Here is a 54,636-nt window from a genome sequence, read left to right as displayed (position 1 = left end):
CGCCGCCCGCGGCGTCGCCGCGACCCTCGACGCCGGCACCTCCTACGGCCGCGTCAGCAACGCCCTCCGGAACGCCGAGGGCAAGGGCGCCGGCCTCGCCATCCGCGCCACCACCTCCTACGGCGACATCTCCGCCCACTCCAACTGAGACCGCCACCCCCATGGCGCCCCCGCACGACCTGCACGACCCGTACGACCTGCACGACCCGCACCACCCGTACGACCCCCGCGGCCCGGGCCGGGACTCACGTCCCGCCCGGGCCGAAGCGGTTCCGGTACGCCGACGGCGACAGCCCCGTCTCACGGCGCACCAGGGTCCGCAGATGGGCCGCCGTGCCGAGCCCGCTCGCCCGCGCCACCACGTCGAGCCGGGCCTCCCCGCGCTCCAGGAGCCGGCGGGCCAGCGTCACCCGCTCCCCCGTCAGCCAGGCCAGCGGCGTCGTACCCAGCTCCGCCCGGAAGCGCCGGTGCAGGGTCGCGGGGCTGACGGCCGCCCGCGCGGCGAGGTCGGCCACCGCCAACGGCCGGTCGAGCCGCTCCTGCGCCCAGGCGAGCACCGGTGCGAGCGACTCCTCCGGGACCTCCGGCACGGGCCGCTCGATGAACTGCCGCTGTCCGCCGTCCCGGTGGGCGGCGAAGACGAGCCGCCGGCTCACCGCGCTCGCGACCTCCGCCCCGTGGTCGCGCCGCACCACGTGCAGCCCCAGATCGAGGGCGGCGGCGCTGCCCGCCGCCGTCAGGATGTCGCCGTCGTCGACGAACAGCACGTCCTCCTCCAGGCGCACGGCCGGGAACCGCGCCCGGAAGTCGTCCGCCCACTGCCAGTGCGCCGTCGCCCGCCGCCCGTCCAGGACGCCCGCCTCCGCCAGCGTGAACGCCCCGCTGCAGAAGCCGACCAGCCGCGCCCCGCGCGCGTGCGCGCGCCGGATCGCGTCGAGGACGTCGGGGCGGCGCGGCACGGAGACGTCGGGACGGTTGGGCACGACGACGGTGTCGGCCGTGTCGGCGGCGTCGAGCCCCCTGACCCCGGACAGCGTGAAGAACCCGTCCCGCATGACCGTCTCCGGCTCCGGAGAGCAGAGCCCGAAGTCGTACAGCAGCTCGCGCCCCTCCCCCAGCTCGGGCCGCCGCAGCCCGAAGACCTCGCTGGCGCAGCCGAGCTCGAAGGGATTGGAGTGAGCGTCGACGATCACGACGACCCGGTGGAGGCCTTGGCGGCGCCCCCGGGCGGGGACGGGCCCGGCCTGCTGCGAGGATCCTTGCGACATGTGCGATTCCTAGCACTCCCGCTCCGCCTCCCGCCACGGCGAGGATCACCCCATGACCCGCAACGAACCCCTCGCCCTCGCCGCCGCCCTCGCCTCCTTCGACGCCCTGTGGAGCCCCCGGATCGTCACCCGCGTCAACGACTACGACGTCCGCGTGGCCAAGGTCGAGGGCGAGCACCTGTGGCACGCGCACGACGACACCGACGAGTTCTTCCTCGTCCTCGACGGCGAACTGCGCATCGCGCTGCGCGAACCGGCCGGCGAACGCACGGTCCGCCTCCCGAAGGGCTCGGTCTTCACCGTGCCCCGGGGCGTCGAGCACAAGCCGTACGCCCCCGGCGGCGCGTCGATCCTGCTCCTCGAACCGACCGGCACCTCCACGGTCGGCGACCGCCACGACGAGGTCCCCTCGCACGTGGACGCGACGACGGGCCACGCGCTGGACCTGTGACGCGGCTCAGAGCCGGTGGGTCCAGGCGATGACCGGCACGGTGCAGGCCAGGGCCGTGACCAGGAGGGCGAGTACGGGCCCGAGGCCGACCTTCCGGTCCCACAGCCCGCCGGCCGGCCGGTGGTGCAGCCGGTGCAGAAGGCCCGGCGCGCCCGGCCCGGCCGCCGCGAGCGGAAGGCCGATGAAGAAGTGCGCGGCCCAGGCGCCGGCCAGGGTGGGGCCGCCCCAGGAGTGGTCGTACGGACCGGATTCGACCAGCGGATGGAGCACGCCCCGCAGCGCGAACAGCACCTCGACGCCCACGGGCACCAGGGCGACCGGCCCGAGCGGCACGCACACCAGCGCGTGGACCAGCAGCCGCCCGGCACCGGGCCGCCGGGCCTCGGCCGCCGGGTCCTCCCCGCCGACACGGGCCCACCACTCCCGCGCCCGGTCCGCCCGGCCCGCCACCACGAGCCCCGCGGTGCCGAGCGCGACCGGCAGCAGCGCCGCCGCGTACCCGGCCCGGCGGCCGAACCCGGCCGCCGCCGCGCGGTCCGTCCGGCGTGAGATGTGAACCGACATGCCCGTCCCCCGATGCTCGCCCCTGCGCCGACAGCGCGCCGACGCCCGGGAGCGTAGGGGGACGGTGGCGTCGACCGCCTCGTACCACGGTGCCGAGCGGCACCCCCTGCTCCGGTACGACGACGGTCCCGGCGTCGCGGTCGAGCCGCGATCATGGTGCACATGACCCGCACCCTGTCGACGCCGCCCGTCATCGAGGCCGGCGCGCTGTCCGCCCGCCCCCAGCCCCTCCTCCCCGCCGCCGGCGGGCTGCTGCTGCGCCCCTGGGAGGAGGCCGACGCCCCGGTCTTCCTGTCCGCGTACACGGACGGGGAGCTGCGCCGCTGGCACACCCGCCGCCCCACCTCCGAGGCGCAGATCGCCGGCTGGTTCGACGGCTACCGCGAGGACTGGGAGCGGGAGCGGGGCGCCCACTGGGCGGTCACCGGCGACGGCGGGCGGGTCCTGGGCCGCATAGCCCTGCGCGGCTTCGACTTCGACGACGGCGTCGCCTGGGTCGGGTACTGGGTGCTGCCCGCCGCCCGGGGCGCCGGCGTGGCGACCCGGGCCCTGACGGCGGTCGCCGCCTGGGCGCTGGACGTGGCGGGCTTCCACCGCGTGGAGCTGGAGCACTCGGTACGCAACGCCGGTTCCTGCGGCGTCGCCGGGAAGGCCGGCTTCGCCCTGGAGGGCACCAAGCGCAGGGCCGCCGTCCACGACGACGGCCCCCACGACATGCACCTGCACGCGCGCGTGCGGGGCGACTGACCCCCGGTCCTCCCTCGGTCCTCGGCGTTGTCGGTGGGCGCTGCCACGATGGCCACGAGAGCACGGAAGACGATCGTGAAGGGGCGTGCGCGCCATGGGGACTTGGGACATCGGACCGTTCGACAACGACACGGCGGCGGACTTCTCGTACACGGTGGACGAGGCCGGGGCGGGGAAGAAGGCCGGCGTGCTGCTCGCGGCCTTCCGCGAGGTGACCGGGACCGGGGACGACTACCTGGACGCCGACCTGTCCGTCGAGGCCGTCGCGGCGGCCGCGCTGGTGGCGGCGCAGTGCCCCGGCGGGGAGCCGGTGACGACCTCGTACGGCCCGAAGGAGCCGCTGGGGGTGCTGCCCGTGGAGCTGCGCGCGGAGGCCGTGGCCGCGCTCGACCGCGTCCTCGCCGAGCCGTCCGAACTCCTGGAGCTGTGGGAGGAGTCGGACGGAGAGGAGTGGAAGGCCGGGATACGCAGACTGCGGACCGTGCTCGCGGAGGCCCGCCCCTGACGGCGCCCGCCACCACGTGGGGCCGGTCGTCGAGACGACCGTCGGCCCGGGCCGGCCGACCCGACCGGGCGGGTCCCGGCGGGCGTTACCCTCCCGCCATGACGGACATCGGGGCGTGGCGCGCGGAAGTCGTGGACCATCGGCGGGCGGAGGGCCCGCCCCCGTTCGAGCGGGCCCGGCCGGCCGGCGAACCTCTCGCCCGTCGGCACGGGGTCGCCGTCCACGGCGGCGTCGGCGCGATCACCGCCGTCGACGCCGGGAACCGGCCGCTGTGGACCCACGCCTGCGCCGGCCGCCCCAACGCCGCGCACATCTCCGGCGGCCGGGTCCTCGTCACCACCGACTCCCTGGAGTACACCCCCTGGGGGTTCCTCGGCCCCGCGCTCCTCCTCGACCTCGCCACCGGCCGGCTCGTCGCCGAACTGCGCGGCGAGCGCGGTGCCGCGCGCGGCGGCGGACGGTTCTTCCTCGGGCTGGAGGGCTACGGCATCTTCGAGACCCGCGAGTACGACGGCGAGGGCTCGGAGACGGCCCGCTGGCCCTCGTACGGGCATTACGTCGTCGGCAGCGGCGTCCGCGTCGTGGAGGCCGACCGGCGCGTCCCGACGCAGGGCCGGGTCGTGCGGCTCCTCCCCGACGGCGTCGTCACGCCGGGCCCCGCCCTGTCCGACCCCCAGCCCCCGAAGCCGGTCGTCCTCCCCGACGGCACCCTCCTGGTCCTCGACCGGCATCTGCTCCGCGCGGTGGACCGGGACCTCGCCACGACCGTCCTGGCCGAACTGACGCCCGTCACCGACTCGCGGACGATCCGGGCCCTGCGCCAGGACGGCACGCACCTGATCGCGACCTTCGCGGAACCGAGCCCCGCGCACCCGGTCCGCTACACGGTCGACACCTGGACCCTCCGCCTCACCCCCTCCGGCGACTGATCCGCGGCCCGACCGCGGCCGCGCCGGCGGGTGTGGTCCGCGTGCGACGGGTAGGGCACGATGGGCGCCCGTACCGACCCACTACTCGCCAGTAGGAGACCGCCATGTCCGAGCCCACTCCCGAGATCCTCGCCGCCTTCGAGGCCGCGAAGGGATTCATGCCCGCCGGGGAGGGCCTGGCCCTGTACGCGGCGGCGGCCGAGGCCGGGAAGCTCGGGCTGCCGCTCCTGGAGGTGGGCACGTACTGCGGGCGGTCGACGATCCTGCTGGCGGACGCGGCGCGCGCGGCGGGGACGGTCGCGGTGACCGTGGACCACCACCGGGGCAGCGAGGAGCAGCAGCCGGGGTGGGAGTACCACGACCCGACCGTGGTGGACCCGGAGGTCGGCGTGATGGACACGCTGCCGACCTTCCGGCGGACGCTGCGGAAGGCGGGCCTGGAGGAGCACGTGATCGCGGTGGTCGGGCGCAGCCCGCAGGTCGCGAAGGTGTGGGGCGGGGAGCTCGGGCTCGTGTTCATCGACGGCGGGCACACGGACGAGCACGCCACGAACGACTACGAGGGCTGGGCCCCCAGGGTCGCGGCCGGGGGCCTGCTCGTCATCCACGACGTGTTCCCCGACCCGGCGGACGGCGGCCAGGCTCCGTACCGGATCTATCTGCGGGCGCTGGAGTCCGGCGACTTCGAGGAGGTCTCGGTCACGGACTCGCTGCGGGTGCTGCGCCGGACCTCCTGAGGCCGGCCGGGCGTCACTTGCGCCAGAAGAGGTGGTGGGTGACGCCGCTCGGGCTGGGCACGACGTCCAGGTGGAAGCGGTCGGTGAGCTCCTCGGGCGTGTCCCACAGCCTGAGGCCGGTGCCGAGCTCCACCGGCGAGACGGCGATGTGGAGGGTGTCGACGAGGTCCGCGTCGAGGAACTCGCGGACCGTCGTCACGCCCCCGCCGAGGCGGACGTCCTTCCCGTCCGCCGCCTCCTTCGCCCGCTCCAGGGCGGTCGCCGGGTCGGCGTCGAGGAAGTGGAAGGTGGTGTCGGAGAGGGTGAAGCTCGGGCGCGGGTGGTGGGTGAGGACGAAGACGGGGGTGTGGAAGGGCGGCTCGTCGCCCCACCAGCCCTTCCACTCCTCGTCCTGCCAGGGGCCGCGCAGGGGGGCGAACTTGTTGCGGCCCATGATCTCCGCGCCGATGTGGTGAGAGAAGTCGCGGACGAGGTGGTCGTCGAGGCCCCGGGTGCCGCCGGGGTCGGTGCGGTTGGGCCAGCTCGCGGTCGCTCCCGCCCAGGCGAAGAGCCTGCCCGGGTCGACGTGGCCGAAGGGCCGCTCCAGGGTCTGGTCCTCGCCGGCGGCGATCCCGTCGGCGGAGACGCAGAAGTTCTGGACCTTCAGCAGCTGGGGCCCGGAGGGCTCGGGGGACGTGGGAGACATGGGGGCTCCTCCTCGCTCGGTCGTTCCGGAGTGATGACTGCCCGGACGGCGCGAACTCATCGCGGGGGTGCGCGTACCCTACGAGAAGGGGTTCAGTTGTAGTACTACGATCGGAGTGGTGTCCATGGCGAGGCGGAACGAGGAGCGGCGCGCCGCGCTCGTGGACGCGGCGATCGAGGTGCTGGCCCGCGAGGGCGCCCGGGGGCTGACCTTCCGGGCGGTGGACACCGAGGCCGGGGTGCCCACCGGGACCGCGTCCAACTACTTCGCCAACCGCGACGCCCTCCTCACCCAGGCCGGGGCCCGGGTCTACGAACGGCTCCGGCCCGACGAGGCGACGATGGAGGCGACGCGGACGGCGCCCCGGGACAAGGAGACGTACACGCGGATCATGCGGGAGCTGGTCGGGCGGGTCTCGTCCTTCCGGACCGGCTACCTCGCCCTGCTCGAACTGCGCCTGGAGGCCACCCGCCGGCCCGCCCTCCGCTCGATCCTGACCGAGCGGGTGCGGGCCGACGTCGAGGCCAACGTCGCCTTCCACGAGTCCTCCGGGCTGCCCGGCGACGCCACCTCCGTCAAGCTGCTCCTGCTCGCCCTCAACTGGCTGATCGTGGAGCAGCTCACGCTGCCCGACGTCTTCCCGGAGGAGGAGCGGGACGCGCTGGTGGCGGCGGCGGTGGACCGGATCGTGGACGGGTACTGAGCTCCGCGCCGGGGGCTCAGTACAGCAGCGAGGTGACGTAGAGGCAGTTGGTGTAGCTGTAGCCGGGCTCGATCTTCGCCTTGCTGGACTTGGTGTCGCCGGCCGAGGAGAGGCCGGAGCCGGCCCGCTTCTGGAGCAGGTGGTACGTCCCCGCCGGCAGCGAGATCGTCGCCTTCGGGTACTTCGAGGACGGGCCGGAGCAGGGCTTGAAGCCCCCGAGGGCGGTGTCGAGGCTGGTGTACTTGCGGCAGTCGCCGCAGGCCCGGATCGTGATCTTGCCGGTCACCGGGCCGGTGTAGAGGAGTTCGACCGTGTCCGGGGCGTCGTTGCTGATCACCATGGTCATGCGGGGGCCTCCGGGAGCCGTCGCCGGGGGCAGCTTCTTCCCGGCCTCCGGCTCCTCGTCGGCGATCTGCGCGGCGATGGCGACCGACCGGGCGTGGGCCGCCTGCGGGCTCTTCGGGTAGTCCTTGACGTACCGGTCCATGGTCGTCTCGGCGTCGGAGAAGTCCCCGTCGCGGAACTGCCGGGTGCCACAGGCGAAGACGCCCTTCTGGACGCCCCGGTCCGCGTCCGCGACCGCCCCGGCGAGCGCGTAGCCCTTCAGCGAGGTGGCGAAGGCCCGCTGGGTCTCCACCGTCTTGACGGCGGCGCACGGGTCGGAGGCGGTGCCGGCCGTCAGCGGGGCCGCCGCCTCGGTGAGGTCGCCGCCGACGAGCTTCTCGACCTCGGCCACGTGCGGCGACTTCGGGAACAGCGCGAGGAGTTCGGTGAAGGCCGCGTGGGCGGGCGCCGTCTCCGCGCGGCCGCGCTCCGCGCTCCCGCACTCGTACAGGGAGCGCGCCAGCGGCTCGTCCCACCGGGCCGCCCGGTCGCCGAGGACGGCCTCGTCCACGGTGTCCGGCAGGGAGCGCAGATGCTTGAGCGGATCGACCGCCAGGCAGTACTTCTTCTCCGTGTACGGCGCGGACACCGACGCGACGTACGCGTCGAGGCGGTCCGGTACGAGCTTCGCGGCACGGGAGCCGGGGTGTTCGAGCGCCAGCGCCTCGTAGGTGCCGAGCGCCTCCTCGTAGGAGGACTCGGCGAGGTCGAAGCGGACGCCGTCCTTGGACTTCACCACCGCGTCGGCGCCGGCGAGCCGGGCCAGCAGGGACTGCTGGAACGCCTCCTCGCGCGCCTCCTCCCGGGCCGCCCCGTAGGCGACGGTGCCGCCGGCCGGCGCGGCGAGCAGCACGACCGCGAGCGGCAGCGCGAGGCGCCGGGCGGTGACCCCGAGCGAGAGCCGGGCCCGCAGCCCGCGCCGGGCGCCGTCGGCGACGGCGGCGAGCAGCACGACGCCGTACCCCACGAGCACGCCCACGGGGACGCCGTCCGCGTCCGCCGGGAGCGCGAGCAGCAGCAGCGCGGCCGTGGCCGCCCAGCAGACCGCCGCGCCGATCCACTGCCGCAGCAGGACGTAACCGAGCCCGAGGCACGACAGGTTCAGCAGCCCCACCGCCACGGCCTGGAGCGGCCGCGCCTCCCCCTGCCCACCGGAACCCCCGGCCCACCCGGGCGCCTGCCCGTGCGGGCCGGCCTCGGGCCCCGTACCGAACCCGCCGGAGGGCGGCCCGAACCCGCCGGAGCCACCGGAGGCCGCCCCGGAACCGGAACCACCGGGGCCGGTGGACCCTGCCGAGCCGAAGGCACCGGCGGAACCGGCCGAGCCGGCGGACTCGGTGGACCCGGCGAACTCGGTGGAGCCCGCCGAGGCGGCGGAACCGGCGGATCCATCGGATCCGTCGGAACCGGCCGAGCCGGTGGATCCGGCCGAGCCGCCGTTCTGCGCCGGCGCCTCCCAGGGCGCCGGGCCGCCCGCCGGCGCCGGAGCGGCCAGCCGGAAGGAGCCCGTCGGCGTGGCACCCAGGGGCGCGGCGCCCTCGGCCGCGGCCTGCGCGGGCGTCGCGTCCGGAGGCGTCGCGTCCCTCGGCCCCGACTGCGCGGGCACCGCGTCCCGGGGTGTCGTGTCCCCGGCCGCGGCGTTCCCGGGCGTCACGCCCCCGGCCACCGCGTCCGGGGGCGTCGCGCCCGCCGGAACCCCCTGCGCGGGCACCACGCCCCCGGTCACCGCGTCCGCGGGTGTGACGCCCGGCACCCCCTGCGCGGGCGCCTCGCCCCCCGGTCTCGCGTCCTGGGGCGTGGGACGGGTCGGGCGGATGCGTACCGTCTCCCCGGAGGGGACGGACGACGTGTCGCCGGACTCCCCCGCGTTCGGCTCCCCCTTGCCCAGGTCCAGCCTGGGCGGCGCGCCCTGGGGACGCCTGTCGTTCGGTTCTTCCCCCACCGGTTCCCCCTCGTGGGTCCGGGCGCGGTGACACCCCCGCGCCACTCCGTACACCCAGCCTTCCCGGGTCGCCGACCGCGCGTCCACCGTTTTCCGGCCGCGTGACCGAGCCGGTACATCCGGTCCGCGGTTTCGTCCGGGGGAGGGCCTAGAGTCGCGGGGTGCCGTACGACCACAGGAACCCCGTGACCCGCTCCCTGCCCGCCGCCCTGGCCGTCCTCGTCTGCTCCGCCGCGCTCGCCGGCTGCGGCGCCGCCTCCGAGGCGGCGGAGGGCACCCGGGGGCCGGCCGCGGCGACCACGACGCCCGGCGAGAGCCGCACCCCGGAACCGTCCCGCACCCCCTCCCGCACCCCCGCGGCCGACGCCGCCCGGCCCCTCGCCGGCCGTACGGTCGTCGTCGACCCGGGGCACAACCCCGGGAATTTCCGGCACACGCGGGAGATCGACGAGAAGGTCGACATCGGGACGGCCCGCAAGGAGTGCGACACCACCGGGACCTCGACGAACGCGTCCGGGGGGAAGGCCGCGTACACGGAGGCCGCCTTCACGCTCGACGTGTCGCACCGGCTGAGGAAGCTCCTGGAGGCGCGCGGCGCCGAGGTGGTCCTGACGCACGACGCGGACCGGCCGTACGGGCCCTGCATCGACGAGCGGGCGCGGATCGGGAACGAGGCGGCGGCCGACGCCGTCGTCTCCGTCCACGCGGACGGCTCGGCCGTGGGGAACCGCGGCTTCCATGTGATCGTCCCCGCCGAGGTCCGTGAAGGATCGGCGGATACCGGCCCGATCGTCGCCCCGTCGCGTACGCTCGGCGAGCGCATCGCCGCCGCCTTCGCCCGGACGACCGGAACCTCCCCCGCCAACTACCTCGGCGGCGGGACCGGGTTGGACGTCCGGTCCGATCTCGGCGGGCTCAATCTCTCAACCGTGCCCAAGGTCTTCGTCGAATGCGGCAATATGCGTGATCCGAAGGACGCAGCGCTGCTGACGTCCGGGGCGTGGCGGCAGAAAGCGGCGCAGGGCATCGCCGACGGCATCGTGACCTACCTCCAGGGGTAGAACCCGCGAGCGATAGATTCGCTCCGTACGATGGGGCCGCCCCCGTGCCGAGAACCGGCGCCTGCCCGACGCGACGACGACCCGACGAAGGACTTCTTACGTGAATATCCGCTCCCTCACCCGAGGCGATGGCGTAGTGATCGGTGCTGCGGTGGTGCTGTTCATCGCCTCGTTCCTCGACATCGCCGGCTGCGCCGGGACGCCCGAAGAATGCTCGCGGTACTACACCAGCGTGAACTCGTGGGAGATCTCCTACCTGGGCTGGGGCTCCTTCTTCCTCGGCATCGCCGGCGCGGCGCTCGTCGTCGTCTCGCACGGCCTGCCGCAGCCCCGCAAGGTCGCGGGCCTGGAGCTCGGCCAGGTCGGCGCGGCCTTCACGGTCGCCTCGGCGTGGACCCTGCTCATGTGGATCTTCGAGGCGGAGAACGCCGGCGCCGGCCTGATCCTCGGCCTGATCGCCGCGCTCGTGCTGGCCGGTGCCGCCGTCGCCGCCCCGATGGTCCCCGCCCTCAAGGCCCCGCTCGTCGGCGCCCCGCGCCCGGTGGCCCCGCAGCCGTACGGCGCGCAGCCCGGCCAGCCGGGCGTCCAGGGCGGCGGCTACGGCTACCCGGGTGCCCAGCAGGGTCACCAGCCGTACCCGGCGCCGCAGGACGCCTCGCAGGGCGGTCAGCCGTTCGGCGGGCAGCCGCAGCCGGCCGCCGCGCAGCCGGCGCCGCAGCCCGAGCCGCAGGCCCAGGGCGGCGGGGACTTCACCCCGTTCTGGTTCGCCGTGCCGGTCGCCCGTCCGCTGTACGCGGAGGACGGCTCCGGTTCGCAGATCGCCGAACTGGCCCCCGGCACCTGGTACCTGGCCGTGGAGCAGCGCGGCCAGGCGCTGATCGCGCAGACGCAGGACGGGCGCCGCGGTGTCCTCCAGGACGCCACGGGCATCCAGCGCGGCTGATCCGCCCCGCTCCGCTTCACCCGCTCGTTTCGACGACGGCCCCCCGACCGGAACCCTTCCGGTCGGGGGGCCGTCGTCGTACAGTCCCCGGACCACCTTGATCTGACGCAGCGTCAGAAAGGAGTCCGGTCATGCGCCTGGGACTCGCGCTCGGCTACTGGGGCCGCGGCCCCTCCTCCGCCCACCTGGAGCTCGCCCGCGAGGCGGAGCGGCTCGGCTACGACTCGGTGTGGACGGCGGAGGCATGGGGCTCGGACGCCTTCACCGCGCTCACCTGGATCGCCGCGCACACCCGCAGGATCGGGCTCGGCACGGCGGTCGCGCAGATGGCGGCCCGCACCCCGACCGCGACCGCGATGCAGGCGCTGACCCTGGACCACCTGTCGGGCGGCCGGATGCGGCTCGGACTCGGGCTCTCGGGGCCGCAGGTGGTCGAGGGCTGGTACGGCCGGCCGTTCCCCCGCTCCCCGCTGACGGCGACCCGCGAGTACGTGGACGTGATCCGGCAGGTGCTGCGGCGGGAGGCGCCCGTGACCCTGGCGGGACGGCACTACTCCTTCCCGTACGCGGGCGAGGACGGCACCGGCCTCGGCAAGCCCCTCCGGCCGATCACCCACCCGCTCCGCGCGGACCTGCCGGTCCTGCTCGGCGCGGAGGGCCCCAAGAACATCGCGCAGACCCTGCGGATCGCCGACGGCTGGCTGCCGCTGTACTGGTCGCCCCGCCGCTTCCGCGAGGCGTACGCCCTCCCGGACCGCCTCCCGGACGGCTTCCTGGTCGCGCCGATGGTCCGCGCCCAGGTCTGCGACGACGTGCCGAAGGGCCTCCTGCCGGTGAAGGCCATGCTCGGCTTCTACATCGGCGGCATGGGCCACGCGACCCGCAACTTCCACGCCGACCTCATGGCCCGCATGGGGTACGGGGCCGAGGCCCGCCGCATCCAGGCCCTCTTCGCCGAGGGCCGCCGCGAGGAGGCCGTCCTCGCCGTCCCCGACGCCTTCGCCGACGAGATCTCCCTGGTCGGACCGAGGGAGCGGATCGCGGAACGGCTGGACGAGTGGCGCACCGGCCCGGTGACGGACCTCCTGGTCACGGCCCCGGACCCGGAGACCCTGCGCACGCTGGCGGAGCTGAACGGCTAACGGCCGGCCCGGGCGGCGGCCGTCTCGATGACCTCGTCCAGGATGTCGCGGGAGCGGACCAGGTCGGCGATCATCGCGTCGATGCGGGTCCGCTCGGCGGCCAGTTCGTCGACCAGCCGGGCCGTCGCGATCGCGCTCGGGCCGCCGTCCGCGTCGCGCATGCAGGGCAGCAGGTGGGCGATCTTGCGGCTGTTCAGGCCCGCCGCGTACAGCGCCTGGATGCGGATGACCCGGTCGACCGCCCACTCGCCGTAGCGGCGCTGGCCGCCCGGGGTGCGCTCGGAGCGCAGCAGGTCCTGGGTCTCGTAGTAGCGCAGCGAGCGCTCGCTGACGCCGCTGCGCCGGGCCAGTTCACCGATGCGCATCCGCCGTCTCACCTCCGGGAGAAGGGACTTGAACCTGACACTGGTGTCAACTCCTACGGTACCCGCATGACGAACACCACGGCGGCCTCCCGCCTCTTCGAGTCCACCACCCTCGGCCCCCTCGCCCTCCCCAACCGGCTGGTGATGCCGCCGCTGACCCGCAACCGCGCCTCCGCCGACGGCGTCCCCCGGCCCCTCATGGCCACCCACTACGCCCAGCGGGCCACCGCCGGCCTGATCATCGCCGAGGGGACCACGCCGAGCGCGGTCGGCCGGACGTACCCGAACATCCCGGGCATCCACAGCGACGCCCACGTGGCCGGCTGGCGCGCGGTCACCGACGCCGTACGGGCCGAGGGCGGGCGGATGTTCCTGCAGATCCAGCACGGCGGCCGGGTCGGCCACCCCGACAACAGCGGGCTCCGGCCGCTCGCGCCCTCGCCGGTCGCGCTGCCGGAGACCATCCACACCCCCGGCGGCCGGCAGGAGTCCGTGGTGCCCCGCGAGATGACCGCGGACGACATCCGCGAGACCGTCGCCGACTTCGCCGCCGCCGCGCGCCGGGCCGTCGACGCGGGCTTCGAGGGCGTCGAGGTGCACGCCGCCAACGGGCACCTCCTCCACCAGTTCCTGGCGAAGAACACCAACCGGCGGACGGACGCGTACGGCGGGCCGGTGGAGAACCGCGTCCGGTTCGTGGTCGAGGTCGTCCGGGCCGTCGTCGACGCGATCGGCGCCGACCGGGTCGGCGTGCGCATCTCGCCCGGGGTCACGGTCAACGGCGTCGACGAGGGCGGCGCGCGGGACACGGACGAGCTCTACGCGGCGCTCGTGCCCGCCCTCGCCGCCCTCGGTCCGGTCTATCTGCACGTGATCTTCGCCGATCCCGGGCAGCCGCTGTACCGGCGGATCCGCGCCGCCTGGCCGAACACGCTGATCGCCAACCCGGTCCTCGGCTTCGGCGGCCCCCTCCCGGCCGACGGCGGGAAGGCCGCGGGCGAGCGGCTCCTGGAGGCCGGGGCGGACCTGGTCTCGCTGGGCCGCGCCTTCCTCGCCAACCCCGACCTCGTCGAACGGCTCCGCACCGGCGCGCCGCTCAACCCGCTGCGGGAGACGAACTGGATGTACTCCGGCGACGAGGCCGGGTACAACGACTACCCGACCCTCGCCGAGTCCGGCGCCCTCGTGTGACGGGGGATCAGCCGCCGCTGAGCTGGGAGGCCGAGGGGATCTTGTCGACGACCTCGGCCCCGGCGGACTTCCCGGCGTCCTTGATGCCGTTGACGACCCCCTCCAGGCCGCCGAGGTCCGCCGCGTCGAACTCGCCCTTGCGGAGCTTCGTCCCGAGGTCCTTGAGGGAGTCGATGCCCGCGGTGAGCGGGGCCACCGCCTTGGAGAGCAGCGGGTCGCCCTTCGCGTTGTTCACCGCCGCCTTCAGGCGGTTGTACGTGAACGCGCCCGCGAGCCCCGCCTTCACCAGGGCGACGGTGCGCCCGTCCGCGCCCTTCTTGAACTTCCCCGCCCTGTAGGGCTTCACGATCCACTGGTAGGTGGCGCCGGCCGCGAGCCCGGCGTTCGCCACGAACCGGGTCTTCGCCAGCTTCTGCTGCTCGAAGGTGCCCGACGCCGAGGGGGTGGCGGCCGTGGTCACACTGGCGTCGGTGTCGGCCCCGCACGCGGCCGTGCCGAGCAGCAGGCTGCAGGACAGCAGCAGCGCGGCGGCCCCACGACGAAGACTTCTGGGCACGGCGGACCTCCCTGGGACTGGTTCCCGCCAGCCTCGCCCGGCTCCCGGCGGGCCGCCATCGGGGCGGCCCGTCCGGGTGTCGACGCCGGTGGGCCGACGCCGGTGGTCCGGCGTCGGCGGGTCGCCTCCGGGTCAGTCGCCGCAGCAGTCCGGGGCCAGGCCCGTCGGGAGGGTCTCGCCGCCGAAGACGGCGACGGTCGCCTGTTCGCCGCCGAGGGCGGCGACGGCCAGCAGGAGGGACCCCGCCGTCCAGGTGGTCTGCTCCTCGGGCCAGAGCGCCGGCTCGCGGCCGTCCTCGCCCTCGAACACGTACCCCGTCCAGTACAGGCCGTTCGCGGCCCGCAGGTGGCCGATGGACTGGAGGATGTCGAGGGCCCGGTCGGACTCCCCCGTCGCCCAGAGGGCGAGGGCGAGCTCGCAGCTCTCGCCGCCGGTCACCCACGGGTTGGGGACGACGCAGCGGACGCCGAGGCCGGGGACCACGAACTCGTCCCAGCGCTCGTCGATGCGGGCCTTCGCCTCGGCGCCGGTGACCGCGCCGCCGAGGACCGGGTAGTACCAGTCCATCGAGTAGCGCGACTTGTCGAGGAAGCGCTCCGGGTGGCGGCGGATCGCGTGCGCCAGGGCGCCGGCCGCCAGCTCCCAGTCCGGCTGCGGCTCCTCGCGGGCCTCGGCGATCGCCAGGGCGCAGCGCAGGGCGTGGTGGACGGAGGAGGAGCCGGTGAGGAGGGCGTCGGTGACGGGGGTGCCGTCGGGCTCGCGCTTCCAGCCGATCTGGCCGCCGGGCAGCTGGAGCCGGAGGACGAACTCGACCGCCGCGTAGACGGTCGGCCACATCCGGTCGAGGAAGGCGTCGTCGCCGGTCGACAGGTAGTGGTGCCAGGCGCCGACGGCGACGTACGCGGTGAAGTTGGACTCCTTGCCGCGGTCGGTGACGTCGTCCGGGTCGCCGTCCCGGTAGGCCGCGTACCAGGAGCCGTCGGGGTTCTGGTGCCGGGCGAGCCAGGCGTAGGCGCGGGCCGCGGCCTCGTGCTCGCCGGCCGTGTCCAGGGCCATGGCGGCCTCGGTGTGGTCCCACGGGTCCAGGTGGTGGCCGCGGAACCACGGGATGGCGCCGTCCTCGCGCTGGACGGCGAGGATGCCCGCGACCGTCCCGGCGGCCTGCTCGGCGGTGAGGACCCCGGGCAGGACCAGGTGTTCCGCTATCCGCTCGGGGCTCACGCCTCCGCCTTCGGGAGGTGGGGCTTGGTGGCGTACGCGACGAAGCTCTTGCCGACGACCGGGTTGAGCAGCTGCTCGGCGACCCGGGTCAGGGCGGGCTTCTTCATGATGTCCCAGACCAGGAGCTTGTGGTAGGCGCGCACCGGCAGCGCCTTGTCGTTGTCGACGCCGAAGGCGCACTTCAGCCACCAGTACGGCGCGTGCAGCGCGTGCGCGTGGTGGGTGCCGTACGGCTTCAGGCCCGCCTGGCGGATCTTGGCGAGCAGCTCGTCCGCCTTGTAGATGCGGATGTGGCCGCCCTCGACCTCGTGGTACTCGTCGGAGAGCGCCCAGCAGACCTTCTCGGGGCCGTAGCGGGGGACGGTGATCGCGATCCGGCCGCCGGGCTTGAGGACGCGCACCATCTCGGCGAGGACGCCCTTGTCGTCCGGGATGTGCTCCATGACCTCGGAGATGATGACGACGTCGAAGGACTCGTCGGGGAACGGCAGGTTGAGCGCGTCGCCCTCCATCGCGGTGGCCGTCGCGCCGGCCGGCGCCTCACCGGCCTCCTTCATGGCCGCGAACCACTTGGCGACCTCGCGGATCTCCTCGCCGTTCTGGTCGAGCGCCACGACCTGCGCACCGCGCCGGTAGCACTCGAAGGCATGCCGCCCCCCGCCACAGCCCAGATCGAGCACGCGGTCGCCGGGGGCGAGCGGGAAGCGGGTGAAGTCGACGGTCAGCACGGGGTCTGCCTTTCGGAGTTGACGAGGGTTGTGGGCAGGCGTTCCTCCCCCGGAGGGGGTGCCCCCGGGCGGGAACGGGTGGGCACCACCCACCCACCGGGCCGCACCCGGCACGCGAAGCTGGACGTCACCGGCGCACTCCGGCGCCCCGCACGGCAAGCGCCTCCCGGTACAGCTCCGCCGTGCCCTGCGCGGCCCGCGCCCAGGTGAACCGTTCCAGGACCCGCGCCCGCCCGGCGGAGCCGAGCCGGGCCCGCAGCTCGGCGTCGCCCAGCACCCGCCCGAGCGCCGCGGCCAGCGCCCCCGCGTCGCCGGTCGGCACCGCGAGGCAGGTCTCGCCGTCGGGGCCCGCGACCTCCGGGATCGCCCCGCCGGTCGTGGCGACCAGCGGCGTGCCCGTGGCCATGCCCTCCGCCGCCGGCAGCGAGAAGCCCTCGTACAGGGACGGCACGCAGGCGACCTCGGCGGACCGGTAGAGGTCGACGAGCTCGGAGTCGCTGATGCCCTTCACGAAGCGGACGGCGCCGTCGAGCCCGTACCGCTCGATCGCCTGGGCGACCGGCCCGTCCTCGGCGCGCTTGCCGACGACGACGAGGTGCGCCTCGGGCCGCTCGGTGCGCAGCTTGGCGAGCGCCTCGATCAGGAAGACGAGGCCCTTGAGGGGGACGTCGGCGCTGGAGGTGGTGACGATCCGGCCGGGGACCTCGGCGACCGAGGGGTCCGGGGACCACAGCTCGGTGTCGGCGCCGATGTGCACGACCCGGATGCGGTCCTCGCGGACGCCGAGGTGCTCGACGATCTCGTCGCGGGAGGTGCCGGAGACGGTGAGGACGGACGGCAGCCGGCGGGCGACCCGCTTCTGCATGCGGGTGAAGCCGTACCAGCGGCGGACGGAGGCGCGGCGCTTCCAGTCGGCGGCGGCGTCGAGCTCCAGCTGCCGGTCGACGGTGATGGGGTGGTGGATCGTGGTGACCAGCGGGGCGCCGAGCGCGCGGGGGCCGCCGAGGAGGCCGTACCCGAGGGTCTGGTTGTCGTGGATCACGTCGAAGTCGCCGCGGCGGGCGGCGAGGGTGCGGCGGGCGCGCAGCGAGAAGGTCAGCGGCTCGGGGAAGCCGCCGGTCCACATGGTGGCGACCTCCAGGCCGTCGATCCAGTCCCGGTACTCCTCGCGCTTCGGCGTCCGGAAGGGGTCGGGCTGGCGGTAGAGGTCGAGGCTGGCGATCTCGCTGAGCGTGACGCCCTCGTCGAGCGTCGGGTACGGCTGGGAGCCGAAGACCTCGACGGTGTGGCCCAGCCGGGCCAGTTCGCGGGAGAGGTGGCGGACGTAGACGCCCTGGCCTCCGCAGAAAGGGTTGCCCTTGTACGTGAGGAGAGCGATCCGCAACGGACCGTCACCGGACGGGGCGGCGCCCTGCCGGGGGCTTGCCTGTATGGCCTCAGCGGTCATGCGCGACCCCCTTCGAGCGTGCGTTTCGCGCGAGCGTAACCGCTCGCGCTAAGGTAGAACAAGTTACAGACTTGATCGTTCCCGACCCCTCCCGGCTGCCCGGGAGGCACAGAATCTACCGGCAGGTAGCTTCGGTGTGAGCGTCGGAACAGGTGATTCGCGCCACCCGGCCGCGGAGGTTCGCGCCACGGCCGTCCTCCGCCATACTGGCGCTCCCCACCGCACGGAACGGGACCCCGATGACCGCAGAGAGCAGAGCGGACCACCGCCCCTCCGCCACACCGCCGCTGACGGAGCGTCAGGAGGCGCGGCGGCGCCGCATCCTGGACGCCAGCGCCCGGCTCGCCGCCCGCGGCGGCTTCGACGCGGTGCAGATGCGGGAGGTCGCGGAGGCGGCCGGGGTCGCCCTCGGCACCCTGTACCGCTACTTCCCGTCCAAGATCCACCTGCTCGTGGCGACCATGCAGGACCAGCTCCAGCACATGCACACCACGCTCCGGAAGCGGCCCCCGGCGGGCGCCGCCCCGGCCGAGCGGGTCGCGGAGACCCTGATGCGGGCCTTCCGCGCGCTGCAGCGCGAGCCGCAGCTCGCCGACGCGATGGTCAGGGCGCTGACCTTCGCCGACCGCAGCGTCAGCCCCGAGGTCGACACGGTCTCCCGGCTGACGACCGCGATCATCCTGGACGCGATGGGCGCGGAGCAGCCGACGCCCCAGCAGCTGTCGGCCGTCCGCGTCATCGAGCACACCTGGCACTCGGCGCTCATCACCTGGCTGTCGGGGCGCGCCTCGATCGCCCAGGTGAAGATCGACATCGAGACGGTCTGCCGTCTGATCGACCTGACGGCCCCGGACCGCGCCCGCGCCGCCGCGCGTCAGTGACCGGCCTCCTCGCCGGACAGGAGGTCGATCTCCCGCTCGGTGAACTGCTGCATGCACGCGTCCTCCGTGGCGTTGAAGGAGACCATGTCCGCGCCCAGCGTCCGTGAGGGCATGTGCCGGGCGAAGAGCGTCCATCCGTCCTTCTTGAGGACGACCTGCGTCAGGGGCCCGTCGTCCCCGCCGACCGGCAGCGCCTTCCGTTCCCCGGACCCGGCCCAGCCCTTCCCCGCCAGCGCGGTCAGGGCCTTGTCGTACTTCCCGAGCGAGCCGTCCACGGCGGGGCCGACGTACTGCCAGCCGGCGGCGCACGGGGCGGCCCGCCGCGCGATCCGGTCCCGCTCCGTCGCCGGCGCCGCCGTGCCGGTCGCCTCCCCCGGCCCCGGCAGCTCCGACTCCGGCAGCCCCGCGGCGGCGACGGCCGTACGGATCTCGGCCCGGGCGGCCTCCCGGCCGAAGGCGGGCGCGTCCGCGGCGGCCTGGCATCCGGTGACGAGGTGCGCGAGCACCACCGTCAGGGCCGCCGCGGCGGCCCGTCTCTTCCCCTGCACGTGCGTTTCCTCCCCGGGTCGCGGGGCCGTTCGCCCCGTGATCAGGGGAGGAGTGTGGCACGGCGCGCCGGCGGCCTAGTCCTCCGGCGGGTAGACCGGTTCCCCGCCGTCGGCGAGGGTGATGAGGATGGCCTCCACCGGGCAGCCCTCGGCCGCCGCGAGGATCCGTTCGCCCGCGTCGGCCTCCGGGTGGACCGGGTGGGACTGGCGGGCGGTGTCGAGGCGGAAGCCGTGCGGGGCGTGGTTCACGCACATGCCGGAGCCGATGCAGACGGCCCGGTCGACCTCCACGTGCCAGCGGTCGCCCATCAGTTGTCCCCGTACCCGGCGGGCAGGTGGATCATCTTGTGCTCCAGGTACTCCCCGAAGCCCTCGGGGCCGAACTCGCGGCCCACACCGGAGTTCTTGTAGCCGCCGAAGGGGCCGAGCATGTCGAGGCTGAAGGTGTTGACGTTGAAGGTGCCGGTGCGCACCCGGCGGGCGAAGTCCAGGCCGTGCTCGACGTCGCCGGTCCAGACGCTGCCGCTGAGCCCGAAGTCGGAGTCGTTCGCGATCCGCAGGGCCTCGGCCTCGTCCCCGTACGGCAGGAGACAGATCACCGGGCCGAAGATCTCCTCGCGGGCGATCCGCATCGCGTTGTCGACGTCCCCGAAGAGGGTCGGCTCGACGTACCAGCCCCGGTCGAGGCCCTCCGGGCGGCCGCCGCCGGTGAGGAGCTTGGCGCCCTCCGCCTGCCCGATGCCGATGTAGTCGAGGGAGCGCTGCTGCTGGCGGCGGGCGACGAGCGGGCCGAGCTGGGTGGCGGGGTCGAGCGGGTCGCCGACGACGAGGGCGGAGGCCGCCGCGGAGAACGCCTCGGCGTACTCCGCGTACCGGGAGCGGGGGGCGAGGATCCGGGTCTGGGCCACGCACGCCTGGCCGTTGTTCATCCAGGCGGCCGGGACGATCCCGGCGACGGCGGTCGCCACGTCGGCGTCCGGGAGGATCACCGCCGCCGACTTGCCGCCGAGTTCGAGGGTGACGCGGGTGAGGTTGCGGGAGGCGACCTCCATCACGCGCTTGCCGGCGGCGACCGAGCCGGTGAAGGAGACCTTGTCGACGCCGGGGTGCCCGACCAGGTACTCGCTGACCTCGCGGTCGGCGGGCAGGATCGAGAGGACGCCCTCGGGCAGCCCGGCCTCGGCGGCGATCTCGCCGAGGAGGTACGCGTCGAGCGGCGACTCCGGCGAGGGCTTGAGGACCACGGTGCAGCCGGCGAGCAGCGCCGGGCCCAGCTTGGCGGCGGCGGTGAACTGCGGCACGTTCCACGGCACGACGGCCGCGACCACGCCGACCGGCTCGCGCCGCACGAGCAGCGGGCCGAGGACCCCGGCGCGCCGCTCCTCGAAGACGAAGTCCCGGGCGACGGTGATCGCCGAGTCCCACACCATCATCGCGCCGAGCGCCTGGGCGAGGACGGACCAGGAGTACGGGGAGCCGTTCTGCGCGCTGACCGCGCGGGCGATCTCCTCGTGCCGGACGGCGATGGCGTCCTTGATCCGGGAGACGACCTCGATCCGCTCCGCCAGGCTCGTCCGCGGCCAGGGCCCCTCGTCGAAGGCCCGCCGGGCCACCGCGACCGCCCGGTCGACGTCGGCGCGCGAGGCGTGCGGGACGCGTCCGATGACCTCCTCGGTGTGCGGGGAGATCACCTCGATGGAGGCGTCGCCGAGCGGGTCGGTCAACTCCCCGCCGATGAACAGCTTTCCGTGCTCCACAAGCTCGCTCATGCCGGTCGCCTCCCGGGGGTATCTGACGGTGCCTCAGAACTGATATCAGTTCTAGTTATAGTGGGCAATGGTCGTACCGGTACGCAGAGACGAGGGCGCTCATGACGCAGGTGACCGAGCACGGCGGCGGCGTCTGGTCGCTGCGGGTGCCCATCCCGGACAACCCGCTGGGCCACACCCTCGTCCACGTCCTCGACACCGGCCGCGGGCCGGTCCTCGTCGACACCGGCTGGGACGACCCCGAGTCCTGGAGCGAACTGAACGACGGGCTGGGGGCACTCGGGATCACGGCGGGCGACGTCCACGGGGTCGTCATCACCCACCACCACCCCGACCACCACGGACTCTCCGGCCGGGTCCGGGAGGAGTCCGGGGCCTGGATCGCCATGCACGCCGCCGACACCGCCGTCGTCCGCCGCACCCGCGAGTCCGACCCCGGCACCTGGCTCGACTACCTCGCCCGCAAGCTCGCCGCCGCCGGCGCCCCCGAGGACCACCTCGCGCCGCTGCGCGCCGCCCGCTCCGGGGGCCGGATGCGCACCCTGCCCGGCCTCGGCGCCGCCCTCCCCGACCGGGAGATCGTCCCCGGCGAGCTCCTCGACCTCGCCGGGCGGCGGCTCCGCGCCGTCTGGACCCCCGGCCACACCCCCGGCCACGTCTGCCTCCACCTGGAGGAGGAACACCCCGCGGGGCTCCCCGGCCACGGCCGGCTCTTCTCCGGCGACCACCTCCTCCCCGGGATCTCCCCGCACATCGGCCTGTACGAGGACCCCGACGACTCCCCCAAGCTCTCGGCTGCGCTCGAGCAGGGGGTACCCCCATCGGTGACGGATCCTCTGGGCGACTACCTGGACTCCCTGGAGCGGATCGGGCGGCTCGGCGTCGCCGAGGTCCTCCCCGCCCACCAGCACGCCTTCCCCGACGCCGCCCAGCGGGTCCGCGAACTCCTCGACCACCACGAGGACCGGCTCGCCGGCCTCCTCGCCCTCCTCACCACCCCCCTCACCCCCTGGCAGCTCGCCGAGCGCATGGAGTGGAACCGTCCCTGGGACCGCATCCCGTACGGCTCCCGCAACATCGCCGTCAGCGAGGCCGAGGCCCACATCCGGCGGCTCGTGAAGCTGGGCCGCGCGGAGGCCATGACGGGGACGGAGCCGGTGGCGTACGTGGCGGTGTGACGCGGCTCGCACGCCCGGGGCGGCGGTCCCGGGGGCCGGTACAGTGGCCCGGTCGTCTTCATGCCCGAGCAGGGGAAAGCCGGTGCGAATCCGGCGCTGACCCGCAACCGTGAGCCGCTCGACAGAGCAGCGAGCCGGAACGCCCTGCCCCGGGACGTGAGCGCCGGCACCGTCGAGGAATACGGCGCCGGACGCGGGCCCCGCGCGGGCGCCGGTGTCCGGTGCCCGCACGAGAGGCAACCATGATCAGCGTCCGTCGCGCCGCCGCCGCGCTCACCGCAGCGGCAGCCGTGCTCAGCACCGCCGCGACCGGCACGGCCTCCGCCGCGCCCTCTCCCAGCGCCTCCGCCGCCGCGCTCCCGCCCGGCCTGTACGGCACGAGCGACCCGACGTACGACGGCGTCTGGCGGCAGTCGCTCGCCTTCCTCGCCCAGCGCGCCACCGGCTACCAGCCCGCCGACCAGGCCGTCGACTGGCTGCTCGGCCAGCAGTGCGCGGACGGCTCCTTCGCCTCGTACCGCGCGGACACCACCAAGCCCTGCGACGACAAGACGATGCGGGACTCCAACGCCACCGCCGTCGCCCTCCAGGCGCTCGGCGCGGTCCGCCGCGAGGCCGCCGACCCGACGAAGATCGACACCGCGGTCAAGTCCGGCTACGGCTGGCTGCGCGGCGTGCAGAACAAGGACGGCGGCTGGAGCTACACCCCCGGCGGCCCCAGCGACGCCAACTCCACCTCGATCGTCGTCAGCGCGCTCGCCGCCTCGGGCGTCAAGCCCGGCTCGTACACCTCCGCCGAGGGCCGCACCCCCTACGACGCGCTGCTCGCGCTCGCGCTGCCCTGCTCCGAAGAGGAGGGGCCGGGCGCCTTCGCGTACCAGCCCGACAAGGAGGGCGCGCTCGCCGCCAACGCGGACGCGACCGCCGCCGCCACCCTCGCCGGCCTCGGCAAGGGCATCACCGCCGTCAAGGCCACCCCGCCGCAGGCCCCGACCTGCGTCGACCTCTCCGAGCCGACCGTCGAGCGCGCCGCCCTCAACGGCGCCTCCTACCTCGCCAAGTCGCTCGTGCAGACCGGCCACCTGACCACCCCGCCGCTGCCCGGCGCCACCGAGACCGAGCCGAAGCCGGACTTCGGCAACACCGCCGACGCCGTCGTCGCCCTCGCCGCCGCCGGCACCGCCCGCCTCGCCGAGCCCGCGCTCCAGTGGCTGGAGCAGAACGCCGCCCCCTGGGCGAAGCAGTCCGGCCCCGCCGCCTACGCGCAGCTGATCCTCGCCGCGCGGGCGATGGAGGCCGACCCCCGCGAGTTCGGCAAGGTCGACCTGGTCGAGGCGCTCAACGCGACCGGCCCCGCCCCGAAGACCCCCGACACCTCCGCCGCCTCCACCGAGGACGAGGACGAGGACTCGTTCCTCGGCTTCGACGTCTGGTGGATCATCGGCATCGGCATGGTCGCCGGCGTCGGCATCGGCTTCCTCCTGAGCGGCCGCAAGAAGTGACCCTCCGGAGGAAGACCACCGGCGCGGCGGCGTGCGCCGCCGCCGGGCTGCTGCTCGCCCTCGGCGCGGCGGCCCCGGCGCAGGCGGCCGGCTACCGGTACTGGTCGTTCTGGGAGTCCGACGCCGGGAAGTGGACGTACGCCACCGAGGGCCCGGCCACCGCCCGGCCCGCCGACGGCGCCGCCATCGGCTTCCGCTTCGCGCTCAGCGAGGATTCCGCCGACGCGGCGAAGCCGACCGCCGCGCCCGACTTCGCCGCGGTCTGCGCCGACGTCGAGCAGACGCCCGGCACCAAGCGGGTCGCGGTCGTCGTCGACTTCGGCACCCCGAAGGACGCCCCCGCAGGCGAGACCCCGCCGAAGGCCGCCCCGACGACCGGCTGCGCCCGGATCGACGGGAAGGGCACGGCCGCGGACGCCCTCGCCGCCGTCGCCAAACCGCTCCGCTACGACAGCTCCGCGATGCTGTGCGGCATCGCCGGCTACCCGGAGAAGGGCTGCGGCGAGGCGGTCGCCTCCGCGGCCCCTCCGACCGGATCGGCCACCGCCGCCACCGCCACCGCCGCAGAGAAGAACGACGGCGGGGACGGCCCGTCCCTCGGCCTCCTCGTCGGCGGCGGAGCCGTCCTCGCGCTCGGCGGCGCGGCCGTCTGGAAGTCCCGCCGCCGCGCATGACCCGGGCCACGTCCGTCACCCCCGGCCCGCCGGGGCGCCTCCTGGCGCCCGTGGCGGACCGGGGCAACGTGCTGCACCCCGGCGCCTGGTGGCTGTGGGCCCTCGGCCTCGCCGTCGCCGCCTCCCGGACGACGAACCCGCTGCTGCTCGGGCTGATCGTCGCGGTCGCCGGATACGTGGTGGCGGCGCGCCGGACGGACGCGCCGTGGGCCCGCTCGTACGGCGCCTTCGTGAAGCTCGGCCTGTTCGTCGTCGCCCTGCGGATCGTCTTCTCGCTGGTCCTGGGCTCCCCCATCCCCGGTGAGCACGAACTGTTCACCCTCCCCGAGCTGCCCCTCCCCGACTGGGCGCAGGGCATCCGCGTCGGCGGCCGGGTCACCGCCGAACAACTCGTCTTCGCCCTCTACGACGGCCTCAAACTGGCCGCCCTGCTGATCTGCGTGGGCGCGGCGAACGCGCTCGCCAACCCGGCGCGGCTGCTCAAGTCGCTGCCGGGGGCGCTGTACGAGGCCGGGGTCGCGGTCGTCGTGGCGATGACCTTCGCGCCGAACCTGGTCGCCGACGTGGTCCGGCTGCGCACCGCGCGACGGCTGCGCGGCCGGCCCACGGGCGGGGTGCGGGCGGTCCTCCAGATCGGCCTGCCGGTCCTGGAGGGCGCGCTCGAACGGTCGGTCGCCGTGGCCGCGTCGATGGACGCGCGCGGATACGGGCGCACCGCCCAGGTCCCGCCGGGCGTCCGCCGCACCACGAACGTGCTCACGCTCGGCGGTCTGCTCGGCGTCTGCGCCGGCTCGTACGGCCTGCTGGCCGCGCAGGGCGCCGGATACGGGCTCCCGCTGCTCGCCGTCGGCCTCGCCGCGGCCGTCGCGGGGCTGCGCCTCGGCGGCCGGCGCACCCTGCGCACCCGCTACCGCCCCGACCGCTTCGGCCCCCGCTCCTGGCTGGTCGCCGCGTCCGGCATCGCGGTGGCGGCCCTGATGATCCACGCGAACGCGTACGCGCCGGACGCCCTCCACCCCGGGGTCGTCCCCCTGATCGCCCCCGAGCTGCCGCTCTGGCCCGCCCTGTCGGTCCTGCCCGGCCTGCTGCCCGCCGTCATCGCCCCCGTACCGCCCGCCCGTACCGCCGTCCGCGAGGAGCCGTCCGCGTGATCCGTTTCGAGAACGTCTCGGTGACGTACGAGGACGCCGCCGGGCCCACCCTGCGGGACGTCGACCTCGTGGTGCCGGAGGGGGAGCTGGTGCTGCTCGTCGGGCCCTCGGGGGTCGGCAAGTCGACGCTGCTCGGCGCGGTGTCCGGGCTCGTCCCCCACTTCACCGGCGGGACGCTGCGGGGCCGGGTGACGGTGGACGGCCGGGACACCCGGACCCACCACCCGCGCGAGCTGGCCGACCTCGTCGGGACCGTCGGGCAGGACCCGCTCGCCCACTTCGTCACCGACACCGTGGAGGACGAGCTCGCCTACGGCATGGAGTCCCTGGGCCTCGCCCCCGCCGTGATGCGGCGGCGCGTCGAGGAGACCCTGGACCTGCTGGGCCTCGCGGACCTCCGCGACCGGCCCATCGCCACGCTCTCCGGCGGCCAGCAGCAGCGGGTCGCCATCGGGTCCGTCCTGACCACGCACCCCAAGGTCCTCGTGCTCGACGAGCCGACGTCCGCGCTCGACCCCTCGGCGGCGGAGGACGTCCTCGCGGTCCTCCAGCGGCTCGTCCACGACCTCGGCACGACCGTCCTCATGGCGGAGCACCGCCTGGAGCGGGTCGTCCAGTACGCCGACCGCGTCCTCCTCCTGCCGGAGGCCGTACTCGGCACCCCGGCGGAGATCATGGCCGTCTCCCCCGTCCACCCCCCCGTGGTCGCCCTCGGCCGCCTCGCCGGGTGGAACCCGCTGCCGCTGACGGTGCGGGACGCGCGCCGCAGGTCGGACGAGCTGAAGGCGCGGCTGGGCGAGCGGCGGGAGGAGCGGGCGGAGAAGCGTGCGGCGGGCCGTGACCCTGCGGGGCTTCTCCCCCACCCCGCCCCTTCCCGGAACCGTGGCTCCGCCCCGGACCCCGTACGGCCTTCGGCCGTGTCCTCGAACGCCGGACGGGCTGAAACCGGGACTGAGCCCCCGAATCCAGTCCCGCCGGCGTTCGAGGCGCGGGGGTCCGGGGGCGGAGCCCCTGGTTTCGGGAAGGGGCGGGGTGGGGGGAGGTTTCTGTTCCGGCGGCGGAGCGTGCCCGCCCCCGTGCCCTCCGCCGCGCCGCAGGCACTCGTGGACGTCGACCGCCTCGCGGTCCGCCGCGGCCGCGTCGAGGCCCTGCGAAGGGTCGACCTGCGCGTCGCCCGCGGCGAGACCGTCGCGCTCATGGGCCGCAACGGAGCCGGAAAGTCCACCCTCCTCTCCACGCTCGTCGGCATGATCGCCCCCACCTCCGGCACCGTCCGCGTCTCCGGGCTCGTCCCGCACACGACCGAGCCCCGCACCCTCATCCGGCAGGTGGGCCTGGTCCCGCAGGAGCCGAGGGACCTGCTGTACGCGGAGACCGTCGGCGACGAGTGCGCGGCCGCCGACGCGGACGCGGCCGCGCCGCCCGGGACCTGCCGGGCGCTCGTGGCGGAGCTCGTACCGGGGGTGGCGGACGCGGCCCACCCGCGCGACCTGTCCGAGGGGCAGCGGCTCGCACTCGCGCTCGCCGTGGTGCTGACGGCCGCACCTCCGCTGGTGCTGCTCGACGAACCGACCCGCGGTCTGGACTACGCCGCGAAGGCCCGGCTCGTGACCCGGCTGCGGGCGCTCGCCGCCGACGGGCACGCGATCGTCCTCGCCACGCACGACGTGGAGCTCGCGGCGGAGCTGGCGGACCGGGTGGTGATCGTCGCCGGCGGCGAGGTCGTCGCGGACGGCCCGACGGCCGAGGTCGTCGTCTCGTCCCCCGCCTTCGCCCCGCAGGTCGCGAAGATCCTGGCCCCGGAGCCGTGGCTCACGGTCGAGCAGGTGGAGGAGGCGCTCCGCCCGTGAGGACGCATCCGATCCGCCTCGGGCCGCGCTCCGTCGCCGCCCTCGTCCTCGTCTCCCTCGTCGGTCTGGCGGGCATCGGCTGGCCGCTCTTCGCGGACGCCGGCTCCGCCGTCACCGACCACGCCGCCGACGCGCCGTGGCTCTTCGCGCTGATCCTCCCCCTCCTCATCGCCGTCGTCGTGGCGACGATCGCGGACTGCGGGATGGACGCGAAGGCGGTCGCGATGCTGGGGGTGCTCGCCGCCGTGGGGGCGGCGCTGCGCCCGCTGGGCGCGGGCACGGCCGGCCTGGAGCCGATGTTCTTCCTGATGGTGCTGAGCGGCCGCGTCCTCGGCCCGGGCTTCGGCTTCGTCCTGGGCGCGGTGACGATGTTCGCCTCGGCGCTGCTCACGGGCGGCGTCGGGCCGTGGATGCCGACGCAGATGCTGGCGATGGGCTGGTTCGCGATGGGCGCGGGCCTGCTGCCCGCGGGCGTCCGGGGCCGGCGGGAGCGGCTGATGCTGGCCGCGTACGGCTTCGTGGCGGCGTTCGCGTACGGCACGGTCACCAATCTGTACGGCTGGGTGACCGTCGGCGGCCTCGGTCAGGGGATCTCCTTCGTCCCGGGGGCCCCGGCGGCCGAGAACCTGGTCCGCTTCCTCGCGTACGTGCTGGCCACCTCCCTCGGCTGGGACCTGGGCCGGGCCGCGCTCACCGTGGTCCTGACGCTCACGGTCGGCGGACCGCTGCTGCGGGCGCTGCGCAGGGCCACCCGGCGGGCGAACTTCGAGGCCCAGGTCACATTCGAGGGGCCGGAGAAGGGGCCTGCGGGTGAGGCGCCTCATAGGACCCACGTCACGTACGACCGGGCATAGTAGAACCGGACGAGGCGCACAAAACGCCCGTTAGCGCCTTTGACCTGCGAAAACACCCCACCCCCCGAGCGGGGTCCCGCCCGCCGGAGTCCGAACCTTCCTCGTACTGGGGGGCGTTGCGCCGACCCCCGGGGATTTGTTTCTGTAGTGGACGTCGCCAGGCAGCAGGTACTCGGCTCAGCGCAAGCGAAACGCTCAGCGAGAGCGAGGCACCGCGGCAGGCCGGTTCCCCCCAGTCCCCGGGTCCCCCGGGCTCTGGTTCCGGCATGCCTGAAGCGGCCGGAAACGGCCGTGACGCCCGGCACAGCCACAGTCCCCGACGTTAGGTAGACGTTTTGTTCCGCTCGATCACCACTCGCGCCGCTGCCCGCAAGAAGTCCTTCGCCGCCACCGCAGCCGTGCTGCTCGGCGCCTCGGGTGCGGTGCTCGGCACGACGGGCACGGCCTCGGCCGCCAGCCCGCAGGAGCTCGCCCGCGACATCGTCCCCGCCTCGCAGTACTCCGCCTTCAGCAAGATCGTCTCGCACGAGTCCGGCTGGAACTTCAAGGCCACCAACTCCTCCTCCGGCGCCTACGGCCTGGTCCAGGCCCTGCCCGGCTCGAAGATGGCCTCGGCCGGTTCCGACTGGAAGACCAACCCGGCCACCCAGATCAAGTGGGGCCTGAACTACATGAACGAGCGCTACGGCTCCCCGAACGCCGCCTGGGCGTTCTGGCAGGCCAACGGCTGGTACTAAGAGTCACCACGCCGCCCCGCGCACACCGCAAGGCCCCGCCCTCCTCTCGGAGGGGCGGGGCCTGCGGCGTTTCCGCTACTTCGGCGGCTCGGTGGCCGCCGGGCTCGCGCCGTCCTTCCCCGCAGCCGCCCCGGGCGCGCGCCCGAGGAGCACGACCCAGTCGCCGTCGTGGCGGAACATCGACACGTACGTGGCGAAGGGCCGGCCGTCCCGCCCCTTCCCGGTGACCCGCGCGCTCGCCAGGTCGTCGCCGAACTCGTGCGACACCTCGACGTCCGCGACCGTGATCCCCTTGCCCCCGTCGGCGGCGACGATCTCGCGCGCGTCGGCCTCGACCTCCACGTACCCCGACGGCCCCAGCTCGGCGAGCGCGGCCGCGTCCCTGCCGTTCAGCGCCCGTACGTACGCGTCGACGGTCTGCCGTTCCGTACGCCCCACGGGCTCGGCCTCCTGCGCGCACCCCGCCGCCGGCGCGCAGCCGGCCACGGCCAGCGCCACTGCCACCACCGTCGTCCGGACCCTGCGTGTCCTCATGCGTTCCCCCTGGTGATCGGTCTCCCTGGGGGGACGCGGGGACCCCGGTCCCGAGTTCCGCGTCCGGCGTCGAGCGTTCCGGCTTCCGGCTTCCGGCTTCCGGCTTGCGTCTTCCGTCTTCCGTCTTCCGGCTTCCGGCTTGCGTCTTCCGGGCGCGGGCGCGGGGCCCCGTCCCTCCCACTCCGGAGGGACGGGGCCCCGCGGTTTCCCGGGCACCCCTGCCAGGTCTCGTGAGGCCGCGCGGCCCCGCTACAGCCGCTGGATGATCGTTCCCGTGGCCTGCGCGCCGCCCGCACACATGGTGATCAGCGCGAACTCCTTGTCGGACCGCTCCAGCTCGTGCAGCGCGGTGGTGACGAGGCGGGCGCCGGTCGCGCCGACCGGGTGGCCGAGGGCGATCGCGCCGCCGTTGACGTTGACCTTCTCCAGGCCGTCGAGGTCCTTCTCGAACTCCTGGGCCCAGCTGAGCACCACCGAGGCGAAGGCCTCGTTGATCTCGACCAGGTCGATGTCCCGGAGGGACATGCCGGCCTTGCCTAGGACCGCGCGGGTCGCGTCGATGGGTCCGTCGAGGTGGTAGTGGGGGTCGGCACCGACGAGCGCCTGGGCGACGATCCGGGCGCGGGGCCGCAGCTTGAGCGCGCGGGCCATCCGCTTGGAGGCCCACATCACGGCGGAGGAGCCGTCGGAGATCTGGGAGGAGTTCCCGGCGGTGTGGATCGCGGTGGGCATGACCGGCTTGAGCCGGGCCAGGCCCTCCATGCTGGTGTCGCGCAGCCCCTCGTCGTGGTCGACCAGTCGCCACATGCCCTGGCCCGCGTGCTGTTCGGCTTCGGTGGTCGGGACCTGGACGGCGAAGGTCTCGCGCTTGAAGCGTTCCTCGGACCAGGCGACGGCGGCCCGCTCCTGGGAGATGACGCCGAGGGAGTCGACGCGCTCGCGGGTGAGGCCGCGGCGCCGGGCGATGCGCTCGGCGGCCTCGAACTGGTTGGGCAGGTCGACGTTCCACTCGTCGGGGAAGGGCTTGCCGGGCCCGTGCTTGGAGCCGGAGCCGAGCGGCACGCGGGACATGGCCTCGACCCCGCAGGAGATGCCGACGTCGATGACCCCGGCCGCGATCATGTTCGCGACCATGTGGCCGGCCTGCTGCGAGGAGCCGCACTGCGCGTCGACGGTCGTGGCGCCGGTCTCGTACGGCAGTCCCATGGTGAGCCAGGCGGTGCGGGCGGGGTTCATGGACTGCTCGCCGGCGTGGGTGACGGTGCCGCCGACGATCTGCTCGACGCAGTCGGCGGGGATGCCGGTGCGGCCGAGGAGTTCGCGGTAGGTCTCGCCCAGGAGATAGGCGGGGTGGAGGTTGGCGAGCGCGCCTCCGCGCTTGCCGATGGGGGTGCGTACGGCTTCGACGATCACGGGTTCCGCGGCCATGGGCTCGTCCTCTCCTCGACCGGGCGGGGTGTCCCGGCACCCCGTCCTGTCGGCGTCACGGGAGAACTAGTACGCGTTCTAGTTCTGAGTGAAGTCTTATGACTGCTACCGCCGGTACGCAAGGGTCCGGAAGGGAGGAGTTCGGCGACGGGGACGGCTTCAGGACTTCCGGAGGGGCGGGCGCGGTCCGCGTCCGCGGGTGCGCCGGGTCGCACCCGGAGGCGTATTCCGTCCGCGCCTCTTGCCACTTGTAGAACTCGTTACTAACTTTCCGGGCAACTTCTGATGGTCCATCAGATATGGAGCGTGCTGCCGATGCCGACCTGCCCCCACCTCCCCGAAGGATTCGACGCCACCGACCCCGACCTGCTGCGCAGCCGCGTCCCGCTCCCCGAGTTCGCGGAGCTGCGGCGCACCGCACCGGTCTGGTGGTGCCCCCAGCCGCGCGGCATCACCGGCTTCGACGACGAGGGGTACTGGGCCGTCACCCGCCACGCGGACGTCAAGTACGTCTCCACGCACCCCGAGTTGTTCTCCTCCCAGGAGAACACCGCGGTGATCCGCTTCAACGAGCACATCGGACGCGAACAGATCGACGTCCAGAAGCTGATCATGCTCAACATGGACCCGCCCGAGCACACCCGGGTCCGCCAGATCGTCCAGCGCGGCTTCACCCCCCGCGCCATCCGCGGCCTGGAGACCGCCCTGCGCACCCGCGCCCGCGCGATCGCCGAGGAGGCGCGGGCCGCGGCCGCCGAAGACCCCGACGGCACCTTCGACTTCGTCACCAAGGTCGCCGTCGAGCTGCCGCTCCAGGCCATCGCCGAACTCATCGGCGTCCCCCAGGGAGACCGCTCCCGCATCTTCGACTGGTCCAACAAGATGGTGGCGTACGACGATCCCGAGTACGCCATCACCGAGGAGGTCGGTGTCGAGGCCGCCATGGAACTCATCGGGTACGCGATGAACATGGCCGTCGCGCGCAAGGAGTGCCCCGCCGCCGACATCGTCTCGCAGCTGGTCGCCGCCGAGGACCAAGGGAACCTCTCCTCCGACGAGTTCGGGTTCTTCGTACTGCTGCTCGCCGTCGCCGGGAACGAAACCACCCGCAACGCGATCAGCCACGGCATGCACGCCTTCCTCACCCACCCCGACCAGTGGGAGCTCTACAAGCGGGAGCGCCCCGCGACGACCGCCGAGGAGATCGTCCGCTGGGCCACCCCGGTCGTCTCCTTCCAGCGCACCGCCACCCAGGACACCGAACTCGGCGGCCAGAAGATCAAGAAGGGCGACCGGATCGGCCTCTTCTACTCCTCCGCCAACCACGACCCCGAGGTGTTCGAGGACCCGGGCGCCTTCGACATCACCCGCGACCCCAACCCCCACCTGGGCTTCGGCGGCGGCGGGCCCCACTTCTGCCTCGGCAAGTCCCTCGCCGTGAAGGAGATCGAGCTGATCTTCGACGCGATCGCCGACGTCCTGCCCGACCTCACCCTCGCGGCGGAACCCCGCCGGCTGCGCGCCGCCTGGCTCAACGGCGTGAAGGAACTGCGCGTCCGCACCGCCCACTGAGCACCGGAGCGGGAACCGGGATCCTCCCCCGCACGTCCGAGCGGACATGCGGGGGACACACACCACCACCACGACCAGAATCCTGACGACGCTGCTCGCGCTGCTCGCGCTCCAGCTCGGCTCGCTCGTCGCGCCCGCCTGGGCGTGCGGCTGCGGCGCGATGATCACGCGCCCCGCGGAGCGCATCGGCGTCGACCAGGAGCAGTCCGCCGTCCACTGGGACGGCCGGACCGAGACCATCGTCATGCGCTTCCGCGTCCGCGGCAACGCCAAGCAGGCCGCCTGGATCATGCCGGTGCCGAGCCGGGCGGACGTCACCCTCGGCGACCCCGGGCTCTTCGACGCGATCGAGGAGCTCGCCGCGCCCGAGGAGCGGGAACGTTCCTACTTCTGGCCCCGCGAGGACGACTGGCCCTTCGACTCCGGCCACGGCGACGGCGCCTCGGCCGGCGCGGCCCCCGGCGGCGGCGTCGGCGTCGTCGGCCGCGAGCGGCTCGGCCCCTTCGACGTGGCCCGGCTCACCGCCACCGACCCGGACGCCCTCGGCGACTGGCTCCACGCCAACGGCTTCGAACTCCCCGAGCGGCTCACCCCCGAACTCCGGCCCTACGTCGACCGGAAGTGGGAGTACGTCGCCATCCGCCTCGTCCCGGAGCACAAGGACGTGCCCCTGTACGGCGAGCTGACCCCGCTCCGCATCACCTTCGCCTCCCCCGAACTCGTCTACCCCATGCGGCTCTCGCGCCTCGCCGAGACCCGCCAGACGCTCGGCCTGTCGATCTTCGCCGCCCACCGCATGGAGCCCCGCTCGCCGATCGGCGGCGAGGCCCCCGAGGTCACCTTCTCCGGGCGGATCGACCGGCCCGACGGCCCCGTCGCCGCCCTCGCCGGCGGCGACCCCGTCCACCTCACCGTCCTCCGGCAGCGCTTCCCCGAGCCCTCCCGCATCGACGACGACCACGTCCTGCGGACGGTCGCCGACACGCCGTACCGCCAGGTGGTCTACCGGGAGCGGCTGCTGACGTTCGCCGGTGTCCCGGCCTGGATGCTGACGGCGGGCGCGGGCGCGGCGGTGATCGCCGGCCTGACCGTCCTCCTGACGGCGCGGGCGAACCGCCGCCGCCGGGTACCGTCGGCGGCATGACGAACCCTCAGTGGCACGACGTCGACGCGTACGTCACCGACCTGCTGGTCCCCGCCGACGAGGCCCTGACCGCCGCGCTGGCCGACAGCGCGGCGGCCGGTCTCCCCGAGATCGCCGTCGCCCCCAACCAGGGCAAGTTCCTGAACCTCCTCGCCCGGGTCCAGGGTGCCCGCCGCATCCTGGAGATCGGCACGCTCGGCGGCTACAGCACCATCTGGCTGGCCCGCGCGCTGCCCGCCGACGGGCGCCTGATCAGCCTGGAGTACGACCCCCGGCACGCCGAGGTGGCCCGCGCCAACCTCGCCCGCGCCGGGCTCGCCGACCGCGTCGAGGTCCGCACGGGCGCGGCCCTGGACACCCTCCCCCTCCTGGAGAAGGAGGCCGCGGGCCCCTTCGACCTGGTCTTCGTCGACGCGGACAAGGCCAACAACCCGCACTACGTGACCTGGGCCCTGAAGCTCTCCCGCCCCGGCACCCTGATCGTCGTCGACAACGTCGTCCGCGCCGGGCGCGTCGCCGTCCCGGACCCGTCGGACCCGGCGATCACCGGCACCCGCGCCATGTTCGAGCTCGTGGCGAACGAGCCGCGCCTCGACGCGACCGCCCTCCAGACGGTCGGCACGAAGGGCCACGACGGGCTCCTCATCGCCCGCGTCACGGCCTGACCGCCCGCGTCACGGCCTGACCGGGGATCCCCCGGCCCGCCATCCCACGAACAACGGCAGCCGCCCGTCGGCGTCGAGGACGACCACCCCGAAGGGCCGGTCGAAGGCGATCCGCTCGACGGGCAGCGGCCGGGCCGCGCTCCGCGTCATCTCCACCTGGGTGACGGCCGCCGCCTCCACCCCCGTCTCGCCGACCTCCAGCACGGCCTCCTGGAGCGCCTTGGAGACGTACAGCGGCGCGGGCGAGAGCCCGGAGAAGTCGGCACCGGGCCGCGCCGGGGCCGTCACCCCCACCGACTCCAGCCAGGCCAGCGCGTCGATCCGGCCCCGCAGCTCGAACCGGGGCAGCGCCAGCTCGACGCCCCCGGCCCCCACCGGCTCCCGCCGCCCGCCCCGTACCGGCCCCCACCGCCCCTCCCGTACCGGCTCCGGCCCGCCGTCCGCCCAGGCGAGCGGCACCACCGTGTCCGGCCCGGCGCCCACGGGGCCGAGCACGAACCGCACCCGCGGCGCCCGCTCCCCCGCGCACGGCAGCTCCACGACGACCCCGTCCCCGTTCCCGTTCCCATGCCCGTGCCCGACCCGCCACGCCGACCGGGCGGGAACGCGCCGGTGCATGGTCGGCACCTCCGTCACGCTCCCGTCCGCCCCGGTGAACGGCGCGGGCCGGGTCCGGCTCGCGTCGAACGCCTCCCGCCACACCGCCCCCAGGGCCATCACGCCGACCAGGACCAGGTCGGCGCCCCCGTCCAGCGCGTCGGGCAACCCGTCCATCCGTCCCCCGCTGACCTCGGCCACCCAGCCGTCCAGCTCCGCCCGCGCGTCCCCGCCCAGCTCCCCGAACCCGACGTCCGGCAGCCCGTTGCGGTACGCCGCGCGCACCGGCACCCGGCTCCGCACCGCGACCCCGGCGAAGACGCCCGAGGTCCGCGCGAACGCCGCCGTCACCCCGGTGACGGCGGGGCCCGCCTCCTCCCCGGCCACCCCGAGCACCGCCCGCAGCTCCTCGGCGGCCCGCCCCCGCGCCCCCGCCGCCACGGCGCCGAGCGCCACCCACAACCCGGCCGGCGACCCGACGAAATCCCGCGCCGCGTCCCCCGGCAGCAGCCACCCGGCCAACTCCCGTACCGCCCCCGCCCGCACGGCCGCGCCGTTCCCGGTCATATCCTGCCTTTCATGAGCATCGTGAAGATCAACGTCCTGACCGTGCCCGCCGAGCAGCGCGACGTCCTGGAGCAGCGGTTCGCCTCGCGGGCCGGCGCCGTGGAGGGCTCCGACGGGTTCGAGTGGTTCGAGCTGCTGCGGCCGCTGGAGGGCACCGACCAGTACTTGGTGTACACCCGCTGGCGCAGCGAGGAGGACTTCCAGAACTGGATGAACGGTTCCATGAAGGCGGCCCACCAGGGCACCGCCGGCGGCGAGGGCGGCGCCGAGCGCCCGAAGCCGGCCGCCTCCGGGTCGACGCTGTGGTCCTTCGAGGTCGTGCAGCAGGCGTCGCCGAAGTAGGGACCGGGGCGGAAGGCGGGAGCGGGGCCGCAAGGCGGGAGCGGGGGCGGGGGGCGAAAACCGGCGGCGGCCGTGGTCGTGCGGGTCGCAGAATGGCCCGCATGACCTGGACCTTCTCCTCCGAGCGCGTCGACACCCCGGACGCCACCGCCCTGCGTCGCGACTACTACGGCGATGTCGCCGGGCGGTACTTCGGGCGGGTGCTGACCGAGGACGAGTACGACGACGACATGATCGACGACGGGCTCGACCTCCTCGCCCCGCCCGCCGGGCAGTTCCTGGTCGGGCGGTACGACGGGAAGGCCGCCGCGTGCGGCGGCCTGGTCCTCCTCGACGCCGGCCGGGCCGAGCTGACCCGGGTGTACGTCCGCCCCGCCTTCCGCGGCCTGGGCGGCGCCGACCTGCTCATGGGCGGCCTGGAGGAGGCCGCCCGCGCGCTCGGCGCCCGCCGGGTGGTCCTCAACACCCGCCTCGACCTGGTCGAGGCGCGGGCGCTGTACGTGCGGCACGGGTACGGGGAGATCCCGGCGTACTGCTCGGGGCCGTACATGGAGATCTGGTACGGCAAGGAACTCTGAGGCGGGTCAGGCCGGTTCGCCCGCCCAGACGACGACGTCGAAGGTGGCGTTCGTGTCGCTGGCCTGGCCGCCCATCTCCTTGACGGTCATCCGGACGAGCCGGCCCTCGCCGGTGCGTCCGCAGACCGTCAGGCCCGTCTTGATCTCGATGTCGTTCGAGGTGGCCTGGGTCGGGACGACGCCCGCGCAGTCCGCGTAGGTGGGCGCCTTCGCCGCGCCCTTCCACACGAGGGCCTTGGCGCCGTTGTCGGGGCGCAGCATGTGGTCGCCGAACGGGTAGACGGCGAAGTCGTTGTCGCTGTTGATCTCGGACTGCACGGGCGGCGCCGCGTCGAGGTCCTTGTCCTCCACGTACGTGATGACGAGGGTGCCCTGCCAGTGGACGGTGTCGGGCGCCGGGCCCGAGGGCGTGGCGGGGGCGGACGGGGTCGACGCGGCGTCCGTGGCCTCCGTCGTGGTCTCCGGTGCCGCCTCCTGGCTCGGCGACTGCGTCTGCGCCGAGGGCTCGGCCGGCGGCTCCGTCGGCGCGCTCGTCACGGGGGCCGGGCCGGCCTTCGGGTCGTCGTCCCCGTCCGTGTTCACCAGATACGTGCCGACGACGCCGATCACCGCCGCCACCAGCGTCGCGCCCGCGCCGATCCAGGCGCCCCGGTGCGACGGCGGGCGGGTCGGCGGGGCCGCGTAGACGACGCCGTACGCCGGCCCGTCCGGATGCTGTCCCGGCGCGTGTCCCGGATGCGGCGGCCAGCTCTGGCCCGGCTCGTGACTGCTCATCCTGTCCGTCCCCCTGTGACTGGAAGTCGATCTACGGCTGGACAGGGTACCGACCCGGGCTGAGCCGACGTCAGGCGCGGTGGCCCCGGGCCGCTTCGGGAGCACGGGGGCGCTCCGCGCCGGGCTCCGCGGCCGGCTCCGCGGCCGGCTCCGCAGTCAGCTCCGCGGTCGGCTCCTCGGCCGGTTCCACCAGGCCGGCGGGGCGCGCCCGGGTCCCCACCGGCCGCCGAGGAGTCCGGCGCCCGAGCAGCGGTCTCCCGGGCCCGGACCTGAACCCTGGGCGTCTCCCGGCGCGAGTGCGTCACCCACCCCCCTGAACCGAATGTCCTCATATGCCCTGCGGGGGGCACACGTGTTCACCCGGAGGCAGGAGGCCGCCTGCATAATCACTGCCAGTTGCGTTGGGGAGGGGACACATCATGACCGGACACGCATGTCCTGATTGCGGTGATCGGAGACCGGGCTGCGCCTGCGCCCGTACGGCGGAGGCGGCGGCGGCCGAGGACTTCGACCCGCTCCGGATCAGGCCGTACGTGACGCTGGACGCGCCCGACGACGAGGCGGCCGACCCGCCGACGACGCAGCTCACGGCGGTACGGATGGGGTCCGGGACCGCCGGAGGGTACGGAGGCCCCGACGGCCCCGGGGGATACGGGCCGTACGACGACGGCCACTCCCCGCTCCCCCCGTACGGCTCCGAGGGCGGGGCCGACGAGACCATGCCGCTGCTGCTCGGCGGGGTCGGCGGCGCGGGGGGCGCCGACGACTCCTGGACGGCCGGCCCGGCGGCCGGGGCGCGGCGGGAGCGGTCGCGCCGGCGGCGGGGCGGCGCCCTGGTCGCGGGCGTCGCGGCGGCGGCCGTGGTCGGCACGGCCGCGCTGGCCGCGGCGGTGTTCGGCGGCGAGGAGCCCGAGGACCGGGCGATCGTCCCCGAGGTGACCACGAGCGCGTCCCTGAACCTCGCCGTCTCGGAGGAGCCGTCCCCGACCTCCGGCAGCCCCACGCCGAGCCGCACGCCCTCGCGGACGCCCTCGCCCAGCTCGTCCTCCCCGACGGCCTCGGCGTCCCCGTCCGCCTCCGCCTCCGCCTCGCGGACGACGGCCCCGACGGCGACCGGCTCGCCGTCCGCGACGGGCGGCGCCGCGGCCCCCTCCCTGCAGCCGACGACGGCTCCCGCGACCTCCGCGGCCCCGACGACCGCCTCGCCCACCCCCACGCACACGGACGCGCCCGAGGGGGCGACGCTGAGCCTCGGCGACACGGGCCCCGAGGTGCAGGAGCTCCAGACGCGGCTGCGGATCCTGTGGGTGTACCTGGAGGACGCCGACGGGGTCTTCGACGAGGGCCTGCGCACGGCCCTCGAGGAGTACCAGGACCGGTTCTGGCGCCTGAAGGACCCGGAGGGCGTCTACGGTCCGCACACCCGCCGCGAGCTGGAGCGGGACACGGAGCAGTACTACCAGTAGGGGCCGGGGGGTGGCCTGGACGGCCGGGGGTGCCGACCCGGGTGGCCAAGACGGCCCACGGTTTTGTATCGTGAAAAAACAAAGTGGCCCCGCCCGTACTCCCTGACCGGCGGGCGGGACCACTTCGTTCTCCGCACCACCCCCCTGGAGACCCCCATGGCCGCCACCCCGGCAACGCTCACCGCCCGCGCCCTCCTGCTCGACATGGACGGCACCCTGGTCAACTCGGACGCCGTCGTGGAGCGCTGCTGGCGCCGCTGGGCGGACCGGCAGGGGCTCGACGCCGACGCGGTGCTGAAGGTGGTGCACGGCCGCCAGGGCTACGCCACGATGGCGATCCTCCTCCCCGGCCGCCCGATGGCCGAGAACCACGCGGACAACGCCGTGATGCTCGCCGAGGAGACCGCCGACGTCGACGGCGTCGTGCCGGTGGCCGGCGCCCCCTCCTTCATGGACGCGATCACGGACTTCCCGCACGCCCTGGTGACCTCGGCGGACGAGGCCCTCGCCCAGGCCCGGATGGGCGCGGCGGGCCTGCGGATGCCCACGACCCGGGTGACCGCCGAGCAGGTCGGCGCGAGCAAGCCGGACCCGGAGGGCTTCCTCAAGGGCGCCGCCGAGCTCGGTACGGCCCCGGCGGAGTGCGTGGCCTTCGAGGACTCCGAGGCCGGCATCCAGGCGGCGAAGGCGGCCGGGATGCGCGTCGTGGGCGTGGGCCCGCGCGCGGCGGCCTTCGCACCGGACCTGCACGTCCCGGACCTGACCCGCCTGCGGCTGGACGCGAACGGGGACGGGACGATGACCCTCGGAGTCGTACCGGAGTAACCCCCAGGCGCCCCCGAGCTCACCCACACCACGGAGCCCCACGCAGCTCCACGCACCCCCGGGGCTCCACCGAACTCACGGGATCCACCGAACTCACGGGATCCACCGAACTCACGGGATCCACCGAACTCGCGGGCCCCAGCGAACTCGCGGGTTCCGCCCACCTCCCGGGCTCCACCGAACTCGCGACTTCCGCCCGCCCCGGCCCCCCGACCCGCGCACCGGGCCCACCCGGCCCACTTCCCGGGCCCCCGAGGCCACCCACCTCCCGGGCACCCCCGAACTCGCGGGCACCACCCATCACCCGGGTCCCCACTCGCGCACCGGGCGCCCACCCAGCCCGTCTGCCCGGCACACCTCCGCGGGCCCCCGACCTGCACGTCGGGCCCACCCGGCCCACCTCCCGGGCCCCGAGCCCGCCCACGCCACGGGCTCCACCCACCTCCCGGGCACCACTGAGCTCGCGGCTTCCACCCACCTCCCGGGTCCCCGACCCGGGAGCCGGGTCCACCCGGCGCCCGCCCGCCGGCCCCACCCAACCTCTCGGGACGCCCGAGCCCGCCCGCCTCGCGGGCTCCACCCCCTCGCAAGTCCCCCCACCTCGCGGGCCTCCGACCCGGGAGCCGTCCCCCTGCCCACCCCCTGGGCCCACCGGCCGCCCCTGGGACCCCCGCCCCAGGCGCCGGGGCCCACCCGACCCGCCCGCCGGGTCCACCCGCCCGCCTCACGGGCGCCACCGACCTCACACCACCGCTGCACACCGAGGCGGGCGGCGCTCGCGCGCGGCGGGGCCCGGGGGGGCCGCACACGGCGCGGCGGGCGGCGCTCCCGCAGCGGGGCCGGGTGGCCGCACCAGCGGGTCCTGCGGTGACCCTGCGCGGCGGGGTGGGCGGCGGCCGTGCGGGGGCGGAAGGCGCCGCAGAACGCACAGCGGAGCTCGCCGCGACCGAGCGCCGCAGAACGCACAGCGGGCTCGCCGCGACCGAGCGCGGCGGAACGCGCAGGCGTCGCGCACGGCGCCACACCCGGTGGTCGTGCGCCGGGCGTCGCCACGGACGATTCCCCTCCGCCCCTCCCACCGGCGGAATCTGGCACTCCGTCAGCACACGTCACACCCCTTGATGTGACGTGTTCATGTCGCCACCCTGTTACCTGGCGCACCCCCCGACGAAACCTCGCGCCGCCACGATGACCGGGCCGTCGCCCGGTACCGCACGGGACCGGGCGAGCCGCCGAGGTCCCACCGAATCAAGGGAGTCCCCCATGCCCATCGGCAAGGTCTACGCGCGTCGAGCCGCCGTGCTCGCCTCCTCCGCCGCCCTCGCCCTCACCGGCCTCGTCACCACCGCGCCCTCCGCCCAGGCCGCGATGCCGACCCCGGTCAGCGCCGCCACCGCCCGCACCTACCTGGCCTCCCTCACGGTCAAGGCGGAAGGTTCCCTCACCGGCTACAGCCGCGACCTCTTCCCGCACTGGATCACCCAGTCCGGCGCCTGCAACACCCGCGAGACCGTCCTCAAGCGCGACGGCTCGAACGTCGTCACCGACTCCTCCTGCGCCTCGGTCAGCGGCAGTTGGTACTCGGAGTACGACGGCGCCACCTGGACCGCCGCGTCCGACCTCGACATCGACCACGTCGTCGCACTCGCCGAGGCCTGGCGCTCGGGCGCCAACTCCTGGACCACCGCCCAGCGCCAGGGCTTCGCCAACGACCTCACCCGGCCGCAGCTCATAGCCGTGACCGACAACGTCAACCAGGCCAAGAGCGACCTGGACCCGGCGGAGTGGCTGCCGCCGCGCACCGCGTACCGCTGCACCTACGCCCGCGCCTGGGTCCACGTGAAGTACCACTACAACCTCAGCGTCGACTCGGCGGAGAAGAGCGCCCTCCAGACCGTCCTCAACGGCTGCTGACCACGCCCCTCCTGACACACCGTGAGCCGCGGCGGAAGCCCCGGCGGGAAAACGGCGTGAATTCGGCGCGCCTGTGGTCCAGACCTGCGGAACTCTTACCGCAGGCGCGCCCCCCACGGCCCCTCAGTCGAGATGTTTGAACTTGCAAGTACTAATGAGGGGTGCCTAACCTGGCGGCCGTTCGGTTTCCGTCCCCCACGTCCGCCCCCTCTCCGGGGCGGCCAGGCCGAAGGAGTTCCCCCACCATGAGCACCCTCACGCACCGCCTCGACCAGGCGCAGCCCTACGCGCTCGGTCTCTTCCGGATCGTCATCGGCCTGCTCTTCGCGTGCCACGGCGCCGCCTCGCTCTTCGGCGTCCTCGGCGGCGCGATGGGCGGCGGCACCGTCCCGGCCGGCACCTGGCCCGGCTGGTACGCGGCGGTGATCCAGCTCGTCGGCGGCGGCCTGGTCCTCGTCGGCCTCGGCACGCGCGGCGCGGCCCTCGTCTCCTCGGGCTCGATGGCGTACGCGTACTTCTGGGCCCACCAGCCCGAGGCCCTCTTCCCGCTCCAGAACCACGGCGAGACCGCCGCGCTCTTCTGCTGGGCCTTCGCCCTGCTGATCTTCACCGGCCCGGGCGCCCTGGCGCTCGACGGCCTCTTCGGCGGGAAGGGCTCCCGCGCGGAGGAGTCCGAGCGGGGCTCGGAGAAGCAGAGCACCCCGGTCGCGGCCTGAGGGCCACACCGCCCCTCCCCCTGAGCCCACCCCACGGCTCGACCGCTCGACGCCCCCCCGCTCGACCACTCGGCACGCGCCGCGTCACGACCACGCGGCACGCGCCACGGCTCGACCACGCGACGCGTCCCATCGCTCCCCCGGCCCGCCCGGGCCCCCGCCGGTACCCACCCGGCGGGGGCCCGGGCGGCGGCGCGTAGGCTCTGGCCCTGTGAATCTGCTCGACAGCATGGGCTCGCTGAGGTCGCTGACCGCGGGCCCGTGGATCTATCCGGTGGTGGCGACGTCGATCCTGCTCGACGTCTTCCTTCCCGTGCTGCCGAGCGGCTTCCTCGTGATCTCCGCCGCCACGGCCGCCTCCGCCGCCCTCGGCTCGGCGACCGCGCCCGCGGACGTCCCCTCCCTGCTGCCGCTGCTGCTCACCGCGGCGGGGGCCTCGGCGCTCGGCGACTTCCTCGCGTACCGGCTCGCGCTGCGCGGCGGACAGCGCATGGACCGGGCGATAGCCCGCTCCCGCCGCCTGACCGTGGCGCGGGAACGTCTCGGCACCGCCCTGGCCAGGGGAGGCGGCCTGATCGTGGTCCTGGCCCGCTTCGCCCCCGCGGGCCGCTCGGTGGTCTCCCTCGGCGCGGGCGCGGCGCGACGGCGCCCGGAGGAGTTCCTGCCCTGGTCGGCCCTGGCGGCGGTGATCTGGGCCTCGTACAGCGTGGGTCTCGGCTGGCTGGGCGGCCAGTGGCTGGGCGCGACCTGGTTCAGCGCGGGGGTGTCGACCCTGGCGCTGCTGCTCGCCGGCGGGCTGGCCGGCTATCTCATACGGCGCCCGGGCGCGGCTCCGGCTCCGGCGTCCTGACGGCGTGGTGGTGCCCTCCTCTCACCTCCAGGGTGGCGAGGAGCCTGGCGGTGGCGTCGGCGATCTCGTCGACGGCCCGGTCGAAGACCTCCTGGTTGTGCGCGGCGGGGGCACGGAAGCCGGAGACCTTGCGGACGTACTGGAGCGCGGCGGCGCGGATGTCGTCCTGGGTGGCCTCGTGGGGCAGGACGGGCGGACGGAGCGTCTTGATGCTGCGGCACATGCCTCCAGTGTGACCCGCCCCACTGACAGCGGGCGGCGCGCCGAGACGGCCCACGGGGCACGGCGCAGGACCGACCGGCGAAATCCGGCCAGCCACGACCAGGCACGGCCGGTCACGACCAGCCCCGACCGGGTACGACAGAGCCCCGCGCGCCCGGTCCCATCCGGCGCATAGGACCCATCCGGCCCGTCCAGCGCATCCGACGCATCCGACGGAGTCAGTTCAGCCCGCGCCGGCTGCGCGCGTTGAGCTCGGCGGCGCGGGCGCGGAGCTCGCGCAGGGGGGTGGCGAGCTGGACGTCCCGGGGCTCGGCCTCCCACTCGGCCTCGGGGCCGCCGTGGACGGCCCGGATGAGGAATCGCCCGGAATCGCTCCGCACGAAGAACCCGACCCGCCCCGTGGCGGTGTCGCGGACGAGGTCGCCGACCTCGGGTACAGGTTGCACGCCACCCCTCCGTCCCGGTCCCGACTGCTCAGTGGGGACACCCAGGGAAACGCGGAGACCCCGCCCTGTCAACGTATCTCTAGAGATGTCCCCCGATGGATGGATCACGAGGGCAGGACGGCGCACACGTGTGCACCTTGGCCGCGGGGCGCCCCTTAGGGTGTCCCGCAGACGAAGGGAGTGGTCCACTCGTGACCGACCAGGACAGCACTCGTCGCCCCAAGTACCAGCGCATCGCAGATGAGTTGAGAACAGCGATCCAGTCCGGCGACTTCGCGCCGGGCGACCGGCTCCCCGGCGAGAACGACCTCATGTCCACCTACGAGGTGGCCCGGATGACCGCACGCCAGGCCCTCTCGGTCCTCCGCGGCGAGGGCCTCACGGAGGCCCGGAAGGGGGCCGGCGTCTTCGTCCGCTCCTTCCGCCCGCTGCGCCGCAGGGGCATCCCGCGCCTGGCGGCGGACGGCTGGGCGGGCGGGCGTTCGGTGTGGGCGGCGGAGGTGGAGAACCGAGACCTGGTCGTGGACCAGATCACGGTGGCGGAGGAGGAGGCGGGCCCCCGGGTCGCCGCCGCGCTCGGCCTGCCGCCGGAGGCCCCCGTCTGCGTCCGCAGCCGCCGCTTCGTCCTCGACGACAAGCCGGTGCTGCTCTCGGTCTCGTACCTCTCCGCCGACCTGGTCCGCGACACGGCCGTCACCCGCCCCGACACGGGCCCCGGCGGCACCTACGCCCGCCTGGCCGAGCTGGGCCACCGCCCGGTCCACTTCCGCGAGGAGATCCGCTGCCGCATGCCGACGGCGGACGAGACCACCCGCCTGACCCTCACCCCGGGCACCCCGGTGGTCCTCATCGGCCGCACGGCCTTCACGGAGCCGGGCCGCCCGGTCGAACTCAACGAGATGACCCTGGACGCCTCGTCCTACATCCTGGAATACGACTTCGACGCCTGAGCCCCGCTCCTACCCCTACCCCTACCCCTGCCCCTCCCGAGCGGCAGGCACCGCACCGGTGCCCTTCCCCTCCAGATCCGCCCCGACCTGACCCCCCAAGGTCATCACGTTCAACGTGGCGGCGTTCTCATTGGCGATGGCCTTCTCCACCCGTGCCACGAGCAACGCGAACGCCTCCCGCTTCGACAGCTCCCGATAGGGCCCGACCCGCGTCTCGAAGTAGACCCGCTCGTGCCCGAGGAGCTGCTCGGTGGACCGGTAGTTCTTCCACTGCTCCCGATACCGGTACACGCTCTCCAACGACACCGCGGCCACCACGACCACACTCAGCACGGTCGCGGTCACCCGCGCGAACCCGGCATCCAGATTCACGAACACCGGCACCAGCGCCCCACCCACCACGGACACCGTCCGCATGCGCAGATGCATCGCCTTCATCCGCGCGGCCTTGACGTCGTACCACTCCTGATACTGCGCCAGCCGCGTCTCCACGTACTTCTGAGCCGTCATATCCCCACCGACGGCCCCCACATCAGGAGCATCCCCCACATCAACCATCCCGCGAGTACACCCACCCCACCCACCCCCGTCAAGTAGTGTCCAGGACACGCAGTCCGAGGCCGTGAGCCACATGCGCCGGCTGCTCAGAAGCCGCCCCCGGCCGCAGGACCTTCGAGTTCCGTGCACCGGCTCGACTGATCGGCTACCCAGCGGAGGAGGGTTCCACGGACCTCCGTCCGGGAAGCCGATCGCATCCGCTGACGCTCACCGGTCGCACCCGCTCGGTGTTCCACCTCGTAGATGGCGTCCTCGGCAAGCAGTACCTGGAAGTAGCAGTCACCTTCATCGTGGTCGGCCAGCCGCTGGAGAACCACGTACTGCCGCTCCCCCAGCCCGGCCAGCATCGCCTCGACGGCAGCGGCATCAGGGTCGTACGTCATCTGTCCGTCGCCGGTCAGCGCGACGAGCCTGACGGGCCCGAGGCCCCGCCTCCGCCGCCCCTCCTGGGTCCACTGCCTCTCCTGGGCGGTCAGGAGAGACGGCGGCACCGAAGGGCCGTCGGGGTTGTACACGGCTATCGGGTCGTCCGGGTCGGACCACGACCCGACCGTCCACAGGCGGTACACGTGTACACCGCCCTCGGGCAGCGGGACCGACAGCGTGGCCGGCGCGGGAGGGCCGGGGACGCAGCGGCCCACGTCCTCCCCGTACGGGCCCCCGTGGAAGACGGCGTGCATCCAGCCCTTCGGCGGCCTCCCGGTCGTGTCGAAGACGTCCTCCACCGCTCCCCCTCGACGGAGTCCTGGCCCTGGAGCCCCAACCGCAGTGACCATGGACGTTGATGTCAGAAATAGACGCCGAAGGCCCCGGACCATGATCGGTCCGGGGCCTTCGTGCTGGTGGGCGCGGACGGTTTCGAACCGCCGACATCTGCTTTGTAAGCCTGGCGCCGATCACACAGCGGTCTTGGCTGGTCAACGGGCGTGCAACGGCGCTGGGCGCCACACACTTACCTGCACCGCCGCAGACCCCAACTGACCGTGGATGACTGCCCGATCTGGCACGGATCTGGCACGGGCCCCGGCGCCGAGACCTGCCTTCTAAGCTCGATCGGCTCGACTGCACGAGGTCTACTGCCAGGTACTGTCATGGCGCTAGTGACCGCGTAACGCTGCCCGTACCCAACCGTGTGATGTCGATCGTGGATGTCAGATGCGCCGCATGAGTAGCCATGCAGGCCAGTCAGTACTTCTTGACGCCTACATGGTCAACGATGAAGCGACGGTTGTCGGGGTCCAGGGCGAAGTGAATACGTCCGCAGTCACTATGCGCAACCCCGTCTCGCACCTTCACATGGGGCAGGGTGTCATGCTGTTTACCCCCGTAGGAGGCCCATCGCATCTTCGGATCCTTCTTAATGGTCAGATCGCTCGTTGCCACTTTTAGCCCGTGCTGGGTGGAGAACCATTCGTCAAGGCGCGGCATAGACGGCTGCGGTTGCTCATAGAGGTCTGCTGCCGCCTTGGCAAGCAAGACCAACTGCTCAGTCATTTCTTCATGGAAGCGGTACTGATCTGACTTCCAGCTCCGCTCGGCATTGGGGGTGAACACAACCCGACCCTCCGACGCGGCCTCCAGCGCTCGGTATGTGGGAGCCGATAGCCCCTTCTGCAAGTCAGGGATAGTCGCCCAGGGGTCCACCGGTGCTGAAGAGGCACCGCTGGAGACGCGTTCCTGCTCATAGAGCTTGCGCCACCGTGTCGCTTCCTCTTCGAATTTGGTCGCGTCAGCAGCCTTGGACACGTGCTCATCCGCTCGGGCTGCCTCCGATATGGCCAGCCCTTCCCACTCGCTGACGCATTCTTCCAGCTCACGTACGCGCTGCTCCAGTGCCGCCCGCTCCGCCGCGGCGTCACCAAGACGCCGCGCCTCCTCGACTTGGGCTGCCGCCCGTCGTGCAGCAGTCGCGCGCGCCGACTGCCGCGCCGCGTCCCATCCCCGGTCGGAGCCACGCGCAAGCACAGACAGCTCCGCCAGGGTCCGCATCCAGTGCTCGACCATTCCCTCGACGCCGATCTCAGACCGGGAATAGCGCGGATGAGACAGCCGGAGATCGGGCCAGACTAGAAGTACCCCGCCATCGGGGACCTGCAGTTCAGGAAGTTCCCGCGAAAGAGCCCGACTAGTTGCGTAATTGAGGGTGACAACCTGAGCCAGGCCGGCAAGCTGCGACGAAGCCCGTCTGGCGAGCTGCCACGCTGACTCGTCCCGCGGCTGAATAAGCAGAGCAGGCAGCCGGGTGGGAGCCGCCAGCGACTCAGCAAGCACCGAAACCTGCTCGCTCCGGCGGATCGGCTCGAACCGACCGGTCACCACCTGGCTCAGAGTGCGCAGGCTAAGTGCTTCGTCCCCGCATACCCTGCCCAACACATTCGGCCGGTACAACGACGGGTCTTGGATCGGAGCTAGCCAACCACTTGGGATCTCCTGTCCCATCATGACCCTCAGCGAAACCTGATCGGAGACCTTGGCCAGCGTCACCTGCGTGACGAACCGTGCACCACTGTCGATCGGATGCGACAAACGTACCCGAAGCGCCTGAGCAACGTCGCCTGCTTCAACCCACCAGCGCACCTGCCTCTGCTCACGACCGGGCGGCTTGGCAGCCAGCAACGCCTCTCCGGCCACGACCAGGTCCGCTGCCGTGGGCCCGCCGCTAGGAGGGCTGTTCAGCCACGACGCGAGATGCTCACGCAGTTGCCCAAGCACATCAAAGGAAGCTCCACGCGTCGACGACACGTCAAAATCGACCGCATACAGAGGCTGCATCCACACTCCTGTGCACAGTGCGCACTGATCACAACACCTTTGGCGCAACCGTAGTGTGTGGCCGACCGCAACTGAACAGATCGATACCCACCAGCATGACCTGGCCTAAGGAGATGTGTAGTTCAGCGTCCCTCCGCGCGACCCAGCGACATCAATAAGGTCATGTGGGGGCGTGGCCTGGCCACTCGCCCTAGGTTCTGTCGTCAAATGTCACGCCCACATCAGGAGTGATGCGAGGGTGACGGCTGCTTCGTAGGATTCGGCGGTCTTGTCGTACCGGGTGGCGATCCTTCGCCATTGCTTCAGGCGGTTGAAGCACCGTTCCACGGCGTTGCGGTGCTTGTACGTCTCGCGGTCGAAGGCCGGAGGGCGGCCTCCGCGGCTGCCTCGCCGGGCCCGGTTGCGGGCCTGGTCGGCCAGTTCGGGGATCGTGTGCGGGATGCCGCGGCGGCGGAGCCAGGTGCGGATCGCTTTGGAGCTGTAGCCCTTGTCGCCCAGGACGTGATCGGGCCGGACCCGGGGCCGTCCCGGTCCGATCCGGGGCACCCGGATCGCTTCCATGACGGTGGTGAACCGGGTGCAGTCGTTGGTGTTGCCGACCGTGACGACGAAGGCGAGGGGGCGTCCCCGGCCGTCGCATGCCAGGTGGATCTTGCTGGCCAGCCCGCCTCTGGACCGGCCGAGGGCCGGGTCTCGGAGCCCCTTTTTCGGGCCCCGGCCGCGTGCTGGTGGGCCCGGACGACCGTGGAGTCCACCGATACCAGCCACTCGATGTCGCCCGCCGCGTCCGCCTTCGCCTGGGCGGCCCGCAGCATCCGGTCGAACGTGCCGTCCACCGCCCACCTGCGGAAACGCGTGTGCAGCGTGGCCCATGGGCCATAGCGCTCGGGCACGTCCCGCCAGGCCGTGCCGGTCCGGAACTTCCACACGATCCCGTTCAGGACCCTGCGGTCGTCCAGCCGCTTCCGCCCCCCGCAACGACTCGGGCAGCAACGGCCGGACGAACTCCCACTCGGCATCCGACAGTTCATGGCGACGTATCACGCCACCATGATCCACCAGGAAAGATCATTTGAAGACACCGCCTAGAGCTGGTGGCCTAGCCATGCCGTCGATTGATAGGGATCTCGTAGACGATCTCGCACAGGGCGGCAGGAACGACGATGTCAGCCGTCTCCACAGGCCGCCCCTCGTCGCTGTAGTAGGTCCGCCGGATCCGGGTGACGAGGGCGCCCTTCTGGATTCCCAGGAGCGACGCCTCCTCGGCGGTCGCCTGTAGCGGCTCGGGCTGCTCTACAGCGTGGCTGACCGTAACGCCAATCTCCGCCATACGGTTCACCACACCGGCCCCGGCATGCGGCCCGCCCTCTGGCAGGACGACGAGTGTGCCACCGGTGAGGTCATAGGGTTCCCAGCTCGTAGACAGCTGCACCGGTCGGCCGTCGGCGAGGAACTCGTACTTGGTCCGGACGCACAGCTCGCCCTCACCGATCCCGAGCCGCGCAGCGATCTCCGCCGGCGCGGGCACCTTCGCATCGGTCCGGCTCTCCCAGCCGCCGTTCCGCCCGACGGCCTTCATGTCCGCTTGGAACGGCGACCCGTCAGGCTGCTCGCGCGCCGCGGACCGCACCATCCGCACCCGCTGCCGGGGCTCGGCGACATAGGTCCCTGACCCGGCCCGCCCCTCCAGCACGCCCTGGGAGATCAACAGCTCCTGGGCTCGGCGAACGACGTTCTCGCCCACCCCGCACTCCTGGCCGATCTGGGCCCGCGAGGGCAGCCGGTCTCCAGGACTCCACTCGTGCTCCGCGATCCGCCGCCGCAGTTCGTCGGCGATACGGAGGTATGGCGGCTGCTCAGGCATATGGAAAATCTAGTCCACTAGCTCTAATCTAGTTAACTAGCCTTACTTAAAGTGATCGCCGGTAACGGAGGCTGCCCTGTGCCTGCTCCCGAAGTAAGCGCGGAGGCCCTCGCCGCCCGGTTGTCCGCCCTCGGCCTCACCACACGCGTGCTGGCCCACACCAGACACACGTCGATCGAAGCGGAGCTACCGGAAACCCTCCCCGCAGAGACATGGCGGGAGGTCCTGGAAGTCCTGGCGCAGGCAGACCGCTTCGGTCTCCTCGCTACCAGCCTGGGCGGCCGAACCCTCTGGGCCGCCGTGAACAAGCGGTCCCCGCGACACGCGACGTCCGGGGACCCGGCCATCAGCGATGGGAGCTGATCAGCATGCGCAACCGTATCCGCCGCGCACTCCACCCTGCCAGACCGCGGTACGCCCGAACCGCCCATCCCTGCAAGCCTTTACGCCACGCCACCCCACTGGGGCCGGCCATCATCGACCCGAGCACACCCCTGGCCAGCCGGCACGTCTTCACTGCCGAGCACCCCCACCCCACGCTGGCGGAGGCGGCCTGATGCCCCACGCGAAGCCCACCCCGTACCGCTCGTCCCGGTGTCAGATCGGCACCCACCACGAGTGCGCTCACTCCTCCCCGGTAACTGCCCCGGTCGACATCCCGGTGATCTACGAGGCATGCGCCTGCCCTTGCCACACGCCGGCGACCACCCCGCCCCACCCGGAGGCAACGGCATGAAGCCCTGGCCCCCGACCGGCGCTGTGGTCGCCCCCATCGAAATCACCTCGATCAACGTCCAGCGAGGTGACGTCATCCAGATCGGCGGCCAGCCCTGTCGGGTAGCCGACCTCCGCCAACTCCCCCTCGGCTCCAAGCGCCTCCTCTTCGAAACGGGCGAGCAACTGACCATGCACCCCCGCACCCGCCTGGTCGCCCTCCGAGTCCAGAACAGGTGGTGACCCCGACCGTGCCGACCCTCCGCGACACCATCGCCGAAGACCTCCGCACCCAGATCACCACCGGCCACCTCAAGCCCGGAGGCCGCCTCCCCTCGGAGCCCAAGCTGGCCACCCACTACAAGGTCAGCACTCCGACCATCCGCCAGGCCCTCGCTCTCCTCCAGGCCGAAGGTCTCATCGAGAAGGCTCACGGCAAGGGCAACTTCGTCCGCGCTCCGCTCCGCCGCATCACCTACAAGGGTGGCGTCGGCTTACCGTTCGCCCCCGACCTCCAGACCACCATCCGCACCACCACCATTCGGGCCCGCGGCCACATCAGAACCCTCTTGAAGGTCCCGTCCAACACTCCCCTGACGGAGTTCCACTGCATCACCTACGAGGGCGAGACTCCCCGAAGCGTGGCGCGCATCTACATCCCCCGCAACCTCGCCCCAGTCGCACAACTCGCCTCGTCCTCCTGGCCCGGAGGTCGAGACGCGGACCGTACGAAAACCCAGGAGACGGTCACCGCCCGCCTCCCCACCCCGGAAGAGGCAACCGCCCTCCGCATCAGCCCCACCCGGACAGTCCTCACCATCACGCGCATCGCCCTCAACTCCACCGGCCGCGTACTCGAAGCCGCTCTCCTGACCCTCCCCAGTGACGCCGCAGACGCGGTATTCACCACCCATCCGCCCCTCAAGGAGGAGACGGACAGATGACCTCCCACAACGAACTGCGGCTCCTCCCGTGGTCCGGCCCCGACGGCAAACCGTGCTTCCTCAGCACCGACGACGACAGCAGTCGCCTGTCTCGCCTGGCCGACACCCTCGAGACGACCTACCTGGACCAGGCCGCCGAGGTACTGGACCACGCCATCGAGTTGCTGAGCCTTCCGGAGTCCGACCCGGTGGACCTCCGTGCGGCGTCCGCAGACCTCACGGAAGCCTTGGGCCAGGTGCTACGCGTTGCAGAGAGCCGCGGCCGGCGCCTCCCATAGACGGGATCCAACCCGCCCCAACAAGGCCATCCCGCCTCGAAGCGAAAAGGGGCACAGGGCCCCGCATGCACGACCATGAAGCCCCCCGGCACCTCTGCCGGGGGCTTCTCTGACACACGGCTCCGGAGGCCGCGTGCGTGGCTCCGGTTTCTGCTGGTCAAGAGCTCAAGGTGGGGCACCGGAGTGGGTGCTGGCCACGTATGGGCCGTGTGAGGTGGTGGTTCTCGCAATGGGGGCCGAGCTCCAGCGCGGGAAGCCCTGTCCACCATGACTGCCCCTGCCAAGTTGATCAGTTGTGCGACACTCTCCCGGTTGGGGCTCGTAGTGCTGCGCAGGGGTGGGTAGACGATGCACGGACCGAGTAAGAACCTCAAGACGTTCCTTGATGTTCTGAACGCAAACCCTAGGCCTGTTGCAGGGGCGAAGCAGGGAGAGCGGATCGCTTACGCGACTCGCTTCGCGAACGATATGGCCACGTTCATTGCAAACCAGCTTCGAAAAGACTTCGAGGGTATCCTCCCCTCCCCTGACGGGAAAGGTCAGGAGTCGAGAGCTCGTACCGCCAAGGGATTCAAAAAGCTCGATGTGAATTACTCCACTTCCCAGCTCGGCCTTGGTCTGGGTGTGTCCCTCAAGCACATTCAGGCCGCAGATGGAAAGAGTAGTAGGTACACGAAGAACTACAGTCGCAACGATGCTGAGCTTCGGGCTGAAGCCATGGACTACCATCAGAGGCAGCCTTATGCGGTCATGATCGGACTGCTCTTGCTTCCTTACGATTCCTGCGACGACTTCAGTGGTGGTCGAGAGCCGTCGTCGTTCGGTGCCGCGGTGAGAACCTTCAGGAATCGATCCGGCCGTTCACGGCCAGATGGGCCGCTGGACCTCTTCGAGAAGTTCTTCATTGGTCTGTATGAATTCGAGGGGGAGGAAAGGGGAAGGCTCGACTTTTACGATGTCGACAGGCCACGTCCCCCCGCCACCCGCAGGCCTGTGGAGGGTGAGTTCCTTTCCATGGACGGGTTTCTTGCGTCTGTGCTTGACGCGTACGACGCGCGTAACAATCCGCCTATGGAGTGGGCCGATATGTAGGCGGCGGTCTCCACGTAGTGTCACGGGCTCGAGATCTCACGCCAGATCTGGCAGGATGTGGGCATGTTCGACGCGACGCCCCCCTCTGACAGCAACCTCCGTGTGGCCGGCCTGTTCGCTGGCATCGGGGGGCTTGAGCTGGGCTTCCGTGCCCTAGGGGCTAGGACCGAGCTGCTCTGCGAGTTTTGGGATCCGGCGCAGACGGTACTGCGGGAGAACTTCCCCGGTGTGTCGATGCACGACGACGTCCGGACGCTGACGGGGTTGCCGGATGTGGATGTGGTCACAGCGGGGTTCCCTTGCACCGACCTCTCGCAGGCCGGCAGGCAGGCGGGTATTGAGGGCGAGAACTCAAGCCTGATCAAGCATCTTTTCGACCTCCTTTCGGACAGTAGTCCGCGCTGGGTGGTAATCGAGAACGTGCGCAACATGCTGGCTCTGGACAAGGGAAAGGCGATGGCCTATCTCGTTTCGGAGCTAGAGCGTCTGGGGTACCGGTGGGCCTATCGAGTAGTTGATTCACGCTTCGCCGGTGTTCCTCAGCGGCGGCAGAGAGTCCTGATGGTGGCTTCGAAGGACGATGACCCTGCGGACGCGCTGCTTTCCTTGGATGCGGGTGAGCCCGAATCGGCGAGAAACTCGGCAGATGCGTTCGGCTTCTACTGGACCGAGGGAAATACTGGTATCGGTTGGGCTGAAGATGCCATTCCCACCCTGAAGGGTGGCTCTTCTATGGGTATCTCATCCGCGCCCGCAATTTGGATCCCGAACCAAGATGCTGGCAGGGCAATCGTCACACCTCATATCAGCGATGGTGAAGCTCTGCAAGGCTTTGAGAGGGGGTGGACGGATTCTGTGAATGGTCGCGTGGGGCATCGATGGAAGCTCGTAGGTAATGCCGTTACCGTTGGTGTTTCCAAGTGGCTGGCGGAGCAGTTGGTCGCCCCGCAGACTTATGACCGGTCTGGCGACATTGACTGCGCAGGGGCCGCCCGTTGGCCGCTTGCTGCATGGGGTTACCACGGGAAGCGATGGGCGTCCAACGTCTCGATGTGGCCCACTCATCAGCCTTACCGTCACCTGCTGGATGTTGTGGATGTTGCCCAGGCGCACCCGTTGAGCTTGCGTGCGACGAAGGGGTTCCGCACCAGGCTTGAGGCTAGCCGGCTGCGGTACAGCCCAGACTTCATGGACGCGCTGAAGCTCCATGAGAAGCACATGGAAGCCGAAGCTCTCACGAAGTAGGTCGAGGGCACGTGGGGGCGGAGTTGAGTCTCGCTAGACGCGGGATCAAGCGCGAGCAGGTCCCCCGTTTGCCGCGGTTTCGCTCCGGCTCGGCGCTACTCTGCTCCTATGGCTACTCAACCGTCGTCCGCATGGTGGGATCAGCAACTACCCAATGATGTGCGTGCCTTGGGTTTTGTGGGCTTTGCGGTCGACCAGGTTGAACGTCTCGCGCCTCTCTTGCCGGATGAGTCGGAACTTTCTGGCGCTGTGCGAGCGGCGTGTATCGAGTCATTTTGGGTGAATGTGCGCTTGCTGGCGGAGTTCCTGGTCAAGGGAACCGACTCTCGCGACTGGCGGTCGGGTGACTTTGTCTCAGGGTGGTCCAGCGTCGACCTTGAGGCAAAGAAGCGCTTGCTCGATGCTTGGACCCTTGCGAGCAGGCACGTCATGCATTTGAGCAAGGATCGGACCCCTCCGCACCTGCCGGATGTTGCTCCCGTCTCTGACGAGTTGTACATGCAGGTCGCGCGCGACTGTCGAACCATTTACGACGAGTTTGACGCTGCACGGGAACGCACAGCTGAACGATCTTGAAAACCGTCGTGGCAGCGATGTCACCGTGGGTTCAAACCCCACACCCACCGCAGGTGAACGGCCCCTGACCAGGCAGATCGGTCGGGGGCCGCCCTCGCGTGCGTTGCCCGTCAACCACCGTGGCTCCCCGCCAGCTCCCGGCCTAACGGGCACGCCAAGGGCACAGACGCCACCTCGGCAGCAGCAGGATTCCTTAGACCTCGTTTCACTTGGTGAGTCGCCGGTAGTTGATGAGACTGGTGGCGATGGCCGTGAAGGCGAGGAAGTGCTCGGGCTTGCGCTCGTAGCGG

58 protein-coding genes, 2 pseudogenes and 1 riboswitch (1 of these 61 only partly in view) are annotated in these 54,636 nt (G+C 72.9%); of the genes and pseudogenes, 37 read left to right on the top strand and 23 right to left on the bottom strand.

Features of this window, described 5'->3' with window-relative positions:
• Positions 1–148 carry the end of a DUF4097 family beta strand repeat-containing protein gene (locus AB0E19_RS30285; protein ID WP_362185379.1) on the top strand. 524 nt of this gene lie to the left of the window's left edge, so the window shows 148 of its 672 coding nt (coding positions 525–672); its start codon lies off the left edge, out of view; the stop codon is at positions 146–148.
• Between the two features lie 97 nt (positions 149–245).
• On the opposite strand, the gene AB0E19_RS30280 is transcribed toward AB0E19_RS30285, so the two are convergent.
• Positions 246–1,268, bottom strand: a complete 1,023-nt coding sequence (locus AB0E19_RS30280; protein ID WP_362185378.1) for a helix-turn-helix domain-containing protein — start codon at positions 1,266–1,268, stop codon at positions 246–248.
• Between the two features lie 52 nt (positions 1,269–1,320).
• Here AB0E19_RS30280 and AB0E19_RS30275 point away from each other — a divergent pair, with 52 nt between their 5' ends.
• Positions 1,321–1,719 (top strand): cupin domain-containing protein, encoded by a 399-nt coding sequence (locus AB0E19_RS30275; protein WP_360600000.1) that lies wholly within the window; start codon positions 1,321–1,323, stop codon positions 1,717–1,719.
• Between the two features lie 6 nt (positions 1,720–1,725).
• On the opposite strand, the gene AB0E19_RS30270 is transcribed toward AB0E19_RS30275, so the two are convergent.
• Positions 1,726–2,283, bottom strand: coding sequence for a hypothetical protein (locus tag AB0E19_RS30270; RefSeq protein WP_362185377.1), 558 nt, complete (start codon positions 2,281–2,283; stop codon positions 1,726–1,728).
• 162 nt (positions 2,284–2,445) lie between these two features.
• Between AB0E19_RS30270 and AB0E19_RS30265 the strand changes: the two genes are divergently transcribed.
• From AB0E19_RS30265 to AB0E19_RS30250, 4 genes are all read left to right on the top strand, one after another.
• Positions 2,446–3,030: a GNAT family N-acetyltransferase gene (locus AB0E19_RS30265; protein WP_362185376.1), complete on the top strand. Its 585-nt coding sequence runs from the start codon at positions 2,446–2,448 to the stop codon at positions 3,028–3,030.
• Between the two features lie 94 nt (positions 3,031–3,124).
• Positions 3,125–3,535 (top strand): DUF4259 domain-containing protein, encoded by a 411-nt coding sequence (locus tag AB0E19_RS30260; RefSeq protein ID WP_362185375.1) that lies wholly within the window; start codon positions 3,125–3,127, stop codon positions 3,533–3,535.
• A 98-nt stretch (positions 3,536–3,633) separates the two neighbouring features.
• Positions 3,634–4,464 carry a hypothetical protein gene (locus AB0E19_RS30255; protein WP_362185374.1) on the top strand — a complete coding sequence of 277 codons (831 nt, stop codon included), beginning with the start codon at positions 3,634–3,636 and terminating at the stop codon, positions 4,462–4,464.
• 104 nt (positions 4,465–4,568) lie between these two features.
• Positions 4,569–5,201 (top strand): class I SAM-dependent methyltransferase, encoded by a 633-nt coding sequence (locus AB0E19_RS30250; RefSeq protein WP_360599990.1) that lies wholly within the window; start codon positions 4,569–4,571, stop codon positions 5,199–5,201.
• A 13-nt stretch (positions 5,202–5,214) separates the two neighbouring features.
• Here AB0E19_RS30250 and AB0E19_RS30245 read toward each other — a convergent pair whose 3' ends face one another.
• Positions 5,215–5,886 carry a dihydrofolate reductase family protein gene (locus AB0E19_RS30245; protein WP_362185373.1) on the bottom strand — a complete coding sequence of 224 codons (672 nt, stop codon included), beginning with the start codon at positions 5,884–5,886 and terminating at the stop codon, positions 5,215–5,217.
• 124 nt (positions 5,887–6,010) lie between these two features.
• Between AB0E19_RS30245 and AB0E19_RS30240 the strand changes: the two genes are divergently transcribed.
• Positions 6,011–6,589, top strand: a complete 579-nt coding sequence (locus AB0E19_RS30240) for a TetR family transcriptional regulator (protein ID WP_362185457.1) — start codon at positions 6,011–6,013, stop codon at positions 6,587–6,589.
• Positions 6,590–6,605: 16 nt separating this feature from the next.
• Here the strand turns inward: AB0E19_RS30240 and AB0E19_RS30235 are convergent, their stop codons facing one another.
• The gene (locus tag AB0E19_RS30235) at positions 6,606–8,915 is read right to left on the bottom strand and encodes a hypothetical protein (RefSeq protein WP_362185372.1); all 2,310 of its coding nucleotides are present in this window, start codon (positions 8,913–8,915) and stop codon (positions 6,606–6,608) included.
• 161 nt (positions 8,916–9,076) lie between these two features.
• Here AB0E19_RS30235 and AB0E19_RS30230 point away from each other — a divergent pair, with 161 nt between their 5' ends.
• The 3 genes from AB0E19_RS30230 (at position 9,077) to AB0E19_RS30220 (ending at position 12,061) form a co-directional block, all read left to right on the top strand.
• Complete coding sequence (locus tag AB0E19_RS30230; protein WP_362185371.1) at positions 9,077–9,976, top strand: N-acetylmuramoyl-L-alanine amidase; 900 nt, start codon at positions 9,077–9,079, stop codon at positions 9,974–9,976.
• A gap of 100 nt (positions 9,977–10,076) precedes the next feature.
• Positions 10,077–10,919, top strand: a complete 843-nt coding sequence (locus AB0E19_RS30225; RefSeq protein ID WP_362185370.1) for a DUF5336 domain-containing protein — start codon at positions 10,077–10,079, stop codon at positions 10,917–10,919.
• Between the two features lie 131 nt (positions 10,920–11,050).
• Positions 11,051–12,061 carry an LLM class F420-dependent oxidoreductase gene (locus AB0E19_RS30220; RefSeq protein ID WP_362185369.1) on the top strand — a complete coding sequence of 337 codons (1,011 nt, stop codon included), beginning with the start codon at positions 11,051–11,053 and terminating at the stop codon, positions 12,059–12,061.
• Here AB0E19_RS30220 and AB0E19_RS30215 read toward each other — a convergent pair.
• A complete protein-coding gene (locus AB0E19_RS30215; RefSeq protein WP_362185368.1) occupies positions 12,058–12,426 on the bottom strand; it encodes a MerR family transcriptional regulator in 369 nt (122 codons plus the stop codon). The genes AB0E19_RS30220 and AB0E19_RS30215 overlap by 4 nt on opposite strands.
• 66 nt (positions 12,427–12,492) lie before the next feature.
• On the opposite strand from AB0E19_RS30215, the gene AB0E19_RS30210 reads away from it, so the two are divergent.
• Positions 12,493–13,617 (top strand): alkene reductase, encoded by a 1,125-nt coding sequence (locus tag AB0E19_RS30210; protein WP_362185367.1) that lies wholly within the window; start codon positions 12,493–12,495, stop codon positions 13,615–13,617.
• 7 nt (positions 13,618–13,624) lie between these two features.
• Here the strand turns inward: AB0E19_RS30210 and AB0E19_RS30205 are convergent, their stop codons facing one another.
• The 4 genes from AB0E19_RS30205 to AB0E19_RS30190 all read right to left on the bottom strand — a co-directional run bounded on the left by AB0E19_RS30205 (position 13,625) and on the right by AB0E19_RS30190 (position 17,569).
• Positions 13,625–14,173, bottom strand: coding sequence for a hypothetical protein (locus tag AB0E19_RS30205; RefSeq protein ID WP_362185366.1), 549 nt, complete (start codon positions 14,171–14,173; stop codon positions 13,625–13,627).
• Between the two features lie 132 nt (positions 14,174–14,305).
• Complete coding sequence (locus AB0E19_RS30200; protein ID WP_362185365.1) at positions 14,306–15,394, bottom strand: prenyltransferase; 1,089 nt, start codon at positions 15,392–15,394, stop codon at positions 14,306–14,308.
• Positions 15,391–16,122: a class I SAM-dependent methyltransferase gene (locus AB0E19_RS30195; RefSeq protein ID WP_362185364.1), complete on the bottom strand. Its 732-nt coding sequence runs from the start codon at positions 16,120–16,122 to the stop codon at positions 15,391–15,393. The genes AB0E19_RS30200 and AB0E19_RS30195 overlap by 4 nt, the downstream gene beginning before the upstream one ends.
• Before the next feature lie 127 nt (positions 16,123–16,249).
• On the bottom strand, positions 16,250–17,569 hold the full coding sequence (locus AB0E19_RS30190; protein WP_362185363.1) for a glycosyltransferase family 4 protein: 1,320 nt from the start codon (positions 17,567–17,569) through the stop codon (positions 16,250–16,252).
• Between the two features lie 239 nt (positions 17,570–17,808).
• Between AB0E19_RS30190 and AB0E19_RS30185 the strand changes: the two genes are divergently transcribed.
• Positions 17,809–18,450 (top strand): TetR family transcriptional regulator, encoded by a 642-nt coding sequence (locus tag AB0E19_RS30185; RefSeq protein ID WP_360599968.1) that lies wholly within the window; start codon positions 17,809–17,811, stop codon positions 18,448–18,450.
• Here AB0E19_RS30185 and AB0E19_RS30180 read toward each other — a convergent pair.
• The 3 genes from AB0E19_RS30180 to AB0E19_RS30170 form a co-directional block, all read right to left on the bottom strand.
• Positions 18,444–18,998, bottom strand: coding sequence for a hypothetical protein (locus AB0E19_RS30180; protein WP_362185362.1), 555 nt, complete (start codon positions 18,996–18,998; stop codon positions 18,444–18,446). The two genes, AB0E19_RS30185 and AB0E19_RS30180, sit on opposite strands and share 7 nt — an antisense overlap.
• 75 nt (positions 18,999–19,073) lie before the next feature.
• Positions 19,074–19,307: a ferredoxin gene (locus AB0E19_RS30175; RefSeq protein ID WP_362185361.1), complete on the bottom strand. Its 234-nt coding sequence runs from the start codon at positions 19,305–19,307 to the stop codon at positions 19,074–19,076.
• On the bottom strand, positions 19,307–20,767 hold the full coding sequence (locus AB0E19_RS30170) for an aldehyde dehydrogenase (protein WP_362185360.1): 1,461 nt from the start codon (positions 20,765–20,767) through the stop codon (positions 19,307–19,309). The genes AB0E19_RS30175 and AB0E19_RS30170 overlap by 1 nt, the downstream gene beginning before the upstream one ends.
• A 101-nt stretch (positions 20,768–20,868) precedes the next feature.
• On the opposite strand from AB0E19_RS30170, the gene AB0E19_RS30165 reads away from it, so the two are divergent.
• From AB0E19_RS30165 to AB0E19_RS30135, 7 genes are all read left to right on the top strand, one after another.
• Positions 20,869–21,945 (top strand): MBL fold metallo-hydrolase, encoded by a 1,077-nt coding sequence (locus AB0E19_RS30165; RefSeq protein WP_362185359.1) that lies wholly within the window; start codon positions 20,869–20,871, stop codon positions 21,943–21,945.
• 70 nt (positions 21,946–22,015) lie between these two features.
• Positions 22,016–22,090: riboswitch (cobalamin riboswitch) on the top strand.
• Positions 22,091–22,190: 100 nt separating this feature from the next.
• Complete coding sequence (locus tag AB0E19_RS30160; RefSeq protein ID WP_362185452.1) at positions 22,191–23,447, top strand: prenyltransferase/squalene oxidase repeat-containing protein; 1,257 nt, start codon at positions 22,191–22,193, stop codon at positions 23,445–23,447.
• Positions 23,444–24,121, top strand: a complete 678-nt coding sequence (locus AB0E19_RS30155) for an SCO2322 family protein (RefSeq protein WP_362185358.1) — start codon at positions 23,444–23,446, stop codon at positions 24,119–24,121. The genes AB0E19_RS30160 and AB0E19_RS30155 overlap by 4 nt, the downstream gene beginning before the upstream one ends.
• Positions 24,118–25,272, top strand: a complete 1,155-nt coding sequence (locus AB0E19_RS30150) for an energy-coupling factor transporter transmembrane protein EcfT (RefSeq protein WP_362185357.1) — start codon at positions 24,118–24,120, stop codon at positions 25,270–25,272. The genes AB0E19_RS30155 and AB0E19_RS30150 overlap by 4 nt, the downstream gene beginning before the upstream one ends.
• The gene (locus tag AB0E19_RS30145) at positions 25,269–27,122 is read left to right on the top strand and encodes an ATP-binding cassette domain-containing protein (RefSeq protein ID WP_362185356.1); all 1,854 of its coding nucleotides are present in this window, start codon (positions 25,269–25,271) and stop codon (positions 27,120–27,122) included. The genes AB0E19_RS30150 and AB0E19_RS30145 overlap by 4 nt, the downstream gene beginning before the upstream one ends.
• Positions 27,119–27,976: an ECF transporter S component gene (locus AB0E19_RS30140; protein ID WP_362185355.1), complete on the top strand. Its 858-nt coding sequence runs from the start codon at positions 27,119–27,121 to the stop codon at positions 27,974–27,976. Before AB0E19_RS30145 ends, AB0E19_RS30140 begins: the two co-directional genes overlap by 4 nt.
• Before the next feature lie 335 nt (positions 27,977–28,311).
• Positions 28,312–28,713: a transglycosylase SLT domain-containing protein gene (locus AB0E19_RS30135; RefSeq protein WP_362185354.1), complete on the top strand. Its 402-nt coding sequence runs from the start codon at positions 28,312–28,314 to the stop codon at positions 28,711–28,713.
• A gap of 75 nt (positions 28,714–28,788) precedes the next feature.
• Here the strand turns inward: AB0E19_RS30135 and AB0E19_RS30130 are convergent, their stop codons facing one another.
• Positions 28,789–29,247 carry a hypothetical protein gene (locus tag AB0E19_RS30130; RefSeq protein WP_362185353.1) on the bottom strand — a complete coding sequence of 153 codons (459 nt, stop codon included), beginning with the start codon at positions 29,245–29,247 and terminating at the stop codon, positions 28,789–28,791.
• A 249-nt stretch (positions 29,248–29,496) separates the two neighbouring features.
• Complete coding sequence (locus tag AB0E19_RS30125; RefSeq protein ID WP_362185352.1) at positions 29,497–30,675, bottom strand: steroid 3-ketoacyl-CoA thiolase; 1,179 nt, start codon at positions 30,673–30,675, stop codon at positions 29,497–29,499.
• Between the two features lie 315 nt (positions 30,676–30,990).
• Between AB0E19_RS30125 and AB0E19_RS30120 the strand changes: the two genes are divergently transcribed.
• Genes AB0E19_RS30120 through AB0E19_RS30110 form a run of 3 tightly spaced genes read left to right on the top strand, consistent with a single transcriptional unit; the run spans position 30,991 to position 34,056 of the window.
• Positions 30,991–32,247, top strand: coding sequence for a cytochrome P450 (locus AB0E19_RS30120; protein WP_362185351.1), 1,257 nt, complete (start codon positions 30,991–30,993; stop codon positions 32,245–32,247).
• A gap of 46 nt (positions 32,248–32,293) precedes the next feature.
• The gene (locus tag AB0E19_RS30115; protein WP_362185350.1) at positions 32,294–33,391 is read left to right on the top strand and encodes a DUF2330 domain-containing protein; all 1,098 of its coding nucleotides are present in this window, start codon (positions 32,294–32,296) and stop codon (positions 33,389–33,391) included.
• Entirely contained in the window at positions 33,388–34,056 is a 669-nt protein-coding gene (locus AB0E19_RS30110; protein ID WP_362185349.1) for an O-methyltransferase, read from the top strand. The genes AB0E19_RS30115 and AB0E19_RS30110 overlap by 4 nt, the downstream gene beginning before the upstream one ends.
• 9 nt (positions 34,057–34,065) lie before the next feature.
• Here AB0E19_RS30110 and AB0E19_RS30105 read toward each other — a convergent pair whose 3' ends face one another.
• Entirely contained in the window at positions 34,066–35,220 is a 1,155-nt protein-coding gene (locus AB0E19_RS30105; RefSeq protein WP_362185348.1) for a serpin family protein, read from the bottom strand.
• Positions 35,221–35,232: 12 nt separating this feature from the next.
• On the opposite strand from AB0E19_RS30105, the gene AB0E19_RS30100 reads away from it, so the two are divergent.
• Positions 35,233–35,562 carry an antibiotic biosynthesis monooxygenase gene (locus AB0E19_RS30100; protein WP_362185347.1) on the top strand — a complete coding sequence of 110 codons (330 nt, stop codon included), beginning with the start codon at positions 35,233–35,235 and terminating at the stop codon, positions 35,560–35,562.
• A gap of 92 nt (positions 35,563–35,654) precedes the next feature.
• Complete coding sequence (locus tag AB0E19_RS30095) at positions 35,655–36,140, top strand: GNAT family N-acetyltransferase (RefSeq protein WP_362185346.1); 486 nt, start codon at positions 35,655–35,657, stop codon at positions 36,138–36,140.
• Positions 36,141–36,146: 6 nt separating this feature from the next.
• On the opposite strand, the gene AB0E19_RS30090 is transcribed toward AB0E19_RS30095, so the two are convergent.
• A complete protein-coding gene (locus tag AB0E19_RS30090) occupies positions 36,147–36,914 on the bottom strand; it encodes a hypothetical protein (protein ID WP_362185345.1) in 768 nt (255 codons plus the stop codon).
• Between the two features lie 419 nt (positions 36,915–37,333).
• On the opposite strand from AB0E19_RS30090, the gene AB0E19_RS30085 reads away from it, so the two are divergent.
• The 5 genes from AB0E19_RS30085 to AB0E19_RS30065 all read left to right on the top strand — a co-directional run bounded on the left by AB0E19_RS30085 (position 37,334) and on the right by AB0E19_RS30065 (position 42,685).
• A complete protein-coding gene (locus tag AB0E19_RS30085) occupies positions 37,334–38,380 on the top strand; it encodes a peptidoglycan-binding domain-containing protein (protein WP_362185344.1) in 1,047 nt (348 codons plus the stop codon).
• A 156-nt stretch (positions 38,381–38,536) separates the two neighbouring features.
• The gene (locus tag AB0E19_RS30080; RefSeq protein WP_362185343.1) at positions 38,537–39,205 is read left to right on the top strand and encodes an HAD-IA family hydrolase; all 669 of its coding nucleotides are present in this window, start codon (positions 38,537–38,539) and stop codon (positions 39,203–39,205) included.
• Positions 39,206–40,474: 1,269 nt separating this feature from the next.
• Positions 40,475–41,119, top strand: coding sequence for an HNH endonuclease family protein (locus AB0E19_RS30075; RefSeq protein ID WP_362185450.1), 645 nt, complete (start codon positions 40,475–40,477; stop codon positions 41,117–41,119).
• 245 nt (positions 41,120–41,364) lie between these two features.
• On the top strand, positions 41,365–41,835 hold the full coding sequence (locus AB0E19_RS30070) for a DoxX family protein (protein ID WP_360606532.1): 471 nt from the start codon (positions 41,365–41,367) through the stop codon (positions 41,833–41,835).
• Between the two features lie 217 nt (positions 41,836–42,052).
• Positions 42,053–42,685: a VTT domain-containing protein gene (locus AB0E19_RS30065; RefSeq protein WP_362185448.1), complete on the top strand. Its 633-nt coding sequence runs from the start codon at positions 42,053–42,055 to the stop codon at positions 42,683–42,685.
• On the opposite strand, the gene AB0E19_RS30060 is transcribed toward AB0E19_RS30065, so the two are convergent.
• Positions 42,645–42,908 carry a DUF2277 domain-containing protein gene (locus AB0E19_RS30060; protein ID WP_362185342.1) on the bottom strand — a complete coding sequence of 88 codons (264 nt, stop codon included), beginning with the start codon at positions 42,906–42,908 and terminating at the stop codon, positions 42,645–42,647. The two genes, AB0E19_RS30065 and AB0E19_RS30060, sit on opposite strands and share 41 nt — an antisense overlap.
• Before the next feature lie 217 nt (positions 42,909–43,125).
• On the bottom strand, positions 43,126–43,353 hold the full coding sequence (locus tag AB0E19_RS30055; RefSeq protein ID WP_360606528.1) for a hypothetical protein: 228 nt from the start codon (positions 43,351–43,353) through the stop codon (positions 43,126–43,128).
• 191 nt (positions 43,354–43,544) lie between these two features.
• Between AB0E19_RS30055 and AB0E19_RS30050 the strand changes: the two genes are divergently transcribed.
• Positions 43,545–44,303, top strand: a complete 759-nt coding sequence (locus AB0E19_RS30050; RefSeq protein WP_362185341.1) for a GntR family transcriptional regulator — start codon at positions 43,545–43,547, stop codon at positions 44,301–44,303.
• Between the two features lie 21 nt (positions 44,304–44,324).
• On the opposite strand, the gene AB0E19_RS30045 is transcribed toward AB0E19_RS30050, so the two are convergent.
• The 5 genes and pseudogenes from AB0E19_RS30045 to AB0E19_RS30025 form a co-directional block, all read right to left on the bottom strand.
• Positions 44,325–44,813, bottom strand: coding sequence for a DUF4231 domain-containing protein (locus AB0E19_RS30045; protein ID WP_362185340.1), 489 nt, complete (start codon positions 44,811–44,813; stop codon positions 44,325–44,327).
• Between the two features lie 134 nt (positions 44,814–44,947).
• Complete coding sequence (locus AB0E19_RS30040) at positions 44,948–45,586, bottom strand: hypothetical protein (protein ID WP_362185339.1); 639 nt, start codon at positions 45,584–45,586, stop codon at positions 44,948–44,950.
• 460 nt (positions 45,587–46,046) lie between these two features.
• Positions 46,047–47,633, bottom strand: a complete 1,587-nt coding sequence (locus tag AB0E19_RS30035) for a hypothetical protein (RefSeq protein WP_362185338.1) — start codon at positions 47,631–47,633, stop codon at positions 46,047–46,049.
• A gap of 210 nt (positions 47,634–47,843) precedes the next feature.
• Positions 47,844–48,674, bottom strand: a pseudogene (locus AB0E19_RS30030) (IS5 family transposase).
• Positions 48,675–48,732: 58 nt separating this feature from the next.
• Positions 48,733–49,497, bottom strand: coding sequence for a GntR family transcriptional regulator (locus AB0E19_RS30025; protein WP_362185337.1), 765 nt, complete (start codon positions 49,495–49,497; stop codon positions 48,733–48,735).
• A gap of 78 nt (positions 49,498–49,575) precedes the next feature.
• Here AB0E19_RS30025 and AB0E19_RS30020 point away from each other — a divergent pair.
• The 7 genes and pseudogenes from AB0E19_RS30020 to AB0E19_RS29990 form a co-directional block, all read left to right on the top strand.
• Positions 49,576–49,850, top strand: a pseudogene (locus tag AB0E19_RS30020) (hypothetical protein); the annotation flags it as partial.
• 379 nt (positions 49,851–50,229) lie between these two features.
• Complete coding sequence (locus AB0E19_RS30015) at positions 50,230–50,454, top strand: hypothetical protein (RefSeq protein WP_362185336.1); 225 nt, start codon at positions 50,230–50,232, stop codon at positions 50,452–50,454.
• On the top strand, positions 50,451–51,155 hold the full coding sequence (locus AB0E19_RS30010; RefSeq protein ID WP_362185335.1) for a GntR family transcriptional regulator: 705 nt from the start codon (positions 50,451–50,453) through the stop codon (positions 51,153–51,155). The genes AB0E19_RS30015 and AB0E19_RS30010 overlap by 4 nt, the downstream gene beginning before the upstream one ends.
• Positions 51,152–51,433 carry a hypothetical protein gene (locus tag AB0E19_RS30005; protein WP_362185334.1) on the top strand — a complete coding sequence of 94 codons (282 nt, stop codon included), beginning with the start codon at positions 51,152–51,154 and terminating at the stop codon, positions 51,431–51,433. The genes AB0E19_RS30010 and AB0E19_RS30005 overlap by 4 nt, the downstream gene beginning before the upstream one ends.
• A 348-nt stretch (positions 51,434–51,781) precedes the next feature.
• On the top strand, positions 51,782–52,525 hold the full coding sequence (locus tag AB0E19_RS30000; protein ID WP_362185333.1) for a hypothetical protein: 744 nt from the start codon (positions 51,782–51,784) through the stop codon (positions 52,523–52,525).
• 63 nt (positions 52,526–52,588) lie between these two features.
• Entirely contained in the window at positions 52,589–53,770 is a 1,182-nt protein-coding gene (locus AB0E19_RS29995) for a DNA cytosine methyltransferase (RefSeq protein WP_362185332.1), read from the top strand.
• A gap of 108 nt (positions 53,771–53,878) precedes the next feature.
• Positions 53,879–54,346, top strand: coding sequence for a hypothetical protein (locus AB0E19_RS29990; protein ID WP_362185331.1), 468 nt, complete (start codon positions 53,879–53,881; stop codon positions 54,344–54,346).
• Positions 54,347–54,636 lie beyond the last annotated feature (290 nt).

This window comes from Streptomyces sp. NPDC047974 (assembly GCF_040653375.1).
Classification (GTDB): domain Bacteria; phylum Actinomycetota; class Actinomycetes; order Streptomycetales; family Streptomycetaceae; genus Streptomyces.
Note: the sequence above shows the minus strand (reverse complement) of the source record. Positions and strands in the feature narration are given on the sequence as shown.

Bases quoted from the DNA above. Each gene is read 5' to 3' on its own strand.
- AB0E19_RS30280 (WP_362185378.1), bottom strand. From the start codon at position 1,268: ATGTCGCAAGGATCCTCGCAGCAGGCCGGGCCCGTCCCCGCCCGGGGG.
- AB0E19_RS30275 (WP_360600000.1), top strand. From the start codon at position 1,321: ATGACCCGCAACGAACCCCTCGCCCTCGCCGCCGCCCTCGCCTCCTTC.
- AB0E19_RS30270 (WP_362185377.1), bottom strand. From the start codon at position 2,283: ATGTCGGTTCACATCTCACGCCGGACGGACCGCGCGGCGGCGGCCGGG.
- AB0E19_RS30265 (WP_362185376.1), top strand. From the start codon at position 2,446: ATGACCCGCACCCTGTCGACGCCGCCCGTCATCGAGGCCGGCGCGCTG.
- AB0E19_RS30260 (WP_362185375.1), top strand. From the start codon at position 3,125: ATGGGGACTTGGGACATCGGACCGTTCGACAACGACACGGCGGCGGAC.
- AB0E19_RS30255 (WP_362185374.1), top strand. From the start codon at position 3,634: ATGACGGACATCGGGGCGTGGCGCGCGGAAGTCGTGGACCATCGGCGG.
- AB0E19_RS30250 (WP_360599990.1), top strand. From the start codon at position 4,569: ATGTCCGAGCCCACTCCCGAGATCCTCGCCGCCTTCGAGGCCGCGAAG.
- AB0E19_RS30245 (WP_362185373.1), bottom strand. From the start codon at position 5,886: ATGTCTCCCACGTCCCCCGAGCCCTCCGGGCCCCAGCTGCTGAAGGTC.
- AB0E19_RS30240 (WP_362185457.1), top strand. From the start codon at position 6,011: ATGGCGAGGCGGAACGAGGAGCGGCGCGCCGCGCTCGTGGACGCGGCG.
- AB0E19_RS30220 (WP_362185369.1), top strand. From the start codon at position 11,051: ATGCGCCTGGGACTCGCGCTCGGCTACTGGGGCCGCGGCCCCTCCTCC.
- AB0E19_RS30215 (WP_362185368.1), bottom strand. From the start codon at position 12,426: ATGCGCATCGGTGAACTGGCCCGGCGCAGCGGCGTCAGCGAGCGCTCG.
- AB0E19_RS30210 (WP_362185367.1), top strand. From the start codon at position 12,493: ATGACGAACACCACGGCGGCCTCCCGCCTCTTCGAGTCCACCACCCTC.
- AB0E19_RS30190 (WP_362185363.1), bottom strand. From the start codon at position 17,569: ATGACCGCTGAGGCCATACAGGCAAGCCCCCGGCAGGGCGCCGCCCCG.
- AB0E19_RS30185 (WP_360599968.1), top strand. From the start codon at position 17,809: ATGACCGCAGAGAGCAGAGCGGACCACCGCCCCTCCGCCACACCGCCG.
- AB0E19_RS30175 (WP_362185361.1), bottom strand. From the start codon at position 19,307: ATGGGCGACCGCTGGCACGTGGAGGTCGACCGGGCCGTCTGCATCGGC.
- AB0E19_RS30170 (WP_362185360.1), bottom strand. From the start codon at position 20,767: ATGAGCGAGCTTGTGGAGCACGGAAAGCTGTTCATCGGCGGGGAGTTG.
- AB0E19_RS30165 (WP_362185359.1), top strand. From the start codon at position 20,869: ATGACGCAGGTGACCGAGCACGGCGGCGGCGTCTGGTCGCTGCGGGTG.
- AB0E19_RS30150 (WP_362185357.1), top strand. From the start codon at position 24,118: ATGACCCGGGCCACGTCCGTCACCCCCGGCCCGCCGGGGCGCCTCCTG.
- AB0E19_RS30130 (WP_362185353.1), bottom strand. From the start codon at position 29,247: ATGAGGACACGCAGGGTCCGGACGACGGTGGTGGCAGTGGCGCTGGCC.
- AB0E19_RS30125 (WP_362185352.1), bottom strand. From the start codon at position 30,675: ATGGCCGCGGAACCCGTGATCGTCGAAGCCGTACGCACCCCCATCGGC.
- AB0E19_RS30120 (WP_362185351.1), top strand. From the start codon at position 30,991: ATGCCGACCTGCCCCCACCTCCCCGAAGGATTCGACGCCACCGACCCC.
- AB0E19_RS30115 (WP_362185350.1), top strand. From the start codon at position 32,294: ATGCGGGGGACACACACCACCACCACGACCAGAATCCTGACGACGCTG.
- AB0E19_RS30110 (WP_362185349.1), top strand. From the start codon at position 33,388: ATGACGAACCCTCAGTGGCACGACGTCGACGCGTACGTCACCGACCTG.
- AB0E19_RS30105 (WP_362185348.1), bottom strand. From the start codon at position 35,220: ATGACCGGGAACGGCGCGGCCGTGCGGGCGGGGGCGGTACGGGAGTTG.
- AB0E19_RS30100 (WP_362185347.1), top strand. From the start codon at position 35,233: ATGAGCATCGTGAAGATCAACGTCCTGACCGTGCCCGCCGAGCAGCGC.
- AB0E19_RS30095 (WP_362185346.1), top strand. From the start codon at position 35,655: ATGGCCCGCATGACCTGGACCTTCTCCTCCGAGCGCGTCGACACCCCG.
- AB0E19_RS30090 (WP_362185345.1), bottom strand. From the start codon at position 36,914: ATGAGCAGTCACGAGCCGGGCCAGAGCTGGCCGCCGCATCCGGGACAC.
- AB0E19_RS30085 (WP_362185344.1), top strand. From the start codon at position 37,334: ATGACCGGACACGCATGTCCTGATTGCGGTGATCGGAGACCGGGCTGC.
- AB0E19_RS30080 (WP_362185343.1), top strand. From the start codon at position 38,537: ATGGCCGCCACCCCGGCAACGCTCACCGCCCGCGCCCTCCTGCTCGAC.
- AB0E19_RS30070 (WP_360606532.1), top strand. From the start codon at position 41,365: ATGAGCACCCTCACGCACCGCCTCGACCAGGCGCAGCCCTACGCGCTC.
- AB0E19_RS30060 (WP_362185342.1), bottom strand. From the start codon at position 42,908: ATGTGCCGCAGCATCAAGACGCTCCGTCCGCCCGTCCTGCCCCACGAG.
- AB0E19_RS30045 (WP_362185340.1), bottom strand. From the start codon at position 44,813: ATGACGGCTCAGAAGTACGTGGAGACGCGGCTGGCGCAGTATCAGGAG.
- AB0E19_RS30035 (WP_362185338.1), bottom strand. From the start codon at position 47,633: ATGCAGCCTCTGTATGCGGTCGATTTTGACGTGTCGTCGACGCGTGGA.
- AB0E19_RS30025 (WP_362185337.1), bottom strand. From the start codon at position 49,497: ATGCCTGAGCAGCCGCCATACCTCCGTATCGCCGACGAACTGCGGCGG.
- AB0E19_RS30015 (WP_362185336.1), top strand. From the start codon at position 50,230: ATGAAGCCCTGGCCCCCGACCGGCGCTGTGGTCGCCCCCATCGAAATC.
- AB0E19_RS30005 (WP_362185334.1), top strand. From the start codon at position 51,152: ATGACCTCCCACAACGAACTGCGGCTCCTCCCGTGGTCCGGCCCCGAC.
- AB0E19_RS30000 (WP_362185333.1), top strand. From the start codon at position 51,782: ATGCACGGACCGAGTAAGAACCTCAAGACGTTCCTTGATGTTCTGAAC.
- AB0E19_RS29995 (WP_362185332.1), top strand. From the start codon at position 52,589: ATGTTCGACGCGACGCCCCCCTCTGACAGCAACCTCCGTGTGGCCGGC.
- AB0E19_RS29990 (WP_362185331.1), top strand. From the start codon at position 53,879: ATGGCTACTCAACCGTCGTCCGCATGGTGGGATCAGCAACTACCCAAT.